Genomic DNA, 57,671 nt, shown 5'->3' with positions numbered 1-57,671 from the left:
AACTGAGCCTCGGCGTCGCAACCGCCCTTGGCCTCGCCCTGACCGCGCTGGTGGCCTATCGCCCTGTCGCCTCCGCCGCCCAGCCCGGCGGGGCGCAGTTCATTGCGGCCTATCGCTGGACCCACCCTGCCAAATGGTTCGGCGGGTTCTCGGCGCTCTCCCTGTCAGCGGACGGGCGGCAGATGACCGTGGTCAGCGACCGTGCCACCATCGTCACCGCCCGGATTGAGCGCAGCCCGGAGGCGATGCAACCGATCAAGGCGGTGACCCCGACCGAAGCCCACCGGCTGCGCGCCTCCGATGGCGCGCTCCTGCGCGGGCGCATCGTCGATGCCGAAGGTCTGGCCGTGGCGCGCGACGGCACTCTGTTCATCTCCTTTGAGGGGGTCTCGCGCGTGGCCCGCCACCGCCGGGGCGACAGCCGCGCCGAGGTCCTGCCGCGCCCCAAGGCGTTCCGCCGCCTGCCTCTGAACAAGGCGCTTGAAGCCCTGGCCATCGACACCAGGGGCCATCTCTACACCCTGCCAGAACGTGCCTTGACCAAATCAGGTGATATTCCGGTCTGGCGTTGGAACGGGACCCGCTGGGATCGCCCTTTCGTGCTGCCCAGCCGGGGCAATTTCCTGCCCGTGGGGGCGGATTTCGGGCCTGACGGGCGCTTCTACCTCTTGGAACGCAACTTCGGCCTGATCGGGTTTCGCAGCCGTCTGCGGCGGTGGGATCTCACGCCGGATGGCATCAGCGGTGAGGTTACCTTGCTGGAAACCGGCCTTGGGCTGCACGACAATCTGGAAGGCGTGTCGATCTGGCGCGATCAAAGCGGCGCGCTGCGTGCCACCATGGTCTCCGACGACAATTTCAAATCGCTGCAACGCACCGAACTGGTGGAATACCGGCTGCCTGACTAGGTCCTCACACGCCGCACACCGGCATCAACACAGGTACCTACACCGGCACCGACACAGAAACGGCACAGGCGCCCGCCCTGACAAACCCCTTGCCCAAACCGCAGCTTTTCCGCTATTGGGCCTGATCTTTCGCATTGGCGAAACAAGTCTCCGCGACCTTGTCTAAAAAACGGACTGCAAAATGACACGCTCTTATCTTCCTGGCATTCTTGCCATGGCCGCCGTTGTGGTGGCCTCCAACATTCTGGTGCAATTCCTGTTCGGCCAATGGCTGACTTGGGGCGCCTTCACCTACCCCATCGCCTTTCTCGTCACTGACGTGACCAACCGCGTCTACGGCACCGGCCCCGCCCGCCGGGTGGTGCTGGCCGGTTTTGTCGTCGGCGTCATCTGCTCGCTGATCGGGACGCAGATCATGGGCGAATTCGGCCCGCTGGTGACCCTGCGCATCGCCGTTGCCTCTGGTCTCGCGTTCCTCACCGCACAGCTGCTGGATGTCTCGATCTTTGCTGCCCTGCGCAATGGCGCCTGGTGGCGTGCGCCGCTCGCCTCCACCCTGATCGGGGCCTCCGTTGATACTGCGCTGTTCTTCAGCATCGCGTTTTCCGGCGCGCTGGTCTGGCTGGAACCCGGCAATGACGTCAGCTGGGCCGGAGAAATGCTGCCGATTCTCGGCACTGGTCCTGTCGCCCCGCTCTGGGTCTCGCTCGCGGTGGCCGACTGGGGTGTAAAGGTCAGTCTGGCGCTGCTGGCTCTGGTGCCTTTCCGCCTGATCGTGGCCCGCCTGACCCGCGCCAAGGCGGCAGCCAACTGACCGCCCTGCTGACACCTCAACTGACACCATAAATAGGAACACTTCAGTTTTCATTTGGAGATCCGCCCGTTCCGTGCCACCATCAAAGGTAACGGAAACAAAGAGAAAAGGAGGTGATCCAGTGTCAAGAAAGGTATTGGAGCAAGGCGTAGCAACAACCGGAGCGGCGGGCCTCTGAGGCAGCCCTCTCTGGCAGCAGCCATCCGGCTGGGTCGCAGACCCTAACCTGCCTTTGCTCTTACAGACTTTCGGAAAGGGCCGCCTCGCAAGGGGCGGCCCTTTTTGCGTGGCGCAGAGCCCACAGTGACGGCACCACCCCGGCTTTCGCTTGGACCTCCCGGACCAGCGGCCTTATGCTCCCTCTCATGTTGCGTATCACCGACACCATCGCCCTGCAGGACTGGGAACTGACCGAAAGCTTCATGCGCGCCTCCGGCCCCGGCGGGCAGAACGTGAACAAGGTCTCCTCAGCTGTTGAACTGCGATTCGAGGCCGCACGCTCTCCGGCGCTGACGCCTGCGGTGAAGTCCCGCCTGAAACGACTGGCCGGGCGCCGCTGGACCAAGGATGGCGCCATCATCCTGCAATGCGACGAAACCCGCTCGCAGCAACGCAATCGCGATCTGGTCCGTGAGCGGCTGGCCGAGCTGGTCCGTCAGGCTCTGGTCCCGCCAAAACGCCGCATCGCCACCAAACCCACACGCGGCTCTGTGCGTCGCCGCCTTGATGCCAAACGCCAGCGCAGTGATGTCAAAGCGACGCGCGGTAAGATCGACCTCGACTAACACAGGCAATTGCACTGCCCGCCGCGCTCGGCCAAGCTGCCGCAAAGTCAATCGGGGAGAGAGCATATGCGGCTGGCAGGAAAATGCGCCATTGTAACCGGCGGGGCCTCGGGCTTTGGCGCCGGCATCACCACCAAATTCCTGGCAGAGGGCGCTCGGGTGATGATTGCGGATATCAATGGCGACGCCGCCGCCGCAGTTGCGACGGACGCTTGCGAAACCTATGGAGCAGATCGGGCCATCGCCCAGACCGTCGATGTCTCTGACCGCGGTTCAGTGGATCAGATGGCGCAGGCAGCGCTCAATCACTTTGGCCAGGTCGATATTCTGGTGAACAACGCCGGTATCAGCCACCTGCCCACCCCGCTCGAAGATGTCAGCGAAGACGACTTCGATCGCGTCTTTGCGGTGAATATGAAATCGGTCTATCTCACCGCCCGCGCGCTGGTGCCGCATATGAAATCCCGCCAGTCCGGCGCGATCCTCAACGTCGCCTCCACTGCCGGCATTTCTCCGCGCCCGAACCTCAACTGGTACAATGCCTCCAAGGGCTGGATGATCACCGCCACCCGCACCATGGCAGTGGAACTTGCTGCGTCAGGCGTCCGCGTCAATGCCATCAACCCGGTTGCGGGCGAAACCCCACTGCTGAAAACCTTCATGGGGGAGGACACGCCAGAGGTGCGCGCGAAATTCCTCTCCACCATCCCCATCGGGCGCTTCTCCACTCCGGAGGATATGGGAAATGCCGCCTGCTATCTCTGTTCGGATGAGGCCAGCATGGTCACCGGCGTTGCCCTGGAAGTAGACGGCGGCCGCTGCATCTGACCACGGCCCTTGGCGGCAGGGCGGGCCCGTCTGTCATCTTTCCCCAAATACTCCCGCCGGAGGCCGCGCGCGCCAGCGCGCCCCTGCCACAGACCCGCACCAAGCCAACGACAAAGGACACATCCCATGCACCCCGGCCCCCTGAACCTGATCACCGATGTGCCCGGCCTCAAGGTCGGCAACGCCGAGGACCGGCAGTTGAAATCCGGCACGACGGTGCTGACTGCCGATCAGCCCTTCACCGCCGGGGTTCATGTCATGGGCGGAGCGCCGGGGACACGCGAAACCGATCTGCTGGCGCCGGACAAATCCGTCGCCCAGATTGATGCGCTGGTACTATCGGGCGGGTCCGCCTTCGGGCTGGATGCCTGCTCCGGTGTGGTTGCGGGGCTGCGCGCTGCCGGGCGCGGCTTTGCGGTTGGACCCGCCCGCGTGCCTATTGTGCCGGGTGCCATCCTCTTTGATCTGCTGAATGGCGGCGACAAGGACTGGCCCGACAATCCCTATCCCGCCCTCGGCCGCGCCGCCTATGAGGCTGCAGACCACCAGTTTGCGCTTGGCACCGCCGGGGCGGGCACCGGCGCCCTCGCCGCGCGGGTGAAGGGTGGGCTTGGGTCGGCCTCCTTTGTGCTGCCGGATGGCACCACGGTGGGCGCCCTGGTGGCGGCCAATCCGCTTGGCTCCGTCACCACGCCGGGGGATCGCCATTTCTGGGCCGCCCCTTTTGAGATCGACGGCGAATTCGGCGGCGCGGGTGTGGATCCCGCCTCCGGCTTCACCACCCCCGCCCCCAGCCTGAAACTCGCCTCAATGCAGAAGCTGGCCGCCGACGCCGCGATCCCGGCAGAGGGCAGCAACACCACCATCGCCATCGTCGCCACCGATGCGCCGTTGACGAAATCGCAATGCCAGCGCCTTGCCATTGCCGCCCATGACGGGATCGGGCGGGCGATTGTTCCGGCCCATTCCCCCGGCGACGGCGATCTTGTGTTTGCCGTCAGCACCAGCGATCCGGGTGCGGCAATCACCGGTGGGGAACACGGCGCTGATCTTGGCGAAATCGGCCACGCCGCCGCCCTCTGCCTCAGCCGCGCCATTGCCCGCGCCGCCGCCTTGGCCCGCCCAGAGCCCGGTGACCTGCTGCCCTGCTGGCAGGAGATTTGACCCCGCGGCCGTCCCTTCCTTGACCTGACGCAGATCAGATACACTTCAACGCATTGAGCGTATAGCAGAGAGCGGACGCGGCAATACGCCCGTTTGACTCTGCGCCGCATCACGCGCGTATTGACCAAGCCAACTCAATTTTGGAGCAAGCGAAATGAAACTTCTGACTGCTGTAGCGACCTTGGGCCTGATGGCGGCCCCTGCCTTTGCCGAAGGCGATGCCGACAAGGGCGAAAAGGGCTTCAACAAATGCAAATCCTGCCACATGGTTGTCTCCGACAGCGGTGACGTGATCATCAAGGGCGGCAAGACCGGCCCGAACCTCTGGGGCGTCGTCGGCCGCACCGCCGGCACCTATGAGGGCTACAAATACGGCAAGGACATGGTCGCCGCCGGCGAAGCAGGCCTGGCCTGGGACGAAGCCTCCTTCACCGCCTATACCGCCGACCCCAAAGCCTTCTTGCGCGACTATCTCGGCGACAAGAAAGCCAAGTCCAAAATGTCCTTCCGCCTGAAGAAAGGCGCCGAAGACATCTACGCGTTCCTTGCAATGCACGGTCCTGCTGATGCCGCCGACGCCGATGGCGAGGCCACTACGGAAGAGACCGCAACCAACTGATCCTTGGTCTGCAGACAAACTGGCAAAAGCCGCGCGCCCCCGGCCGCGGCTTTTCGCACAATTGATTTTCATATGTCTCTGCGATATTGACCGTCCCGCGCAGGCCTTTGGCCCCTGCATCCAGTAACCCGCCGATCCGGGCAGCCTCATTTGTGGGATTGATCTCCACCTGATGACCACCATATCTGCCCGATCCCGTGCGCCCGGTCCGATGGCTTGGCCGCCCGCCTCCTTGCTCAATCCTTGCGAGTTCCTGCAATGACCCACAAGATTCCCGCCTGGGTGAATGGCACCCTGACGCCGGTTGATAAGCTGGCCGCCCATGAACAGGGGCTGAAGCACAAGGCCGTCTCGGTCTTTGTGGTGAAGGGCGGCGAAATCCTGATGCAACGCCGCGCGCTCGGCAAATATCACACCCCCGGGCTCTGGGCGAACACCTGCTGCACCCACCCGCAATGGGGGGAGGCCTCCTCGGCCTGTGCGGTCCGCCGTATGGAAGAGGAACTCGGCATCACCGGGCTTTATCCTGAGTTCCGCCACCATCTGGAATACCGCGCCGATGTCGGCAACGGGCTGATCGAACATGAGGTGGTGGATGTCTTTCTCGCCCATGCGCACCGCGCGCCGGATCTCGCACCCAACCCCGAAGAAGTGATGGAGACCCGCTGGGTCGACTATCACGACCTTCTGGCCGAGGTGCAGCGCCACCCCGATCGCTTCACCCCCTGGCTCAAGATCTATCTCAACAGCTACTCCGACGTGATCTTTGGCCCCGACCTCAGCCTCGGCAGCAATGAGGACGGGTAGGCGCGCAAATATCAGGCTCTAACCGCGGCATTTCCCCATCTTGTTCCGTCGCGCGCATCATGGTTCTAATGCCGCAAATCGCGCAGGAACGGGGAGTGCCAGATGACGGTGATGATTGCAGGCGCAGGGATCGCCGGGCTGACACTTGGCCTCACCCTGCACGAATTGGGCGTGCCCTTTCACATCTATGAGGCCACAGAAACGCTGAAGCCGATGGGCGTCGGCATCAATCTGCAACCCAATGCGGTGCGCGAACTCTTTGATCTGGGGCTTGAGGCCGAGCTCTCCGCCATTGGTGTGCGCACCCGGCGCCTGGGATTTTACTCCAAGCTGGGCAAGACCATCTGGGAGGAACCGCGCGGCGAGGCCGCAGGCTACAGCTGGCCGCAGTTTTCCGTCCATCGCGGCGCGTTGCAGATGATGCTTTATCACGCGCTGCTGGCGCGCGCAGGCAGCAGCGTCATCACAACAGGTGCGCGCGCCACCGGCTACGACACCTCGGATCAGGGCGCCTGCCTGCATCTGGAGAATGGCCGTTCGGCCCATGGTGATCTGCTGATCGCCGCCGATGGGATACATTCCGCCATCCGCGCTCAGATGTACCCGGATGAGGGCGCGCCGATCTGGAATGGCCGCATCCTCTGGCGCGCCACCACCTTTGCCCCCGCCTTTCACGGCGGCGCGGCCATGGCGATGATCGGCCATGACCAACTGCGCCTTGTCGCCTATCCTATCAGCGCGCCAGACGATACAGGCACCGCCACCATCAACTGGATTGCGGAAAAACAGTTCGACCCATCCGCGCACTGGAACCGTGAAAGCTGGAACCGCGCCGCCGACATCCGTGATTTCCTGCCTGATTTTGCCAATTGGCGTTTTGACTGGATTGATGTCCCCGCGCTGATCAACGGGGCAAAGATCGTCTACGAATACCCTATGGTGGATCGCGACCCGCTGCCCCGCTGGCAGGATGGGCCTGTCAGCCTGATGGGGGACGCCGCCCATCCAACCTATCCGGTGGGTTCCAACGGTGCCAGCCAAGCCATCGTTGATGCCCGCCTCATTGGCGCGCAGATGCTGGCCCATGGCGTCACACCCCAGGCCCTGAGCACCTATGAGGCAGCGGTCCGCCCGGTGACAACCGCCGTCGCCTTGGCCAATCGCGCAGGCGGCGGCCCCGACGGCGTGCTGCAACAGGTCGAAACCCTCTGCGGGGGTGATTTCAGCGATATAGGCGAGGTAATCCCTCAGGCGGAGCTGGCCGCCCACGCCGCAAAATACAAATCCATCGCCGGCTTCTCGATTGAGGAGCTGAACGCCCGCCCGCGCACCATACCCGCAGGCACCCGCCTGACCTAAGACGACCGACACGCGTCTCAGCAACGAGAACGCCGCGCATCGCGCGGCGCCACCCCCAACTGTGCAGGCCCAGTCCCCGACTGAGGCGGAGCAGGCGGGAGCCCCCGCCTGCGCAGTCCCTCAGACCCCGATCACAGCCTCAACCGCGCGCTTCCAACGCGCATAGGCAGCGCTGCGGCGATCCTCATCCATCTCAGGGGTGAACTGCTGATCCAGCGCCCAGGTCGCGGCAAAGCCCGCCTGATCCGGGTAGACCCCCGCCCGCATCCCCGCCAGCCAGGCCGCACCCAGCGCGGTGGTTTCCTGCATCACCGGACGATCCACCGCGGCGCCCAACAGGTCCGCAAGGCTCTGCATGGTCCAGTTGCTGGCGCTCATGCCGCCATCCACCCGCAGGGTCACCAAACTGTCACCGTCCCAATCCGCCCGCATCGCTTCCCACAGGTCGCGGGTCTGATAGGCCACGCTTTGCAGTGCCGCCCGGGCAAATTCCGCCGGTCCTGAATTACGGGTCAGACCAAACATGCCGCCCCGGCAATCCGGCTTCCAATACGGCGCGCCCAGCCCGGTAAAGGCCGGCACAAGAATGACGTCCTGACCTGGATCGGCATTGCGCGCCAGGGCACCGCTTTCCTGCGCTGAGCCGATAATGCCAAGCCCATCGCGCAGCCATTGCACCGCCGCACCCGCGATAAAGATCGAGCCCTCAAGCGCATAGGTCGGCGCGCCCTCCAGCTGATAGGCGATGGTGGTCAACATCCGGTTTTGCGACACAACCGGCGTATCGCCGGTGTTCAGCAGCGCAAAACAGCCCGTGCCATAGGTCGATTTCATCATCCCCGGCTGGAAACAGGCCTGTCCAATGGTGGCGGCCTGCTGATCGCCAGCCACCCCCAGAATGGCAATCTCGCCGCCCAGAAACTCAGCCTTGGTGGTGCCGAAATCAGCAGCGCAGTCCTTCACCTCCGGCAGCATATCGCGCGGCACGCCGAGGAAGCCACAAATCTCGCTGCTCCAACGGCCCTTGCGAATGTCATACATCAGCGTCCGCGCGGCATTGGTCGCATCGGTCACATGCGACGCGCCGCCCGTAAGGCGCCAGATCAGGAAACTGTCGACAGTGCCAAACAGCAGATCCCCGGCCTCAGCCCGCGCGCGCGCCTCCGGCACCGTGTCCAGAATCCATTTCAGCTTGGTGCCAGAGAAATAGGGATCCAGCAGCAGGCCGGTTTTCTGCCGCACGCTGTCCTCATGCCCGGCGGCCCGCAGCTCTTCGCAGATGGCGCTGGTGCGCCGGTCCTGCCAGACAATCGCATTGTGGATCGGCTTGCCGGTATGACGATCCCAGACCACCGTGGTTTCGCGCTGGTTGGTGATGCCGATCCCGGCAATCTCCGCCGCCGTAACGCCCTGCTCTGCCATCACCTTGCGGCAGACATCCAGCGTTGTGGACCACAGATCCTCCGGGTCATGCTCCACCCAGCCCGCCTGCGGAAAATGCTGGGCGAACTCCTGCTGGGCCGAGCCCTGCGCCTGCATCTTATCATCAAACAGGATCGCTCTGGTCGAGGTTGTGCCCTGATCTATCGCCAGAATATACGTCATCTTGCCCCTCCCCTGGGTCGTTTGGGGCAGAGATTAGACGCAAAAGTGCTATCGCTACCAGCCCCTACTAATCATTTAGTTGATCAACCGAGATATTGTCGATCAACCTGATGCCATCCAGCCATGCCGCGACCAGCAGGCGGGCCGGACGATCAGGCCGCGACAGCGGCGCCAGCGTTTCGGCGCAGCGCAGGTCCAGATATTCCAGATCGCCAAACCCGGCCTTTGCCAGACGCGCCTTGGCCGCCGGAAGAATGTCGTCAAACACCGCCCCTGCCCGTAACTGATCGGCCAGATCCCGCAGCACCGGATAAAGCTGCCCCGCCTTGCCCAGCGCCTCAGGCGAGAGCCGCAAATTGCGCGACGACATGGCCAGGCCAGAGGCCTCGCGCACGGTGGCGCAGCCCTGCACGGTGATCGGAATGTCCAGATCCCGCGCCATACGGGTAACCACCATCAGCTGCTGATAGTCTTTCTCGCCAAAAAACGCCGCATCCGCACCGCTTTGCAGGAACAGCTTGGCCACCACCGTGGCCACCCCGTCGAAATGACCGGGGCGAAACTCGCCCTCCAGCACATCAGTCAGCCCCGCCACCGACACAGTGGTCGCGTAGCCCTCCGGGTAGATCTGATCGGGATCGGGCACATAAATCGCATCGACACCGTAGGGGGCCAGTTTCTCTGCATCCGCCAGTTCCGTACGGGGGTATTTCGCCAGATCCTCGGCGTTGTTGAACTGCTTGGGGTTCACAAAAATCGTGACGATGACCCGGTCGCAGGCCGCCTTGGCCGCAGCGACCAGCGACAGATGCCCCTCGTGCAGCGCGCCCATGGTGGGCACCAGGCCAATACGGGCACCCTCGCGGCGCCAGTCGGAATGCAACGCGCGCAGATCGCTCAGGCGGCGCAGAATCGGGGCAGTCATGATGGGGTCAGTCCTTTTGCGGGGCCGTGGATGCGGCCGTCTTGGCGGCAGCCGGGGCCTGGTCTGCAAACACATGTTCGGGCGCGGGGAAGCTGCGCGCGCGCACTTCGGCTGCATACTCGGAAATCGCCGCCTCTGCCAAGGGGCCGAGATCGGCATAGCGTTTCACGAACTTGGGCTTAAATGCTGTGAAGAACCCCAGCATGTCATCGACCACCAGAATCTGACCATCACAGCCCGCGCTGGCCCCAATTCCAATGGTGGGAATGGCGACCTCCGCCGTGATCCGATCCGCCAGCCCCTGTGGCACCTTCTCCAGCACCACCGAAAACGCGCCTGCCTCCGCCACCGCATGGGCGTCGGCCAGCACCGCCTCCGCCTGCCCATCCCGGCCCTGTACCTTGTAGCCGCCAAGCGTGTTGATCGACTGCGGCGTCAGGCCAATATGCGCCATCACCGGAATGCCACGTTTGACGAGGAAGCGGATGGTTTCTGCCATCTCCACGCCACCCTCCAGCTTCACCGCGCCGGCGCCCGTCTCCGCCATCAGCCGCGCGGCATTGCGAAACGCCTGCGCCGGGCCTTCCTCATAGCTGGCGAATGGCATGTCGATCACCATCATCGCCTGGCTCAGCCCGCGCGCCACCGCCTGCCCGTGCAGGATCATCATCTCCATGGTGACCCCCAGCGTGGACGTCAGCCCATGAAGCACCATGCCGACGCTGTCGCCCACCAGCACAAAATCGCAGTGACCATCCATCACCTGTGCCATCGGTGTGGTATAGGCGGTCAGGCTCACCAGTGGGGTGCCGCCTTTGCGGGCGCGAATATCCTCGGCATTGGGTGCCATTTTGCGGGCCGTTGCACTCATGATGCTGTCCTCTCCGTTCGCATTGCGCACCGCTAGCAATTTACGCTGCGCGCTTCTAGGGGGCGAAATGTCCCGTCAACCTTGATTACCTGACGGAAAATGCGGAACAGTTTTCCGAAAGGTCACAAATGACCGCCACCACAGTAGGGAGACACCACCGATGACACGACTGCCATTCCTGTTTGCCGCCAGTTCCGCGCTGGCAATTCTGGCCGGGGCCGCCTCCGCGCGCGACACCGTCACCGTGGCCCTGCAGCTTGAACCGCCGCATCTTGATCCCACCAGCGCCGCCGCCGGTGCCATTGATCAGGTGCTCTACTCCAACGTCTTTGAGGGGCTGACCCGCTTCATGGGCGATGGAGCGGTAGTGCCCGGCCTCGCTGAGAGCTGGGAGATCTCCGAGGATGGGCTGACCTATACCTTCGCCCTGCACGACGGCGTGACCTTCCATGATGGCACCACAATGGACGCGGAGGATGTGAAATTCAGCCTCGACCGCGCCCGCGCCGAGGAGAGCACAAACGCCCAGAAAGCACTGTTTGCCGATATCGCCAGCGTCGATGTAGTGGATCCGCTGACGGTGCGGCTCACCCTGTCACAGCCCAACGGCAACCTTCTGTTCAACCTCGCATGGGGGGACGCCGTCATCGTCGCGCCAGAGAGCATCGACACGATCAAGACTGCCCCCGTCGGCACCGGTGCCTTCACCTTCACCAACTGGGTGCAGGGCGACCGCATCGACCTTGCCCGCAACCCGGATTACTGGGGCGAGGCCCCGGCGCTGAGTGCGGCGACCTTCAAATTCATCTCCGATCCGACCGCCGCCTTTGCCGCGATGATGGCTGAAGATGTGGATGCCTTCTCCGCCTTCCCCGCGCCAGAGAACCTGCCGCAGTTTGAGGCCGACCCGCGGTTTCAGGTGCTCATCGGCTCGACCGAGGGGGAGACGATTCTGTCGATCAACAACAAACAGGCGCCCTTCGACAACGCCAAGGTCCGCGCCGCTGTGGCCCATGCGATTGACCGTCAGGCGATCATTGATGGCGCGATGTTTGGCTACGGCACCCCGATCGGCAGTCATTTCGCCCCCCACAACCCGGCCTATGTCGACCTGACCGACATCAGCGCCCATGACCCAGAGAAGGCCCGCGCGCTGCTGGCTGAGGCGGGCTTTCCCGATGGCTTCACCACCACGCTGCACCTGCCGCCGCCGTCATACGCCCGTCGGGGGGGAGAGATCATCGCCGCGCAACTGGCTGAGGTCGGCATCACCGCCGAGATCATCAATGTGGAATGGGCGCAGTGGTTGGAAACCGTGTTCCGAGGCAAGAATTTTGGCCTCTCCATCGTCAGCCATACCGAACCGATGGATATCGGCATCTACGCCCGGCCCGATTACTACTTCCAGTATGACAACGCCGCCTTTCAGGATCTGATGGCAGATCTGACCGGCACCACAGATCCCGACGCCCGCACCAAGATGCTGCAACAGGCGCAGGAGATCATCGCGCAGGACTATGTGAACGGCTTCCTGTTCCAGCTCGCCGCACTCAGCGTGGCCAAGGCGGATTTGCAAGGGCTCTGGGCCAACGCCCCGACCCAGGCCACTGACCTGACCGGGGTCAGCTGGGCAAAATAGGCCCAAGTGCCTAGTATTAGAGCCGAAACAACAGCGCCCCTGACCGAGCGCTGTTGTCTCTTGCCGGTCTTTTAGCCAAGCCCACGACGCCGACGCAGCTGCGCCACCGACGCGCGGATCTGATCGCGCACGGGGCCGGAGCGCGGTGTATCCCGCAAGGTTGTGAACCAATGCTCTGGCGGGTTGCGCCCCAAACGATGCCCCTTGAACTCCAGCCCGCGCAGGACTTGCTCTGCCGCTGGTGGCAGACGATCGGGGATCTCATGCCCGTTCAGCGTCGCCCACACCCCGGTCCACAGCCGCCCGACCGACCAAGGGTTATAACCCCCGCCGCCCAGCACCAGATAGCGCGGCGCAAGCGGTCGCAGCGCCGCAACAACCGACCAATGGGCAGTGTTGGACAGGTCCAGATGCGCCAGCGGATCCTCGGTAACCGCATCCGCCCCGCATTGCAGGACCACCGCATCCGGCGCAAAATCCGCCACCGCAGGCAGGATCAGCTCCTCTCGGATATAGGCCATCTCGCTGTCATTGAACCCGCGCGGCACCGGCAGGTTCAGCGCACTGCCGCCCGCATCATCGGCCAGCTGTCCCGTCTTGGGCCAGAGGTTCTCCTCATGGGTTGAGATCATCAGCACATCCGGATCGCCGGCAAAGCCGTGCTCGACCCCATCCGCGTGATGGGCATCGATATCGACATAGGCAATCCGCTGCGCGCCGTGATGGCGCAGCGACAGCACCGCCAGCACCGGATCATTGAGATAGCAAAACCCATTGGCCCGATCCGGCATCCCGTGGTGGGTGCCCCCCGCCGGATTGTAGATCACGCCACCGTCTGCCAACCGCTCCCCCGCGAGGATCGACCCACCCGCGGCCGTGGCGGGCCTGCGATAGATCTCCGGGAACACCGGGTTGGAAATCGTCCCGATATGGTGGCGCGCCTTCACCTCATCGCTCACCGCCTGCGCCCGCTCCGCCGCCTGCAGTGCCGCGATATACTCCGCGCTGTGCCAGCGTTCCAGCGCCGCCGGTTTCGCCCGAGGAGAGGTCTGATACTGCGCCGACGGCAACCAGCCCAGCGCCCGCGTCAGATCCATCACGGTTGACACCCGCGGCACCCGCAACGGGTGCATCCGCCCATAGCTGGACCCGCGATAGATCTCCGAGCCTATAAAAACCGGCGCGTCTAGTGGGCAAAAGGGGCCAACCGTACCAGCGGCGACAGGCCGAATGGGAGCAGCAGTGAATTGTGTCATGCGCCCAGAGATAGCGCGGAACAGTGCTGCGCCAAACCCCGCAGATCCAACAGCAGCAACAGCCGCGCGATAGCCGCACAGCTTCGCCTTTTACGGTCATGCTAGGGCGCTGTGAAATAAATGTTTTTGCCGTTTTCTCCGGGTCAGGGCCTGGCCGCTCTGGACCCGCGCCCAGCGCGCCCCTAACCTGCCGCCAATGGGACGCTACCTCGCCAAACGCCTGCTGTCGCTGATCGTCAGCCTTGTGATTGCCTCTTGGGTGATCTTTTTCGTGATTGAGATCGCGCCGGGGGATCCAGCGTCCTTCATGCTGGGCATCAACGCGCAACCCGACACCATCGCTGCCCTGCGCGGTGAGTTGGGATTGGATGAGGGGAAATTCGCCCGCTATATCAGCTGGTTCACCGGTATGTTGCAGGGTGATTTCGGCACCTCCTATACCTATCGTACGCCGGTCGCGCAGATGATCGCCGACCGGCTCTGGGTGTCGCTGCCGCTTGCGCTTTATGCGCTGACGCTGTCAACGCTGATTGCCCTGCCTGCTGGCATCTATGCCGCCGCCCGTCGGGGCAGGTCAGGCGATATCGCGGTGATGGGCGCTACCCAGCTGGGGGTCGCGGTGCCGAATTTCTGGTTTGCGATGATGCTGGTTCTGGTCTTTGCCATCAATCTGCGCTGGTTCAGCGCCGGTGGCTTTGTCGGCTGGGAGGCCGGGCCGTTTGCCGCGCTGCACTCCCTCACCCTGCCCGCCATCGCGCTTGCCCTGCCACAGGCGGCCATTCTGGCCCGCGTCATGCGCTCGGCTCTCTTGGATATTCTGGGCGAGGATTTCATCCGCACCGCCCGCGCCAAGGGGCTGAGCCAACGCCAAGCGCTCTGGCGTCACGGGCTGCGCAATGCGCTGATCCCGGTGCTGACCATCATCGGGTTGCAGTTTTCCTTCCTCCTCGCAGGCGCGATCATCATTGAGCAGGTGTTCTACCTGCCCGGTCTGGGGCGGCTGGTGTTTCAGGCCATTTCCGCCCGTGATCTGATCGTGGTGGAAAGCGTCGTAATGCTCTTGGTTTTTGCCGTCATCATGGTGAATTTCCTGGTCGATCTGACCTATGCACTGGTCGATCCCAGACTGCGGGGGCGCGGATGACAAACCACATGGCTTACATATGCCCGGCACAGCCGGGCAGCGCCCGACCCTCCCCCGGGAGGGCGCTTTGCACCCACCCAGGGTCGGACGCAAGCCACTCCGCGACATGCGAGGCCGCCGATGACCCGTAGTCTCATCCTTGGCGGAATCCTCTCCGCACTGGTGCTGCTGGCCGCACTGCTGTCGTTCATCTGGACGCCTTACGACCACACTGCCCTGAACATCCCCGCCAAGCTGCAGGCGCCAAACGCCATACACTGGCTTGGCACCGACCACTTTGGCCGCGATATCCTGTCGATGATCATGGTCGGCGCGCGCACCTCTATTGCGGTGGCGCTGGTCGCCGTGGGAATCGGCATGGGGCTAGGCGTGCCTTTGGGCCTCGCAGCTGCAGCAAAACGGGGTTCCTGGCTGGACGAAGGCATCATGCGGGCCAATGATCTGGTCTTTGCCTTCCCGTCGCTGGTGATCGCCATCCTGATCACCGCGATCCTTGGCGCCGGTGCGATCAATGCAATCATCGCCATCGGCATTTTCAACATTCCCGTCTTTGCCCGCGTCACCCGTGGCGCGGCGCTGTCGCTTTGGCAGCGGGAGTTCATTCTGGCCGCCCGTGTCGCTGGCAAGGGCCCGGCGCGGATTTCAGCCGAACATATCCTGCCCAATGTCGCCAACCTGCTGATCGTGCAAGGCACCATCCAGTTCTCGCTCGGCATTCTGGCCGAAGCCGGCCTCAGCTACGTCGGCCTTGGCGCGCAGCCGCCGGTGCCCAGCTGGGGGCGGATGCTGGCGGATGCGCAGACCATGGTCAGCCTCGCCCCGCATATGGCGCTGGTGCCGGGCTGTGCGATCATCCTCACCGTTCTGGGCCTCAACCTGATGGGCGACGGGTTGCGTGACTGGCTTGATCCCAAATTGCAGGACGGCCGCGCATGACCCTCCTTGATGTCACCAACCTGTCGCTCTCCATCGGGGCCTTTCCGATTCTGCGGGAGGTCTCCCTGTCGGTGGACCCTGGCGAGATCCTCGCCATCACCGGCGAAAGCGGGTCCGGCAAATCCCTGACCGCACTGACTATTCTGCGCCTCCTGCCCACTTGCACGCGTCTGTCGGGGCATCTCAGCCTTGAGGGGCAGGATCTGTTGGCGCTGAGCGAAGAGCAGATGTGCGATCTGCGTGGGCGCAAGATCGGCATGGTGTTTCAGGAACCGATGAGCGCGCTCAATCCGGTGCAGAGCATTGGCGATCAGGTGATGGAAACCATCCTCCTGCACAGCAGCGCGACCAAAGCGGATGCCGAAGCCGAGGCGCGCAGCCTGCTGGACCGGGTTGGCCTGCCAGCGGAGCGCTTCCCGCTCAGCCGGTATCCGCATGAGCTGTCTGGCGGGCAGCGACAGCGGGTGGTCATCGCGATGGCCATCGCCATGCGCCCCGCCCTGCTGATCGCGGATGAGCCGACAACCGCGCTGGATGTGACCACGCAGGCGCAGATCCTTGATCTGCTGCGCGATCTGGTGCGCGACTACGGCATGGGGATGATCATCATCACTCATGATCTCGCGGTTGTGGCCGACATGGCCGATCGCATCGTCGTCATGCGCAAGGGCGAGGTCGTGGAAACCGGCACCACGGCGCAGCTCCTTGCCACCCGGCGGCACCCCTATACCCAGAAACTCTTTGCCGCATCGAACCATCAGGCCGACCTGCCCGCCGCCACGGCAGCGGATCCGCAGAGCGTCCCGCTGCTGGAGGTGCGCGCGGCGGTGCGCGACTATCCCCTGCCGCGCAGGGGCCTGTTTGCACCCGCCGAACAAATGCGCGCGGTGGACCACGTTAGCTTCACTCTGCACCGAGGGGGACGGCTGGGGTTGGTCGGGGAATCCGGTTGCGGGAAATCCACCCTGACCCGCGCCATTCTGGGGCTGGAACCGCTGCAAGGCGGCGAGATCCTGCTGGATGGCACCCCCCTGTCGGGCAAGGGGCTAACGGCAGAGCAGCGGCGCAAAATGCAGGTGGTGTTCCAAGATCCCTTTGGCAGCTTCAACCCCCGCCACCGGGTCGCACGGCTGATCACCGAACCCTTCCATGGCGTCCCTGACGCCCCCACCGGGCAGCAGCGGGACAATCGTGTAGCCGAAGCGCTGATCGCGGTTGGCCTCAGCCCCAATGATGCAGGGCGCTATATTCATCAGTTCTCCGGCGGTCAGCGTCAGCGCATTGCCATTGCCCGCGCGCTCATCACCCGGCCTGATCTGATCCTGTTTGATGAGGCGGTCTCGGCACTGGATGTCTCCGTGCGCGCGCAGATCCTTGATCTGCTGGCCGACCTGTGCCGCACCTATGGGCTCAGCTATCTGTTCATCAGCCACGATCTGCATGTGGTGCGCAGCATGACCGACCGCTGTCTGGTCATGCAAAAAGGTCAGATTGTGGAACAGGGCAAGACAGAGGATCTGTTCGCCAACCCGCAACACTCCTATACGCAATCCCTGATCGCCGCGGCCCCGGTACTGCCTGATCTGGAAACGGGGGCGGCATGAGTTTCCGACTGACCTTGATCCTGCCGCGCGAACGAGCGCGGCTTGCGGCGGCGCTGACCCGCTATTATTCCGAAATCTCGCCCGAACTTCGGATCGACCCAAGCGAACGGGCTGGCCAGATGCTGCACCGCAAGGATGTCACCGCGTTCTGGATCCGTCAGGAGGAGGATCGCATCGGCTTTGCCATCGTGCTGAACCTGCCCGATGACCGCCGTGAGCTATCGGAGTTTGCGATTGATCCGGCCTATCGCAGGCAGGGGCACGGCCATGCGGCGGCCAGCCTGATCTTTGCCGAATTTCCCGGCTACTGGCGCATGGGCATCTCTGCCGGATCCCCAAATGCGGCGGCGTTCTGGGGCACCTGCCTGAGTGCGATCAAAGGGGTTGAACAACTGCGCGATGGCGCGCCCTTCACCGAACATCAGGTGAAGAGCTACAGTTTTTACATTGCAGGAGACCAGAATGACTGACGCAGCACCGCTTTGGTTTGATCCGGCACTCTGCCTGATTGGTGGCCGCTGGGAAGCGCCTGCCGGGGGCGACACCCTGCCGTTGACAAACCCGTCGGATGGCAGCCCCCTCTGCCAGATTGCGCGCGGTGATGCGCGCGACATTGATACGGCTGTTGCCGCAGCGCGCGCCGCTCTGGAGGGGGATTGGGGAGAGATGACCGCAACCGAACGGGGGCGGTTGCTGGCCCGGATGGGTGCGATGGTGCTGGACCGTGTCGAGACCCTCGCCCAACTGGAGGCGATGGACGTCGGCAAACCGCTGACACAGGCGCGCGCCGATGCGGTGGCGCTGGCGCGGTATCTGGAATTCTACGGTGGCGCGGCGGATAAACTGCATGGCGAAACCATCCCCTATCAGTCCGGCTACACCGTCTACACCCTGCGTGAACCGCATGGGGTGACGGGGCATATCGTGCCCTGGAACTATCCAATGCAGATCATTGGCCGCTCGGTCGGAGCGGCGCTGGCCATGGGGAATGCCTGCGTCCTGAAACCCGCTGAGGAAGCCTGCCTGACCGCGCTCGCCTTTGCCCAGATCGCGGTGGAAGCCGGGTTGCCCGCGGGCGCCCTGAACGTGGTTCCGGGCATTGGCGCCGAGGCAGGCGCGGCGCTGGCGGGGCATCCGGGTGTTGATCATATTTCCTTCACCGGGTCGGTCAGAACTGGCGCGCTGGTGCAGCAGGCGGCAGGGGCAAATGTGGTGCCGGTCACATTGGAGCTGGGCGGGAAGTCCCCGCAGCTGGTGTTTGACGATGCCGATCTGGATGCTGCCCTGCCCTTCCTTGTGAATGCAGGGGTCCAGAACGCAGGTCAGACCTGTTCCGCCGCCTCGCGTATTCTGGTGCAGCGCGGTGTTTATGATCAGCTGCGCGCCGCAATGGCCGAGGCCTATAGCCAGCTGACCGTCGGCCCGGCCCTGTCTGACCTGCGTCTGGGACCGCTGATTTCAGCCCGTCAGAAAGAGATCGTTGAAGGCTATCTGGCCAAAGGTGCGGATCTGACGATTGCGGCCCAGGGCGTGCTGAGCGTGGAGGCCAGCGACAGCGGCGCCTATGTGTGTCCGACGCTGTTTGCCGATGTCGCGGCGGATCATCCGCTGGCGCAGGAGGAGATCTTTGGCCCGGTGCAGGTGCTGATCCCGTTTGAGGATGAGGCCGAGGCGGTCAGGATTGCCAACAGCACAGACTACGGTCTGGTTGCAGGCCTCTGGACCCGCGATGGTGCGCGGCAGATGCGGCTGGCCAAACGGCTGCGCGCGGGTCAGGTGTTCCTCAATAACTACGGTGCCGGGGGCGGGGTTGAGCTGCCTTTTGGCGGGGTTGGGAAATCCGGCCACGGCCGCGAGAAGGGCTTTGAGGCGCTGTATGGGTTTTCGCAGCTGAAGACCGTCGCGGCGTATCACGGTTAGACTGACGACCAGCGTTTAGGTCATAGGATCTGCACCATTGTTTCGCGTGCGAAACATTGGGGCAGATCTGTTGCCGCAACTTGTTGGGACCCTTGCCAAACCGGCCGCAAAATACGCGAAGTATTGCTAGACAATTACCGCCTGGCTTTGCTGGTCCCCAACACCAAACACCCGCTTGTAGCGGTCGATTTCCGCTTGCGGCCCCATCGCCTTCTCCGGGTTGTCGGAGAGTTTCACGGTAGGGTTACCATTGGCAGAGACCGCCTTGCACACCAGCGAGAAGGGGGCCAGCGCATCGTCCGGCACCAGCCCGCGGAAATCATTGGTGAGCAGCGTTCCCCAGCCAAAGGACACTTTGGTCCGGTCTGAGAATTGCGCGTGCAGTTCCTTGATCTTGGCCACATCCAGCCCGTCGGAGAAGATCACCCGTTTGTCCTGCGGATCCTCGCCGCGGTCCTGCCACCAGCGAATGGCGGTTTCCGCGCCGCTGGCCGGATCGCCGCTGTCGATGCGGATGCCGGTCCACCCCGCCAACCAATCGGGCGCGCGATCCAGGAAGCCCCTGGTGCCATAGGTGTCGGGCAGAATGATGCGCAGATTGCCTTCATGTTCATCATGCCAGTCGGACAGCACATCATAGGGCGCCTGCGCAAGGGCCGCATCATCCTTGGCCAGTGCAGAATAGACCATGGGGAGTTCATGCGCGTTGGTGCCGATGGCCTCCACCTCGCGGCGCATCGCAATGAGGCAGTTGGAGGTGCCGGTGAATTTGTCGCCCAGCCCCTCCATCATGGCCTGCACGCACCAATCCTGCCAGAGAAACCCGTGCCGACGGCGGGTGCCAAAATCGGCAATGCTGAGGCCATCTATATCGCGCAGCTGTTCAATTTTTTCCCAGACACGGGTCATGGCGCGGGCGTAGAGCACCTGCAGTTCGAACCGGCCCATGCTGTTGATCACCGCGCGGCTGCGCAGTTCCATCAGCACCGAGAGCGCCGGGATTTCCCAGAGCATGACCTCGGGCCATTTGCCCTCAAACGTCAGCTCATATTGGTCACCCTTGCGCTCCAGCTCATAGGGGGGCAGGCGCAACCCTTCGAACCACTCCATGAAGTCGGGGCGGAACATCTGGCGTTTGCCGTAAAAGGTGTTGCCGCGCAGCCAGGTGCTTTCGCCACGTGACAGCGACAGGGAGCGGATGTGATCCAGCTGTTCGCGCAGCTCACCCTCGTCAATCAGATCCGCCAGCGGGATATGTTTGGAGCGGTTGATGAGCGAAAACCGTACATGGGTGTCGCGCCGATTGCGAAACACCGACTGGCACATCAGCAGTTTGTAAAAATCCGTATCGATCAGGGATCGCACAATCGGATCAATCTTCCACTTGTGGTTATAGACGCGGGTTGCAATGTCCACAGGCGGCCTCATCCATCGTGTTTCAATGGTTGATAAAACAGCCCGCAGCCGGGAGCAAAGGAAATCAGACCACGACGCGACGCCCTTGCGCAGGGCTATGTTTGCGCAGGACAGCAAGCAGATCATCGCGATTGATCGGTTTGCTGAGGAAATCATCCATTCCCGCCTTCAGACAGGCCTCGCGGTCGGAGTCAAAGGCGTTGGCGGTCAGCGCCGCAATCACCGGCTGACGAATGTCCATCTCGCGGATATTGCGGGTGGCATCCAGCCCGTTCATCACCGGCATCGACATGTCCATCAGAATGACGTCGGGGTCGAAGCCCGGCGTTTTCTCCATCGCCTCCGCCCCATCCATAGCGAATTCGAGTGTAACAGGTTCATCCTGCAGATATTTCTCCACGAGAAGGCGGTTGATCCGGTTGTCCTCCGCCACGAGGATGCGCATCCCGTCTAGGGACCGGCCCAGGTGCTGGGCGCTGTCGGCAATCTCGGCGAGGCCGGATCCGGTGGCAGGTTGCATCCGCATATGCACCGAGAAACAGGCCCCTTTGCCCGGGTCCGAGGTGACGTCAATTTCGCCGCCCATCGCCTCGCACAGCAGGCGCGAGATGGTGAGGCCAAGACCGGTGCCACCAAACCGCCGGGTGATCGCCGCATCGGCCTGAGAGAACCGTTCAAAGATCTGATCCTGCTTCTCCTTGGCAATGCCGATGCCGGTATCGGCCACCGAGAAGCGCAGGCGCAGCCGGTCCCCAACGCGGCTGGTGGAAACCGCGACCCGGACGCCGCCGGATTCGGTGAATTTCACCGCATTGCCGACCAAGTTCAGCAACACCTGACGCAACCGCCGGTCATCGCCGTTGATCATCCGCGGCACATCCGGTGCAATATCCAGCTCAAGGGTGATGCCTTTCTCCTGCGCCTGCGGTTCAAACAGTTGCAGGGTCTGCTGGAAACAGGCAGGCAGATCAAAATCCACCTCGCTGAGGATCACCTCACCAGCGTCCATCTTGGATAGGTCAAGCACATCGTTGATCAGCGACAGCAGGGTGCGCGCCGAGCCGAGGATGGTGTCGGCATAGAGTTTCTGGTCCTCGTCCAGCTGGGTGCGTTCCAGCATCTGCGCCATGCCGATGACCCCATTCATGGGGGTCCGGATTTCATGGGACATGGTGGCGAGGAATTCGGATTTCACCCGCGCGCCCTCCTCGGCGGCGATCCGGGCATCTTTCAGCTGCTGTTCATATTGTTTCGCGGCGGTGACATCACGCTCAACCGCGATGATGGTTTCCACCGTACCATCGTCACGCAGCATCGGCACCTGATTGGTCTCCAGCCACAGAAGCTGGCCATCCTTGCGCCGATTGCAGATCTCCAACCGGAAGGGTTTGCCGGTGGCACGCCCTTTCTCAAGCGCGCGGACAACGGCCATATCGGTGTCATTCCCGTTGAGAAGCGTACCCGGCATCTTGCCAATCGCCTCACCGTAACGGTAGCCGGTAATCCGGGTAAATGCCTCATTCACCCAGGTGATCCGGCCCTCCTCATCCATGAGGAATACGCTGTCATTGGCGTTTTCTGCCACCAAAGCAAGCCGCTGTGCTTGCAATTGCTGAGCTTGAAGTTTGGCATTGATCTGAGCCAGCTGCTTGTGCTGCAGCGCCATCGCCAATGTGTTCTTGCGGCTGCGATTGTAGCGACCGGAGATAAAACTGACGAAGAAGAAGACACTGAAGTAGAGCACGCCCAGACCAGCCATCTGGAACAGCTGCACATCGGCCATCCCACCGCCGGTTCCATTGACGGTTTCAATCGCAATCGTTGCCAAGGGAGTCAGGCCATAGATCGCAAGACGCGTAACCCCGGCAGACACATGGTAAGGCAGGATCACGGTGGCATTGATTGCTGCACCAACCAGAATACCAACGGTAAAAAGCGGCGTGGCGTGGGCCTGATGAAGATGATCCTCAGAATGCATGAATATCGACGGTGACCAAGCCAGAAACGCCAGCGATAGGGCCTGAATAGCAGCGGTGATCGTGCTGATCACCTGCACATGCCGATAGCGGGCGGTCTCCCCAATGGGAGCCGACCGAGCCAGGTACACCGTATCCAGCATGTCCCCAAGAAAGGCGACGAAGAAGACGACCAGACCAACCAGGGGAAAAGTGAGCAGTCCGATCAGCGCGGAAAGTCCCGCCATCGTCATTTGACGATAGGCAAAATAGCGACCCCGCCCTTCCGCATACCGGTTGAGCAGCCCGCGCTGGCTGTATCGCCTATTGTAGGTTTCTAATGGCCCAGTTTTGAGCGCATCGGCCTGCGGCATCTGTTTGCTAGGTCCCTGATGACGACGAGTCTTTAGTATCGTCAATTCGTTAATAACTTACCCAAGGGTACCAAGCAGGCACACGCCTGCTGCCTCCATATTGGCAGTGGCCCTCTTCAGGGAGCCATCAAGATCTATCGCCCGGCAGGCCGCCAGATCAACCGTGACATCATAGCCCAACCGCGCGGCATCCAACGCCGAGAAGGCGACGCAGAAATCCGTCGCCAGACCCACCAGCGTCAGGCGGTTAATCCCACGCTCTTGCAGATAGCCATGCAGCCCTGTTGGTGTGCTCTGATCATTCTCGAAGAACGCCGAGTAGCTGTCAATCTCACGGCGGTAGCCTTTGCGCAGAATGAGATCGCCACGCAGATCCAGTTTTGGATGGAACTGGGCGCCTGCGCTGCCGATCACACAATGATCCGGCCACAGAACCTGTGGACCATAGGGCATCTCGATCACGTCGTACGCGGTAGAATCGCGATGTTGCGAGGCAAAGGAGCTGTGGTCACCGGGATGCCAATCCTGAGTCATCAGGACGGCATCATATTGCGCCATCATCGCATTGATCGGGGCCACAACCTGATCCCCCTCCGGCACCGCGAGAGCGCCGCCCGGGCAAAAATCCATCTGCACATCAATCACGATCAAAGCTTTGGTCATAAGGGTCTCCGCATCTTTGGTGACAGGGGTACGCGTCGCACACCCACCCGTCAACAAAGCTGCGCCAATGTCGCGGCCCGTGACCTTGCAGCGGCTTGTCTGCTTGGTGTAAAGCGGCGCCATGTATACGATTGCTGCGCTCTATCACTTCACCCGTTTCGACGACCCTGCCGCCATCAAACCGGCGCTGCTGACGCTGTGCGAGGCGCAGCAGGTCAAAGGCTCTCTGCTGCTGGCGCAGGAGGGGATCAATGGCACCATCGCCGGTCCGCGGGCCGGGATTGATGCGGTACTGGCGCATATCAGGGCGCTGCCGGGATGCAGCGATCTGGACTGGAAAGAAGCCAGCAGCGATAAGCCGCCCTTTGGCAAGATGAAGGTGCGGCTGAAAAAAGAGATCGTGACCATGGGCCAGCCGGACATTGATCCGCGCGCCCGCGTTGGCAACTATGTGGAGCCGGAAGACTGGAATGATCTGATCCGCTCCGACGATGTGGTGGTGATCGACACCCGCAATGACTACGAGGTTGCCATCGGCACCTTTGAGGGCGCCATAGATCCGAAGACCGAGAGTTTTCGCGAGTTCCCCGCCTGGTGGGAAGAGAACAAGGACCGGTTTCACAACAAACGCGTGGCGATGTTCTGCACCGGCGGCATCCGCTGTGAGAAATCCACCAACTTCCTTATTGGGCAGGGTGTTGAGGACGTCTATCACCTGAAAGGTGGCATCCTGCGCTACCTTGAGGAAATGCCGAAAGAGGACAGCAGCTGGAATGGCGAATGTTTCGTCTTTGACAGCCGGGTGTCTGTTGGCCACGGATTGCAGGAAGGCCCGCATGAGCTGTGCAACGGCTGCCGCCGTCCCATTCTGCCTGAGGACAAGGCCAACCCCGCCTTTGAACAGGGCGTATCCTGCCATCTTTGCATCGATGAAACCTCAGAGGCGGACAAGGCCCGGTTCCGTGAACGCCAGAAACAGATGAAACTGGCGCGGCAGCGCGGCGAGGATCATCTGGGGCATCTGCCGCTGCGCTGATCCTGTCGCAAGACACAGCCCCTGGGTTTGTGTCTGCGCAATAAGAACGCCCGGCACCAGACCGGGGTTTAACCGACCGGCGCGCAAACGACCGGCGCGCAACAGACCGGGGTGCAACAATCCCGCGCGGAGCTTTATGCCCCCATTGTTGCCACGAAAAACCCCGGTTAAATTCCCCTAGGTCAGCTGCCATCCGAGCGACAGCCGGCACCCGGATGGCCGTGCAAATGGATAATATGTTTGGAGAAACGGCACACTGCCCTAAAGTGGTAGAGAGTCCTGCCTGAAGAGTGAGCCGAGGTTTATGGCGATGAGCAAGAACGCAGCATTTTGCGCCGCACTGAAATCCAGCAACGGGGTTGCGGTTGATCCGGCGGAACGTCAGCCAGTTGAGGCTGACCTGGGAGCTGATGCAATCCAGTATAAACTGACCCCAGCCGGTCTGCGCCAGCTGTTCCAATCGCTGTCGGATCAACCACTGTCAGATCAGTCGCTGTCGGGCGGTAACCCCGTCGATACCGGATCGCGAGGGTAGCGCGATGCCACAGTATACAGTCACAGCCTTCAGGTGGAGCGGGACCGGCTACAACGCCCAGTACAACACCTCCTACACCGCCACCTTGGACGATGACGACGCGGCCTATCAGGGGAGTGGCGACGGCAATGAAAGCATCAGCATCAACGGCGGTGCCTTCAACGGGTCTACGGGGACACCTTATGCGATCAATGTCTCCTTCACCGACACCGGCGGCACCGGACATGTCGAGACCTTCTATTTCTTCAACACCGGTGGCAGTTGGTATTTCGTGCCCGGACCGGATTCTGAATTTACCGTCGGCGCGACGCTGGGCAGCTATCAGAACCATACCTCGGGCTGGAATTATGCCGACATCACCTGTTTTGCGCGCGGCACGCTGATCGAAACGGATCGTGGCCGAATCGCGGTCGAGGCCCTTGTAGCCGGCGATCGGGTTCGGGTCGCAGACGGCAGCTATCGCCCCTTGCGCATGGTGATGAGCCGCAAGCTCTCCGCCGCTGACGTGGCCGACAACCCCAAGCTGAGGCCGGTCAGAATCACCGCGGGTGCCCTGGGTCATGGGCTGCCGGAGCGCGATCTTCTGGTGTCGCGCCAGCACCGGATGCTGGTGTCGTCGAAAATCTCGGAGCGGATGTTTGTTGCCCCCGAGGTGCTGGTGGCTGCAGTGCGCCTGACGGAGCTTCCCGGTATTTTTGTTGAGCCAAACGACGAGGCGGTCGAATATTTCCACCTGCTGTGCGATCAGCACGAGGTGATTTTCGCCGAAGGCGCCCCGACCGAAAGTCTGTTCACCGGCGCCGAGGCGCTGAAGGCGCTGCCCCCGGAGGCCTATGAGGAAATCACCCTGCTGTTTCCTGAGCTGCTTGCCCCGCAGGCCGCAGCCCGCTCAGCCTGCCCGATCCCCAGCGGCAGACAGCAACGCCAGCTGGTGGCGCGCCATCTGAAGAACAACAAACCCGTCCTTGGGGGCGTTCCAACAGAGGCGCCGTGACCTGCGCCCGGCCGACCATTGCAGGCTAGGGGCTCCTCGGGAAAATTGGACTGAGACAGCAGAGCGCGGATCGCCTTCGGCCGTCTGACGTTATTATGCAAAACCGATCTCTACTGAGCCGAAGGGGCCGAAATCCGCAGCGATCTCTGTGCCAGACGGACATTCGACCGGGCGGATAAAGCTGCCCGACAGGACGATCTGACCCGGCTCAATGCGTTGACCATATTGCGCCATGCGACGGGCCAGCCAAACCACGCTTTCGACCGGATCGTTGAGAACACCCGCCCCGAGGCCGGTTTCCTCAACCTGTCCGTTCAGGCTGGTGATCGCCCCAACCCAACGCAAGTCAAAGGCATCAACCGAGTGGCGCTGAGCGCCCAGCACAACACCCGCATTGGCGGCGTTGTCGCTAATGGTGTCAAAGACATTCCGGCTTTGGCCGGTGGCATGGTCCTGGCGCGCGATGCGGGTGTCGAGAATTTCGAGGGCGGGCGCCACATAATCGGTGGCGGTCAGCACGTCGGTGCGCGTGACATTGCTGCCGCCAATCGCGGTTTTCATGACAAAGGCGATTTCCGCTTCGATCCGCGGCTGGATAAAACGGCCCTTGGGGATACGCCCACCATCGGCAAACAGCATATCATCGAAGAGGATACCGCTGTCTGGAATGTCGATATTCAGGGCATATTGCATCGCCTTCGACGTGAGCCCGATTTTCCACCCGATGACCCGGCGCCCCTGCGCCAGCTTGGCCTGATGGATCGCTGTCTGGATCGCATAGGAATCGTCCATGCCCATCTCCGGGTGCCGCAGGCTGAGCAAGCCGATCTGCTGGCCGGTCTTCTCCGCCTGCAATAACTCCGCAGCGGCCTGCGCATGGTCCTGCGGTGTCATGGCTGTTCGTCCTCAATCGTGTTTCTGAGAGTACCGATCCCTGTCACTTCGACCTCAACCACATCGCCGGGTTTCAGGTACTGAGGCGGATCAAGCCGCGCACCGGACCCGGTCGGCGTGCCGGTCACGATGACATCGCCCGGCTCCAGCGTCATAAAGGTGGAGATATATTCGATCTCCCGCCGGATCGGGTGCATCATCCGCGACAGGACATCGTCCTGTCGGATATCTCCGTTCACACGGGTGATGATCCGCGCGGTGTCCAGCTGCGCGGGATCATCGAAGGGCACGAGCCAAGGGCCGATGGCACCGGAGTTATCCCAGTTCTTGCCCTGGGTGACGTTGAATTTTGCGTGCCGCACCCAATCGCGGATGGTGCCCTCGTTACAGATGGTCAATGCCGCAATATGGTCATAGGCGTCGGCCTGCGCGATGCGCCGCCCGGCTTTGCCAATGATGATCGCAACCTCGCCTTCGTAGTCGAGCATAAGGCTTTCTGGGGGGCGGATAAGAGGGCGGTTGTGACCGGTGAAGCCGCTGGCAAAGCGGGGGAACAGCGACATGTATTTCGGCTGCTCGCTGCCGTCTTTGTATTCGGCGTTGCGGTCCGGGAAATTCACCCCGACACAGAGAATACGCCGCGCATTGGGCAGCACCATTTCAAAGCGAACGTCCCTATGGGTGACAGGTTGGTCCGCCGCTGCGACGGCAAGTTGATCGAGACCGCCCTCCCGGATCACATCCAGCAGCGTTGGCCACGCCGGAAAACGGGGGCTGAGCGCGATCATCCCCGCATCGGTTGCGGCCCCGTAATACACCTGCCCGTTGGCGCTGTAGGTTGCAAACTTCATGGTGCGATGATCGGGCTGGCTTGCAACTCCGGCTCCCTTGGCGTGACGCCAACAAAACGGCTGCCATGTTTGAACCAGCTTTCCGGGGCCGGCGCCCCCCACAGCGTCTGGCGCTGCGGATCCTTCAGATCCCATTTGATCGGCTCAAGGTCGGGATCGACGGTTTGATAATCGGAACAGTAGATTTCGATCCGGTTGCCATCGGGATCGAGGATATAGAGGAAGAAGGCGTTGGAAATGCCGTGCCGCCCCGGGCCTCGTTCAATATTGTCGACATAACCGGTGGTCGCCATCAGATCGAGCAGGTCGATGATATTAAGTGGGTTTGGCACCCAGAAGGCAACGTGATGCATGCGCGGACCGGTACCGTTGGTAAAGGCCATATCATGCACGCCACCTTTGCGATGCAGCCAGGCCGCCCAGAGTTTCTTGCTCTCCTCGTCTTCGGTGTATTCTGTCACACGGAAGCCAAAGTCACTGTAAAAGGCGACCGAGGCATCTACGTCCTGGCTGAAGCAGTTGAAATGGTCGATCCGCAGCGGCTTCACTCCGCGATAGAGCTGGTACTGCTGGTGGATCGGCGCCAGACGGTCCATTTTGTGATAGAATTCCAGCGGGATACCCATGTTATCCGAGGTCAGCAGTGTGCGCCCCTGATACGGGCGTTGCACCCATTCGGTTGGCCGTCCCTTCTTGCGGAAATAGGCATCGGCGCGATCCAGATCTTCCTCATCAAAGGTCTTGAACCCCATCACCTCAACCGTGCCCGGCTGGTCCGATTGTTGCAGGATCACGCAATGGTGGCCGCGTTCCTCCATCGCGCGCAGATAGATACGGTTTTCATCCGCATCGCTGACCTGCAGGCCAAGGATTTCGGTATAGAATTTTTGAGACGCGGCCAGATCCTTGACGTTCAGACAAACATGGCTGAGCCGGATGGTGTTGAAGTCGGGATAGAGATTTGGGGCTGGGACTGGCATCAGAGCGCTCCTAACTTCGTTATCTTGTGGGAGCCGGTGGCGAAACCGATGTGCTTTTGCTCCATGTAGAATTCAAACGACCAATCGCCGCCGTCGCGACCAATACCGGACGCCTTAACGCCGCCAAACGGGGTCGGCAGGTGGCGCACATTTTCAGAGTTTACCCAGATCATGCCCGCGTCCAGCCTGTCGGTGAACCGTAAGGCCCGGGTCAGGTCATTGGTCCAGAGATAACCGGTCAGCCCGTAAGCCGTGTCATTGGCCAGTGCCAGCGCTTCCTCTTCGGTGGTAAACGGGATGGATGTCAGCACCGGGCCGAAGATCTCCTCCTGTGCGATACGCATGTCATTGCGCGCATCCGTGAACAGGGTGGGCCTGATGAAATACCCCTCGTCGCCAAAGGGTTCGCCGCCGGCCGCAATTGTTGCGCCCTCTTGCGCCGCGATGTCAAAATAACTGGTGACCTTGTTGAAATGCTCTTCGCTGACAAGCGGGCCGATTTCCGTCGTGGGGTCCAGCGGGTGGCCAACCTTGATGTTGTTGACGCGCGCGATCAGCCGGGCCTCAAAATCGTCCCTGATGCTGTCCTGTATCAGCAACCGCGACGACGAAGTGCAGCGTTCCCCGTTGATCGAGTAGATCATGAAAATCACCGCATCCAGCGCGCGCTCAAGATCTGCATCCTCAAAAACGATGACAGGGTTTTTGCCGCCCAGTTCGAGGTGATTGCGCTTCAGCGTGTCGGCGCCCTGTTTGGTAATCAGACTGCCGGTGCGCGACTCACCCACAAAGGCGATGGCCCTGATGGCTGGATGTTCACAAAGCGCCTTGCCTGCCTCATCGCCAAACCCGTTGACCGTGTTCAGCACGCCGGGGGGCAGGCCGGCCTCCTCAGCGATTTCGACAAGCAGGCGGGCCGTCAGAGGCGAGGCTTCGGCGGGTTTGTGAACAACCGTGCAGCCTGCGGCCAATGCCGGCGCAATCTTCCACGTAGAAAGCATAAATGGTGTGTTCCAGGGGGTGATCACCCCAACCGGACCGATGGGGACACGGGTGGTCACATTCATCAGCGTCGGGGATTGCAGGTGTTGGCCGTCCCGGGCCTGCACCACCTGATCGGCAAAATAGCGAAAATTCTCGGCACCGCGCAGAGCGGCCTTGGACATGAATTTATAGGCTTGCCCGGTGTCCCAGCACTCGCAGAGTGCAATTTCCTCCGCGCGCGCCTCAATGCCCTCTGCAATGCAGATCAAAATTTTCTTGCGCTGGACCGCAGGCAAATCCCGCCATTCCGCGAAGGCCTGCTGCGCCGCCTGAGCGGCCGCGTCGATGTCAGCCGCCGTTCCATGCGCCACATCACAGATCACGCTTTTGTCGACCGGGGATATGGTCTGAAACACGCCTGCCTCTCCGGCCACATCCGCACCCGCGATCCGGTTCCGGATTCCCGTGTCGCGGAACCGCGCAAGATAGCCGTCCAATTTGCCGATATTGCTGTCGAGCTGGCTCATGCCTTGTCCTCCAGATGGTCGCGGATGTTTCCGAATTTGGGTGAAAGCTCCGCGTCGATGTCACGCATCTCCGCGGAGAGAGCGATGGGGTGGCTTTCCATCGCGCTGCGGGCAAAATCGCAAAGCACAGAAAATATGCGCGCGGTGGCGTCTTTCTTGACCGCAAGGCTGCGCCCTGCGCGCAGACGGATGGACAAGTCAATGAACCCGTGTGCGGGATTGCCATCCGCCATCGCCACATGGTCCACCCGAACGGCCCGAACGCGGATCCCGGCGGTGGGAAAGGTCTCAATCTGCGCCGCTTCGGCACGGAGCGCCTCGCAGAGTTCCGTCATGTCCAGCGCCTCTTCAAGGTTGGCAGAATATTCGATCTGGAAATGCGGCATCACGGATCCTGCGGGTTATTGGTGATATATTACTTATCAAGTTAAGTAAAAAATCGCCTGTGTCAATGTGGTGATCCACCAATTCGCCGTTCCGGCGAAATGATGCCTTCGGCGCACCAGCTGTCGAAAATGTCCAACACCTTGTCAGCGAAGGCGGCATCGTTGATGTGGCTGTCGATGCGATGTGCGGCGACATGGGCGGGCAATCTTGCCTCAAGCTCCGCCAGGAAGCGCGCCAGCCCGGCACTGTCATGGAGATCCGCGCCGTCCCGATCCCATTCGCCCAGCCCGCGTTCAGGTAGTATCACTGCGACAGGACCGGTGGCTGTCGCCAGCTGCGTCGCGTGGGCCTGCGCGACCTGCCGCCGCTCCTGCGTGTTGAGCACAACCGAGGTCAGCAGGCGATTATGAGCATGGGTCGGATGGTCGGCCCATTTCTCCGCAACCGGTTGCCAGCCGACCACATCCACGAGATCGTAACAGCCAGGCGCGACGATCTGCGGGATCCCTGCGAGACCCGCATTGGTCAGCCGGTCCGCCCCGGCGGAGATAGCTGATCCGTGGATCTGATTCCCAAGTTCCTGCGTACAAAAATCAAAAACACAGGCAAAGGCGCGCTGTTTTGCGAGGCTTTCAAACGCCCGCCCCCCCATGCCTGTGGCGTGAAATACAGCGACCTCAAAACCGCGTGCCTCCAGCGCCGGTTTCAGCGGGATGACATATTTCAGCGCCGAGGTGCCGAGGGACATGATCCCGATCAGCGGTTTATCCGGGTCCGGCATCTGCACTGCCCGCGCCGCGCCGAGAACCGCCCCAGCTGCCTGGCTAAGCGAGGCCCTGCACACCGAGTTAAGACCATATAGCCCTCCCGCCCATAAGATCATCTGGGTGTCAGGGGCCAATCGCTCGGCTGGGATCAGCGGCGAGAAAGCAACCGTTGAGACGATGTACTTCGGCACGCCAAGCGGCAATGCGGAACAGACATCAAGTGCCAGATCGGTGCCCATGGTCCCACCCAGAACAATCACGCCATCAAAGGCGGCGGCACTGTACAGCCGTGCCGCCAGTACGCTTGCCCCGCGCGCCATGATCTGCATCGCGGTGTTTTCGTCACCACTGTCGATAGCGGTCTGGATAGAACTGTCACCAGCCGTCGCCACATCATGTTTTGAATAATCGGTAGGGGTGGCAGGATCGCCCAGCACCGAGACATCCATGGTCAGCACCTGGCCGCCCTGGTTACGGATAACCCCCGCAAGGAAGCTCAACTCATCATCTTTGGTATCATAGGTGCCGATCACCAGAATCGTTTTATTGGTCATGACACCCCCCTGCAGAGCTTCATCCATGCGGTTTTCAGATTGATGTATTTGTCGATGGCATGGAGCGATTTATCTGAGCCATTTCCGGATTGCCCGACCCCACCCAGAGGCACCGTGCCGTCGGCACCGCCATAGGTGTTGACGTGCATGACGCCCGTTCTCACGCCCCGCACCATGCGATGGGCCCGGCTCAGCCCGGAGGTCCAGACCGCGCCCGCGAGGCCGTAGACCGTGGCATTGGCAATCCGCAGGGCTTCGGCGTCAGTCTCAAACGGCGTGACGGCAAGCACCGGGCCGAAGACCTCCTCCTGCGCCAGAGTTGCATCAGGCGTCACACCAGTGACAATCGTGGGTGCCATGTAAGAGCCACCGGTTTCCGGCAGCAGACGCTGCCCCCCGGTGACGATCTGTCCTCCCTCCGCTTCTGCTTTGGCGACACATTGCAGGTTTCTGGCCAGCTGTGCTTCGGAATTGATCGCGCCGATTTGCGTGTCGAGCCGGAGCGGGTCGCCGACCCGCATGGCCTGTGCTGCCTTCACCACCTCTTCAACAAAGGCGTCATGAATCGAGGCCTCCACCAAGAGTCGCGATCCCGCCACGCAGACCTGACCGGCGTTGCGGAAAATACCCGCAGCGGTGACCTTCGCCGCCTCTGTCAGATCTGGCGCGTCGGCAAAAACGATATTGGGGGATTTACCCCCCAGCTCCAGATACACACGTTTCAGATTGGAGCGCGCGGCATATTCCATCAGACGGCGCCCGGTTTGCCCGGATCCGGTGAAGACCAAAACGTCAACATCCATGGAGAGCCCCAGCGTCTCTCCCACAACCGCGCCTTCCCCGGTGACCGCGTTCAAAACACCCGGCGGCAGCCCGGCCTCCAATGCCAGTTCCGCCATACGCATCAGCGAGAGCGACGCCATCTCAGACGGCTTCAGAACCACAGAGTTCCCCATGGCCAATGCTGGCGCCAGCTTCCAAGCGCCGATCATCATCGGGAAATTCCAGGGAATGATCGCGCCGACAACGCCGACCGGTTCCTTGTGGATCATCCCAAGGATGTCCCCGGCGGTTGGAGCGATTTCGCCATAGATCTTGTCCAGCGCTTCGGCATAGTAGCGAATGGTCGCAGCGGCGAATCCCGGTTCGGCCTTCAGCGCCATGCTGATCTCGGTGCCATTATCCCGCACACCCAGAACCGCAAGGTTCAGCGCGTCGGCCTCAATCAGGTCCGCCCATTTCATCAGCACCTTCTTGCGCGCAGCCGGGGGTTGGCCGGCCCAGCGGCGGTCCTCAAAGGCGGCGCGGGCGGAGGTGATGGCACGTTCCATATCCGTTGCTGTTCCCCGCGCAATCCGGGTCAACGCCTGCCCGTCGATGGGCGAAAGCACTTCCATCGTCGCACCATCGGAGGCGGCAACCTGCTGCCCGTCAATCAGATGTGAAAAACACGGCACAGGCTGCGCACGCAGGGTGTCAATTTTGGTTTGGTCCATTGGGGTTACCTTGTCTGGCTGTCGTGCAAATCATGGTCTTCATCCGGTTGATGCAGCTGCCATTCCCGCATCAACGCGCGGATATGCAGCGCCAGAACCAAGACGATCAGCGCGAAAAGAATGAAGGAAATCGGCCGGTCAATCATATCAAGCGGTGTTTTGAGTCTGGGCAGGGCAGAGCGCAGCTTGACCTCCATGATGCCGCCCAGAACCATGCCCAGAATGATCGGCACAATCGGCAGGTTCAGGCGCTTGAGGATCAGGCCGAACACGCCAAACCCCGCAGCAATCATACAGTCCGTGAGGGAGTTCCGCAGCGAGTAGACCCCGACAAAGGACAACAACAGGATCAGCACCCCCAGAAACCGGGTCGGGATCCGGATGATCCGGGTCAGCAGGTTGGTGGACACCATCAGAAAGGCCACCACGATCACATTCAGCAGGATCAGCGCCAGATAGAGGCCATAGACCAGATCGATATTGTTCTGAAACAGTTGGGGGCCGGGAATGACATTGTGAACATAGAATACCGACAGCATCATGGCCGTCAGAGCCTCCCCCGGAATGCCAAGCGCCAGCAGCGGGATCATGGCCGCCGCCGGGACGGCGTTGTTTGCAGCCTCTGAGGCGATCAGCCCTTCGGGAGAGCCTTTGCCAAAGAGAACCGGCGTCTTGGATGTTTTTTGTGCATAGGTGTAGCTCATGAACTGGGCCGTGAACTCCCCGGTGCCGGGGATCATGCCCAGAATCACACCGCAGCCGGAGGCCACCGTGGCAACCCGCTTGTGGCGCATCAACTCACGCAGGCCGGCGCTCATGCGACCGGTCACCGGTTTGGCGTCAGGACTACTATCCGGGGTCGTCAGCAGAAAAAATGCCTGACTGAGCGCAAAGAGGCCAAGCACGACAACAATCAGATTCACGCCCGAACTGAGAAAGGTCAGACCAAAGGTGTAGCGCTGGGTATAGGTCACCGCATCCAGGCCGATGGTTTGCAGAAAGATACCAAACATGGCCAGGACACCGGCTGCGAATATCTGACCGCGGTGGGCGAGGATCACCAGAATAACCCCAAGAAGTGCCGCCAGAAATATCTCTCTGGACCCAAACATCGGAGCCACCAGCGCTAAAACCGGCGACAACAGGATCAGGCACCCAATGCCAAATATTCCGCCCCAGAAAGACGCGCTATAGGCCAGCGAAAGCGCACGGTGGGCGTCGCCTTTCTGTGTCATCGGGTGGCCATCGTAGGAGGTGAGCGCATTGACCGCTGTGCCCGGTGTATTGATCAGGACAGCCGGAATGGCTCCGCCATACATCGAGGAGCCGTAAATCCCCAGCAGCATCGTCAACCCCACGATCGGGTCGAAAGCAAAGGTCGCGGGCAGGAGGATTGCGATGGCGACCGCCGGGCCAACCCCTGGGATCGCGCCGATCACGACGCCGCCGATCGACCCGACCAAAAGCGCAACAACCACGTCCCAGCGTGCAAGCATCTCGGCTCCGGCGAGGAGGTTTTCCATCGAATGTTCCGTTCAGAAATAGGTCAGCATGATCTGGCGCAACCCGTCCGGCAGCACCTCATAAACACGGCCAGCGGGCAGGTTCACCTTCAGCAAGGTTTTGAACAGCAGCACGATCACCCCTGCCGAGACTGCCGCACCGGCAAGCGCGGCTGGTCGCCGGTATCCGGCACGCAGGGCCAAGGCGACTGCGAATAGGACCGTGGCCGGAAGGTAGCCCGCATAAGGCACGACGGCCGCATAGGCGATAAACCAACCGGCATATTCCAGTGAGGACAGCCAGAGCCAGACCTCCTGCCAGCGGCCTTGGATGCGCTCAGACAGGGCCGAACCCAACAGATGCAATGCCGCAAACCCTGCCATGCCTGTTAGGGAAACCGCCGGCCAGAACCGGGGTTGGGCAAACAGCGGCCCACCCTTGCGCCACGCGGTCTGGTCGTAAAGCTGCGCCAACAGCAGCAGCGCCACAATGAGGATAATCCAGGCAAACACGATATCGCCCGGTCGGCGATAGCGTTTGAATAAGGCTTGAAGCGTATTGACCCGCGACATCTGTCCCCCCGCTCGTGAATGGCCGTGACCGGGCGGCCGCACCGCCCGGCGTCCCCGGTCGTGCTTATTCGGAGAGCATTTTTTCAATCCGGGCCATGGTCTCAGTGTCGGTCTGGATCTGCGTGACGACGTCTGCCGCGGGCTGCCAGTAGACCGCCGCGCCTGTTTCTGCAGCAAGCGCCTGAGCCCGATCGGACATCACGGTTTTCTGGGCGACAGCAATAATCTTGTCGCGCACGTCCTGTGGGGTTTCCTTGTGAACAAACAGCCCATTCCAAAGAGAGACGTTCAGATCCGGCGCCAGCTCTGCGACGGTTGGCGCCTCGGCCGTCAATGGGATCCGCTCTGAACCGATGGAGGCAAGCACCTTCACCTCATCGAGGCACGGCAGGATCAATTGCAGCGTGGTGTTGATCACATCCACATCGCCAGAGGCCAATGTGTTGCAATCCAGCGCGTCAAACGCCGCATCGGAAGCGTAGGAAAACCCCAGCTCTTTGGCCAAACCCAATGTTACCTGAGTTGGGACCAAGGGCGCACCGAAATGCCCCAGCACCACATCGTTCTGCGCCGCATGAGCCGCCAGTCCGGCGATATCATCGTAAGGCGCATCAGCGCCGGCGGCGATCACAAACGGATAGGTCAGAAAATTGCCCAATGGGACAAATGGATCCGGGCTCAGCTGCGGAATGCCGATCTGCGGACCAACCACCGGGATCGCGATAATAAAGGAGCCGATGGTGTAGCCATCTGCAGGCGCCTCTGCCACCGCAACCGCGCCAGGAAATGGCCCACCACCACCGCCGGGTTTGTTCACTACAGCAGTTGGCACATCATAGGCCGCCGAGAAATCCTCAGCAATCATGCGAGTCAGAACGTCCTCCAGATCGCCGGGCGGCCATGGCACCACAAATTCTACGGGTTTTTCCGGGTATTCGGCATGAACCGCACCGGCAGCAGCAGCGGCGACCAAGGCAAGCGCGGCAACAGATTTTTTAAATTTCGACATGTTTCCCCTCCCGTTGACTGGTTCATATATCAAACCAGTGTTTCGCAAAAAAGGTTGCCTTGCTATCTATCATGTGTCAAATTTTTTCTGACTCCACAGGAACGGTGACCGACGACATGTCCTCTGCAACCAAAACGCTGGCACTACTGTCGCACTTCTCGGCCGACCGCCCGGAAATCGGCCTATCGCAGCTGTGCAGGATTGCCGGGCGCGACAAGGCAACCACATATCGCCACCTCCAAGCCCTTGAGACAGCTGGATTTGTCGAGCAGAACCCGACGACAAAACACTATCGGCTGGGGCCTGCTGTCCTACAGTTGGCGCAGGTGCGGGAGGCAACCGTCCCGCGCAAGCTTGGGGCGCAATTGCCATTGTCGCAGCTCGCCGACGTGACTGGCGAGACGGCGCATGTCTCGGTGGTGTCGGGCACCACACTCTACGCGCTTGCGTCCTGCGAATCGCCTCGTCATGGCACACGGGCGATCATCGACATCACAACATTTCCACTCCATGCGACGGCATCAGGCCTTTGCGCGCTGGCTTTTGGCCCTGACGCGATGCTGGAGGCCGCACTCTCCCAGATGGATAGGTTCACGCCGCATACAGCCACCACAGCGGAGGCGTTGAGCGATCTAATCACCGACGCGCGCGCTACCGGCTTTGGCTGTTCGGACCGCAGTTTCGAAGCGGAAATCCACAGCCTCTCTGCGCCGCTCTACGATCAGACCGGCCTGTTTGCGGGCGCCGTTTCGGTGGCCAGCGTCGCCACACGTGTGTCTCCCGAGCAAGAGCGGTTGATCAAAACAGAACTGATCAAAGCGAGCCGCGACATCACCCGAAACTGGGGGGGGCAACTCCCCGCAAATGTGACATCCGCCTGGGCCAGTGAGTCCAGTCGGCACTATGAAACGGATTCCACGTCATGACAGAGTCAAACTTCCTCAAGGAACACAACGGCCGCCTGATGTGGCATCCGATGACATCACCGCAGGACAGTGTCGCGCAGCCGCCCAAGATCATCACCAGTGCCGAGGGCGTGTCCATCACAGACATTGACGGCCATCGGGTCATCGACGGGGTTGGCGGCCTCTGGAATGTGAACCTCGGCTATTCCTGCCAGCCGGTTAAGGACGCGATGGCTGCACAGCTGGAGAAGCTGCCGTATTACTCTACCTTCCGCGGAACATCGAATGATGCGGCGATTGAGCTGTCCTATGAACTCAGCCGGTTCTTCGCTCCAGATGGCCTGAGCCGAGCCTTCTTCACCTCTGGCGGCTCGGATTCCGTGGAGACCGCGCTGCGGCTGGCGCGGCAATATCACAAACTGCGTGGCGACAGTGGCCGAACCAAGTTCCTCAGCCTCAAGAAAGGCTATCATGGCACCCATATCGGCGGCGCCTCGGTAAACGGAAACGCCAACTTCCGGAATGCTTACGAACCGCTGCTTCCAGGCTGTTTTCATATCCCGGCCCCCTATACCTATCGCAACCCCTTCAACGAAAGCGACCCGGAGCGTCTGGCCCAGCTTTGCGCCGCCGCGTTGGAGGATGAGATCGCCTTCCAGGGCGCCAATACGATTGCCGCGATGATCATGGAGCCGATCCTCGGGGCAGGCGGTGTGATCCCGCCCCATCCGTCATTTGCCCCCATGGTCCAGGAAATCTGCAATCGCAACGGCATCCTGCTGATCACCGACGAGGTGATCACGGCTTATGGGCGCACAGGGGCCTGGTCGGGGGCCCGGCTCTGGGGCATCCAGCCCGATATGATGTGTACCGCAAAAGCGATCACAAACGGCTATTTCCCATTTGGCGCGGTCATGATGGGTGACCGGATGATTGAGGTCTTTGAGGAGAACCCCGACGCCAAGATTGGCCATGGCTATACCTATTCCGGCCATCCCGTCGGTGCGGCGGCCGCGCTCGCCTGTCTGGCAGAGATGCAGCGTCTGAATGTGACCGCAACAGCAGCGGCACGCGGCACCCAGCTGTACGAGGGCTGTCTGGCCTTGAAGGACCGTTTTGATGTCATCGGCGATGTTCGGGGCGGCTATGGGCTGATGACAGCCCTCGAACTGGTGAGTGATCGCCAGACACGGGCGCCGCTTGACGGGCGCCGGGCTCTGGCCGTTCAGGAGGCCTGCTACGAAGCCGGTGCGCTGATCCGGGTTTCGGGTGCAAACGTGATTCTGTCCCCGCCGCTCGTCATGAGTGAAGCAGATGCACGCGGTTTGCTGGACGCGCTGCGGGTTGGACTTACTGCAGCATAGGGTCTGCGTTTTTGTCAGCTTTTAGGGAGCGTTGCAGGGTTTTCGGTGTCTTTGGTGAGGCCTTCCAGCCTTACCGTCCTCATCGCGCCCACAAAGTTTGATTTGGCGCGCAACAGACAACCGCAAAGCACCGCCCGGAGGCGGCTGTAAGTATTTGTTATGTTGGGAATATTTGGTTGCGGGAGTAGGATTTGAACCTACGACCTTCAGGTTATGAGCCTGACGAGCTACCGGGCTGCTCCATCCCGCGACATTTTTGTTTTGCCTCATTGCGTTTTGTTGCTTGAGGCTGCCGCTGCTTGATCACGCGTGTTGTGACTGGGCGTCTGTGTCTTCAGATGTGTTTGTCTGAAGGTATATTTTATTGGTATCGTTTATGTTTATGGATTTTTCTAGGTTTGGCGGTGACCTACTCTCCCACGCCTTAAGACGCAGTACCATCGGCGCAACAGTGCTTAACTTCCGGGTTCGGGATGGGACCGGGTGTTTCACTTGCGCTATGACCACCAAACCGAGGAAAATCCATATTCGCGACGTTTCGGTTTTGAGACGTCGCGGAGATACAATCGACATGAAGTCCAAGTTTTGTGTTTTGCTTTTGGTTCTTGTGTCACTGACTGTTACTGGAACAGATCAAGCCTATCGGGCGATTAGTACCGGTCAACTGAATGCATTGCTGCACTTACATCTCCGGCCTATTGACGAGGTGGTCTACCTCGGCCCTCAGGGATACCTTGTTTTGAGGGGGGCTTCCCGCTTAGATGCCTTCAGCGGTTATCCTGTCCGATCATAGCTACCCTGCACTGCTGCTGGCGCAACAACAGGTCCACCAGTGGATCGTTCACCCCGGTCCTCTCGTACTAGGGGCAACTCCTCTCAAGTATCCTACACCCACGGCAGATAGGGACCGAACTGTCTCACGACGTTCTAAACCCAGCTCACGTACCTCTTTAAACGGCGAACAGCCGTACCCTTGGGACCTGCTCCAGCCCCAGGATGAGATGAGCCGACATCGAGGTGCCAAACACTGCCGTCGATATGGACTCTTGGGCAGTATCAGCCTGTTATCCCCGGCGTACCTTTTATCCGTTGAGCGATGGCCCTCCCACTTGGGACCACCGGATCACTATGGCCGACTTTCGTCTCTGCTCGACTTGTCAGTCTCGCAGTCAGGCTGGCTTCTGCCATTGCACTCAACGAGCGATTTCCGACCGCTCTGAGCCAACCTTCGCGCGCCTCCGTTACGCTTTAGGAGGCGACCGCCCCAGTCAAACTACCCGCCACGCAGGGTCCCGGATCCGGATAACGGACCGCGGTTAGACATCAAGAGTGCGAAGGGTGGTATCTCAAGGGAGGCTCCACCGGAACTAGCGTTCCGGTTTCGATGCCTACCACCTATCCTGCACATCACAATCCTGATGCCAGTGCGAAGCTGTAGTAAAGGTGCACGGGGTCTTTCCGTCTAACCGCGGGAAGCCTGCATCTTGACAGGCAATTCAATTTCGCTGAGTCGATGTTGGAGACAGCGGGGAAGTCGTTACGCCATTCGTGCAGGTCGGAACTTACCCGACAAGGAATTTCGCTACCTTAGGACCGTTATAGTTACGGCCGCCGTTTACCTGGGCTTCAATTCGGAGCTCTCACCCCTCCTTTTAACCTTCAGGCACCGGGCAGGCGTCAGACCCTATACGTCGTCTTGCGACTTCGCAGAGCCCTGTGTTTTTAATAAACAGTCGCCACCCCCTGGTTTGTGCCCCCAGCTCCAAGTTGCCTTGGAACCGGGCCTCCTTCTCGCGAACTTACGGAGGTATTTTGCCGAGTTCCTTCAACATCGTTCTCTCAAGCGCCTTGGTATTCTCTACCAGTCCACCTGTGTCGGTTTAGGGTACGGTCTCATGGAGGGCTATTTCCAGGGACTGATCAGCAGCCCATTCAATCCGATAAGGATGAACTACCTTCACAATCCGTCACATCCTCCTGGCCTAGGAATATTAACCTAGTTCCCATCGGCTACGCCTTTCGGCCTCGCCTTAGGGGCCGGCTTACCCTGCTCAGATTAGCTTTAAGCAGGAACCCTTGGACTTTCGGCGAGAGTGTCTCTCACACTCTTTGTCGCTACTCATGTCATCATTCTCGCTAGTGATCTCTCCACGGGATCGCTCACGCGCCCGCTTCATCGAAAGCTTCGTGTCTCCGATGTGTCCGAGGACACTAAGGAGACATGAAGCTATGTCACACTACGCTCTGCTACCATGCACTATGTGCATCCTAAGCTTCGGCTCATGGCTTGAGCCCCGTTACATCTTCGCCGCAGGACGTCTTAATTAGACCAGTGAGCTGTTACGCTATCTTTAAAGGATGGCTGCTTCTAAGCCAACCTCCTGGTTGTTTTGGACATCCCACCTGCTTTCCCACTTAGCCATGAATTAGGGGCCTTAGCTGTAGGTCAGGGTTGTTTCCCTCTCCACTACGGACGTTAGCATCCGCAGTGTGTCTGCCATCTAGTACTCCCGGGTATTCGGAGTTTGGTTAGGATCAGTAAGCCTGTGGGGCCCCATTACCCATCCAGTGCTCTACCCCCCGGGGTATTCGGATGACGCTCTACCTAAATAGATTTCGCAGAGAACCAGCTATCTCCGAGTTTGATTGGCCTTTCACCCCTAGGCACAGCTCATCCCGATCTTTTTCAACAGATGTGGGTTCGGTCCTCCAGTGCATGTTACTGCACCTTCAACCTGGCCATGCCTAGATCACTCGGTTTCGGGTCTGATCCCACGAACTCATGCGCCCTATTAAGACTCGCTTTCGCTGCGCCTACACCTAACGGCTTAAGCTTGCTCGTGAGACCAAGTCGATGACCCATTATACAAAAGGTACGCTGTCAGCCCTCAAGGGGCCTCCAACTGATTGTAGGCGTTCGGTTTCAGGTACTGTTTCACTCCCCTCGTCGGGGTGCTTTTCACCTTTCCCTCACGGTACTGGTTCGCTATCGGTCAGTAAGGAGTACTTAGCCTTCGAAGGTGGTCCTCCGATCTTCAGACAGGATTTCACGTGTCCCGCCCTACTTAATACGTCCTATCATGCTTCATATACGGGGCTATCACCCACTCTGGCTGTGCTTCCCAACACATTCTATTCACACTCAAGGCTCGGCTGGTCCCCGTTCGCTCGCCGCTACTAGGGGAGTATCATATTGATGTCCTTTCCTCCGGGTACTTAGATGTTTCAGTTCCCCGGGTTTGCTCTTAAAACCCTATGTATTCAGGTCTTAAGTACCTGATTAAGCTCATTATTGATAGCAAAGCTAACAATAACAAACTGTCAGGTGGGTTCCCCCATTCGGAAATTCATGGATCAAAGCCTATTCTCAGCTCCCCATGACTTATCGCAGAGTATCACGTCCTTCATCGCCTCTTACTGCCAAGGCATCCACCAAACGCCCTTCTCGCGCTTGATCTGGTCCAGAAAAAGACAGTGAACTGTCACGCCACAGAAGCTGGTAAGAAACTGTGGCCTTATTCTGAACCAAAAGCATACTTTCCCGCTCACTTCGTAAGAAGTGAACATTGGTTCATAAACCTTGCGGAATATGAACCGGGTTAGTGTACTTGACTTGGACAACACTGTGGTTTCAATCCGGCAGACCCTCGCGCGCCCGAGGAAAAGGGCGGATGCAAAGGCTCGCATCAGACCACCGAAGCGGTCCTCAGCACCAAACTGAGGTCGATCCCTTACGCGGGTGACCAACAGTGTTGTTGATTGTATCTCTCTAAACGATGTCAATGTGATCAACCTTCCCGAAGGAACATCGATCCGGTCCGATTGGACGATCAAACACTCAAAGCAAGTGCTTGATGATCAAATCATATTCCGAAGAATGGTGGGTCGAGGAGGACTTGAACCTCCGACCTCACGCTTATCAGGCGTGCGCTCTAACCACCTGAGCTACCGACCCATTCTATGTGGGCCGTTCGCATGAGTGGTGGAGCCTAGGAGGATCGAACTCCTGACCTCCTGAATGCAAATCAGGCGCTCTCCCAGCTGAGCTAAGGCCCCTTGCTAGATCCTGCCCCAGGGCAAGATCATGACAGTTCTGAAGAGATATGAGGACGGCCTGGTCCGGATGTGATCAGTTTTGATTACTGATCTTATGCTAAGTGTATCACGAGACAGAGCAAGCTCTGATCTAGCTAGATACATCCTTAGAAAGGAGGTGATCCAGCCGCAGGTTCCCCTACGGCTACCTTGTTACGACTTCACCCCAGTCGCTGAGCTCACCGTGGTCCGCTGCCCCCTCGAAAGGTTGGCGCACGGCCTTCGGGTAAACCCAACTCCCATGGTGTGACGGGCGGTGTGTACAAGGCCCGGGAACGTATTCACCGCGTCATGCTGTTACGCGATTACTAGCGATTCCGACTTCATGGGGTCGAGTTGCAGACCCCAATCCGAACTGAGACAGTTTTTTGGGATTAACCCATTGTCACTGCCATTGTAGCACGTGTGTAGCCCAACCCGTAAGGGCCATGAGGACTTGACGTCATCCACACCTTCCTCCCGCTTATCACGGGCAGTTTCCCTAGAGTGCCCAGCCGAACTGCTGGCAACTAAGGATGTGGGTTGCGCTCGTTGCCGGACTTAACCGAACATCTCACGACACGAGCTGACGACAGCCATGCAGCACCTGTCACTCGGTCACCGAAGTGAAAGCCAGATCTCTCTGGCGGTCCGAGGATGTCAAGGGTTGGTAAGGTTCTGCGCGTTGCTTCGAATTAAACCACATGCTCCACCGCTTGTGCGGGCCCCCGTCAATTCCTTTGAGTTTTAATCTTGCGACCGTACTCCCCAGGCGGAATGCTTAATCCGTTAGGTGTGTCACCAACAAGCATGCTTGCTGACGACTGGCATTCATCGTTTACGGTGTGGACTACCAGGGTATCTAATCCTGTTTGCTCCCCACACTTTCGCACCTCAGCGTCAGTATCGAGCCAGTGAGCCGCCTTCGCCACTGGTGTTCCTCCGAATATCTACGAATTTCACCTCTACACTCGGAATTCCACTCACCTCTCTCGAACTCAAGACCAGGAGTTTTGGAGGCAGTTCCGGGGTTGAGCCCCGGGATTTCACCCCCAACTTTCTGATCCGCCTACGTGCGCTTTACGCCCAGTAATTCCGAACAACGCTAACCCCCTCCGTATTACCGCGGCTGCTGGCACGGAGTTAGCCGGGGTTTCTTTACCAGATACTGTCATTATCATCTCTGGCGAAAGAGCTTTACGACCCTAAGGCCTTCATCACTCACGCGGCATGGCTGGATCAGGCTTGCGCCCATTGTCCAAGATTCCCCACTGCTGCCTCCCGTAGGAGTCTGGGCCGTGTCTCAGTCCCAGTGTTGCTGATCATCCTCTAAAACCAGCTATAGATCGTAGACTTGGTAGGCCGTTACCCCACCAACTATCTAATCTAACGCGGGCCGATCCTTCTCCGATAAATCTTTCCCCCGAAGGGCGTATAAGGTATTACTCACCGTTTCCAGTGGCTATTCCTTAGAGAAGGGCACGTTCCCACGCGTTACTAACCCGTCCGCCGCTCACTCCGAAGAGTGCGCTCGACTTGCATGTGTTAGGCCTGCCGCCAGCGTTCGTTCTGAGCCAGGATCAAACTCTCAAGTTGAAAAGCACTTACATGCTTATCCTTGACGTTCGAACCTCTGCACATCTTTGAATGTCCTACCGATAACGCTACTTGAGGACGGGCCTCAAACAGCACGGCTTCGAACCCGGCTAGGAACTCGAAACGAACATCCAACATTCTCTGTTTCTCGTGCTTCAGTACCAAAGGTACAGAAAGCCGACAAACAGTGAAGCTGACACTTTATCATCGCGCTACCACTTTGCTACTTGAGCGCAGGGCGTTGCTAAAAGCGTTGATATGAAGAGGTTGATCCATCGAATGAACCAAACCGCCCACATATCTCTTCAGATATCATCAATGTCAAAGAGCATACATCCAGAGACAACAACCAACAGATGCGCCAAATTCCTGACGCGCCCGCCGATCAAACCCTCATAAATGCCACCGTCTTTCCGATGCGTCCGACCGTCTCTCCAGCCCGTCCCAGCGTCTCTCCGCCGCGTTTCCCGTCCATCCCAGCGTCGCCGCCGTCCCGTCCGGTGTGTCTCAGTAGCGCCTCAGCGCCGCCGGTGAAGGGGGTTCTAAGGCGAGTTACACAAAGCCGCAACACCAAAATCAAAGAAAATCAAAGTTTCCGCAGAGAAAAACATGAAATCGCACAAAATCAAATAGTTACACGACAACAAAGTCAGCATACCTGACCCGAAATCCACCCCAACCCCACCAAAACACAGCCCCAAATCCACCCAAACACAACTTACCCACAGACTCGCCCCACATATCCACAGACTCGCCCAACACACAAACGAGTCACCCACCCAAAATCACCAAAAACGCAGGTTCATCTGGATGCTGTCGCCAGAGCCCAACCCCACCGCGGACGTCCCCTCCCTCATCATATATATGAAGGCCGGACTGGGCGGTGACCGGGACACACCAAAGCTCGCAACCCGCGCCGTATAAAAATGCACCGCGCTTTCGCACTGCAAACGCCGCACCCCTGTAAGGGGCGCGGCGCCTGGCCCAACAGAACAGGACCAAAGGTTCGGTTCTGGCGGGAGACCCCGCCCCGGTGGGGCGCGGTCCGTCTGGTGTTACTGGAGTTGCGCCCAGAACAGTTCCAGATGACGCGAGACAATGTCCTGAAATCGGCCATCAGCCTTGAGCGCCTTCAGACCTGCGTTGATGCGATAGAGATGCGAGGTGCCGCGCCAGTGGCGTTTGGAAATCACCACATGCAGGCCTTCCTCGGAGAGTGGACGCTCCAGAGGGATCACCTGATCACGCAGCCCTTCCGAGATCAGCGTATTCGCGCCAAGGAAGAGGTTCAGGGATACCGCATCCACCTCCCGCGCCATCAGCTTGCGAAAACAGGCGCCGGGATCCGCGGCCTGAACCAGCGTCAGCTTGCCCTCGCTCAACCAGCGACGATCGCCGCGATCGAGGTCATGGGTGTAGTATCCTTCTGGACGGCACAGGGTTTTGCCCAGCATATCGGCGTCGCTGTCAAAGGCGAAGGCGGCATCTGCCCGCACGAAGACCATAATCGGGATGGTCATCAGCGGTTCCGAGAAATGGAAGTTCACGCAGCGCTCATCCGTTGGGTTTGCCGCGCAATCCGGCTTCAGCCAGGGGAACCCCATGTCGAACTGTTTCTCATCCAGCATCGGGAACAGATGTTTCGACCAATCCTGTTCCCAAGTGATCGAATAGGACACTGGCGCAGGGGTCAGCTCCAGCGCGGCATTGACCAGTTCGGTCACCATCCCCTGACCGGGCAGCGTCTGATCGGTGAACGGGGCAAAGCCACCACCGGTCAGCAGCTTCATCTCCGCGTCATCCTTGCGCAGGGGCGTGGCATCGGGCGTCGTGGCCTGCTGCGCGCAGGGGATGTGCAGCGTTTTGCCGGGGATGACGCTCGGCCCCTCCAGCACATGCTGGTTGCTATAGTAGATCAGCGTCCAGCGGCTGCGGTCACTATAATGGGTTTCAGCAATCGAGAAGAGCGTGTCGCCGGGCTGTACCCGGTAATCGACATTGCAGATGGCCTGCGCCGCGCGTGGCGCGACACCAATGGCCAGCAGCAGCGCTATGGCCGCCGTTGCGAGATGTTTCAACATGGCGCCCTCCCTCAGAAGCCGGCCCAGATCCTGGCCATGTGATCCTCGATAATGGCCTGATAGCGACCGTTCTCACGGATATTGCGCAGACCGGTATTGATCATGGTCAGCATGTCATCGGCCTGGGGATGGGTCTTATGCACCACCACATGGATACCCAGCACTGAGAGCGGCAGTGGCAGCACCTCAAACTGATCCAGCAGATCGTTTTCCTTCATCACGCTGCGTCCGGTGAATTCATTGATCGCAACGGCATCTGCCTCCCCCTTGGCGACCATCTCGAAACAATCGGCAACCTTATGCGGCTGTTTGAGGGTGATCTTCTTCTCCTCCATCCAGCGGCGACCGTAGCCATCCAGATCGAAGGTCAGATACCCCGCCGGGCGGCAGAGTGTCTTGCCCTCAATGTCCGCGTCCGTCTCAAAGGTGAAGGGGCGCGATTTATCGACAAAGAGCAGCATCAGTGTCTCAAACATCGGGTCCGAGAACAGGAAGTTCACGCAGCGATAGCTCTCCGGCATGGTGTCGCAATCCGGGCGATACCAGGGAAAGCCCAGATCCAGCAGCGCGTTCGACAGCAGCGGATCGAAATGGGAGGCCCAGTCGTCCACCCAGTGGATGGCAAAGCCCTGCGCCGGGGCGGCGTCGGTCATCGCCGCATTCACCACCTCGGTGATCAGCCCGCCATTGTGGGCAGTCTTGGAAGTGAAGGGGGCATAGTCGTCCCCGGTCAGCAGATTGATCTTGCTGCGCACGGCGGCGGTGCCCGGCTGTACCTTGACCGGTGCCGCGACCACCGGCTGCGCATCCGCAACCGCCTTGCCGCCGGGCAGCCCTGTCGGCAGACCATTCAGACAGGCCATCGTCAGCTCCATGCCGACGCGGATCGCATTCGGGCGCGGGCCAATCGCGTCGATGTTGCGGCTGTGGATCGCGCTCCACATGCCCACATCCTTGTAAAGCCGATCAGCAATCAGCGACAGGCTGTCCCCGGGGCGCACCTTATATGTGCCACCGCAGGTCTCGGCGACGACAGGCGTAGCCAGCAGGCCGGTAACGCAACAGAGCGCCGCGATCAGGTGTTTTTTCATAATATCCCTCTTGGGTTGAACTCGGGCGTCCCGCGCCGATCATCGGCGCCGCCTCTTTTGTCTTAGAACGGTTGGAAAGCTTATATCTTGGCGCTCTGCCGCGTTTCGGTCGAGCGCATCGGCGCACGCAGCAACACCGGCCCGGCGCTGGCGCTACTGACCGACGAACAGCGCCAGAATGGTTGCGGTATCGACGCGCCCATCCGCGCCGATCAGCGCCGCGGGTACGGTGATGGTCTCGCTGCGATAGGCGTCATTTACCATTTGGTCGATATAGGCGGGCGATTGCCCCTGCCCGACGGCCCGCAGCACCAGACTATAGAGCGCGGTATGGGCCTGCGACGCCGGGGCGGCGGGCTGTTCTGCGTCCGCAGACGGGGTCACGGCGCTGCCACGCCGCAGCGCTGCCAGCGTTCCTGCGGTCATCTGCGCAACCATGGCATCCTCGGCGCTGAGCGGCGCGGCGGTTTCGACTGCAGCCGTCAGCAGCTCCTCAGCCGCAGCGCGCTCGCTCGGGGTGGCACTTGGATCCAGGCCCGCCAGCGCCTGCGGCGTCAGCAACCGTGCCACGCGGGGCTGATCAACAGCCGTTTCGGCAGTCTCATCAGGTCCGAACTGCAGCACCGCAAGACCCACGGCAAACAAACCCAGGACCGCAGCTGCGGCCCCCAGTTTCACAATCGGCGACATCTGGGCCAGGGAACGACCCGGAGCAGGCTTACGGCCATCAGCCTTCCCGGTTGCAGCGTTCAATGATCCACCAGCCCCCTTATTGACGTCCGGATTGATGTCTGACCGATCCGTTGCAACGGAGGTCACCGCCGCGATATTTGCCTTGGCGCGGGATTTTCCCGCCTGAGGAGAGCGAAGCGCGCTGTTGCTTGAGGAGATCACACCATCAATCTGGACCGAGCGCACCGGGCGATCACCGGCATCAGCAACCTCTGTTCCGGTTTCACTGTCTTTCTTTACGCTCAACATCGGCACACACTACCCCCCGGCTGCTCCGAAAATCGCGGTCGAGCCGCGTTTTATTAACCGATTCTTAACGTTCGAGCGATTCTGCGTCAACATTCTGCGGCAGAATGGTAAATCTCTACAGGATTTGCTGTGGGGAAGCTCATGTTGAGAGGCAAACCGGGCAATCCCTCAATATACAGAACCAAGCTATTTGGTGTACGCATGACGATCATATCCGCCGCACACGCGCGCACCGAACGGATCACCGCTTACCCCAGATGCAATCATGAGAAGAGTTATGTGCGAGTCAAATCGCAGAGAGACCGAAACCGGTGCCAGCTCGCGTCGCCGAAAGCCTCAGCGCCTTCCCCAGCTCAGGTGATCCGTCGCGGGCAGGTGGGGCGCGGGCAGCGACAACATGCTGCCCGCGACTGAAATCAAAAATCCAGGTTTTCCACGCTCAGTGCGTTTTTCTGGATGAACTCGCGCCGGGGTTCGACGACGTCACCCATCAGCTTGGTGAAGAGATCATCCGCCTCAACCATGTCTTCGACGCGGACTTGCAACAGGGTGCGCGCATCAGGGTCTAGCGTGGTCTCCCACAGCTGGTCGGGGTTCATCTCGCCCAGACCTTTGTAACGCTGCAGCGCCAGACCTTTTTCGCCCTCTTCAAGGATGGCTTTCAACAGGCCAAGCGGGCCGTGAATCGCCTGACTGCGGTCGCGCCGGACGAGGGTTGCCGCAGCCCCGTAGATTTCCTGCAAGCTATTGGTAAAGCTGCCTGTTTTCCGGGCCTCGCCGGAGCGCAACATGGGGCCGTCCAAGGTGCGCAGCTCCTCAACCCCGCGCAGGATTCGTGACAGGCGAATACCGTGATCCTGTGTGATCCGTCCACGCCAACCACGTTCATATTCCAACGCAATCAGGTCCAGACGCTGCGCCACCTTATCAGCGACGCCCTGCAGATCAGCATCAACAGCACCCGGCACAAAGGCGCCGGCAACTGCGGCCTGCTCCAGAATATGGCGCGGGTAATGGGTGGGGAAAGCGTCCAGAACACGCTTGAGCTGACGCGCCTCATCGACAACACGGGCTAGATCCTGACCTACCAGTTCCTCGCCGCTGCCCAGTTTCAGCACTGCCCCGTCGACGCCCTGATTGATCAGATATTCATCAAGGGCGGCCTGATCCTTGAGGTAGACCTCCGATTTGCCGCGCGACACCTTATATAGCGGCGGCTGCGCGATATAGAGATACCCGCCTTCGATCAGCTCCGGCATTTGACGATAGAAGAACGTGAGCAGCAGGGTTCGGATGTGGGCGCCATCGACGTCTGCGTCAGTCATGATGACGATCTTGTGGTAACGCAGCTTCTCGATGTTGAACTCATCCCGGCCAATGCCGGTGCCCAGAGCCATAACCAGGTTGCCGATTTCCTGACTGCCAAGCATCCGGTCGAAACGCGCGCGTTCCACGTTCAAAATCTTCCCTCGCAGAGGCAGGATCGCTTGGGTCATCCGGTCGCGCCCGGTCTGGGCGGAGCCACCTGCGGAGTCCCCCTCGACCAGGAAGACTTCGGTCTTGGATGGATCTTTCTCCGAGCAATCTTTCAATTTGCCCGCCAGATAATTCACATCCATCGCCGTCTTGCGGCGGGTCAGCTCGCGCGCCTTGCGGGCGGCCTCCCGTGCGAGAGCGGCTTCGATAATCTTGCCGACGATCTGCTTGGCCTGATTTGGGTTCTCCTCAAACCATTCTGCCAGCTTTTCGTTGACAAGGCTTTCGACCACAGGTCGCACCTCGGAGGAAACCAGCTTGTCTTTGGTTTGGCTGGAGAATTTCGGATCAGGCACCTTGACCGACAGTACGCAGGTCAGCCCCTCACGGGCGTCATCCCCGGTAAAGGAGACTTTCTCCTTCTTGGCGATGCCGGAGGATTGCGCGTAGTTGTTGATGGTGCGGGTCAGCGCACCGCGAAAGCCAGCAACATGGGTGCCGCCGTCCCGCTGCGGGATGTTGTTGGTAAAGGGCAGCACCGTTTCATGGTAGCTGTCGTTCCACCACATCGCGACCTCAACCCCGATGTCGTCCTTATCGCCGGTGATATAGATCGGCGCCTCCATCACGGGCGACTTCGACCGATCAAGATATTTGACAAATTCCTTGACGCCGCCCTCGTAGAACAGCTCCACCTCCAACCGTTCGGCCGGGCGCTCGTCAATCAGGATGATCCGCACGCCTGAGTTCAGGAATGCCAGTTCACGCAGACGTTTTTCCAGCGTCTCGAAGGAATATTCGAGGTTGGAGAACGTATCCGTAGACGCGAGAAAGCGCACCTCGGTACCGGTCTGATCACCACATTCGCCAACAACTTTCAGGTGTTCAGCCGTATCGCCACGCTCAAACCGCGCGACATGTTCCTTGCCATCGCGCCAGATGCGCAATTCCAGCCAATCTGACAGCGCGTTCACCACAGAAACGCCCACGCCGTGAAGACCGCCGGAAACCTTGTAGGAGTTGCTGTCGAACTTACCGCCAGCATGGAGCTGGGTCATGATGACCTCAGCCGCTGAAACACCTTCTTCTTCATGAATCCCGACCGGAATCCCGCGCCCGTTGTCGTTCACCGAGACGCTGGAATCGGCGTGAATTTTCACGACCACCCGGTCCGCGTGACCGGCCAGGGCCTCGTCGATGCCATTGTCGACAACCTCATACACCATATGGTGCAGCCCCGACCCATCGTCGGTGTCCCCGATATACATGCCGGGGCGTTTGCGAACCGCCTCCAAGCCTTTGAGAACTTTGATGGAATCCGCGCCATAGTCTGCGGGGGCCTGCTCGTTTCCGGACATTCACATCTTCCTGTCTTTGCTTCAGGATTTTATACGAAGTCTGGCCGGGAATGTCACGCGCAAGCCCCTTTTTTTCTTGGTGGAATCAGGCTGCTCTGGCGCCTAGGTCCGCGACCTTGCGCTGCCAGGAAAGGACGGTCTTCTCCGCAGCATCTGTCGCTGGTGCAAAAGACGAGAAGCGCGTCGGTTTGATCCCGACAAATCCCAGGATCTGGCTGCTGATAATCCGCTTGATCGCATTGCCGTAGATCAGCCGCAGCCAGAGCGCGGGCGTGTCAGACGTCAGCAATACCCGCGCTGTCTTGCCGGTGAGCATCGGCGCAGGCAGCCCCAGGACATTGACGTTGCGTGTATCAAACGCGCGGCCCGGCAAAAGCGCGCGGTCAAAGACGCCTTTCAGCTTTGCCGGTATCGCGCCCCACCACATAGGTGTCGCCATCACAACGTGATCAGCCCATTCCAGATCGCTGAGAAAAGCCGCGAGATCCGGTTCCAGCGGTTTTACATTCTGATACCCCGTCTGCCCGTAATCGATATCAAATTGCATGGACGACAGGTCATGGTAGCGCACCTTATGGCCGCCTGCCTCTGCCGCCGTTTGATAGGTCTGACAAAGCGACTGGGACAGCGAGCTGGGCGCCGGGTGACCGTTGAGGATGATGATTTTTCGCGTGGACATGGGGACCTCCGAATCCTAAAAGTGACTGAGGTCAATTTATTGAGAAAATGACCGTGGTCAATAAATTAATTGACCACGGTCAAATTTATGAGAGGTCATCATGTCCCGCGCTCCGCAACAACGTCGACTGGAAACCCGCGCCCGCCTGCTGGAGGTGGCTGCCGCGCAGATTGCCGCAGCGGGCTATAGCGGCCTGCGAGTAGAGGATGTGGTTGCAGAAGCTGGGGTCGCGAAGGGCACGTTGTTTTCGCATTTCGGGGATAAGACCGGGCTTCTTGCCGCTGTGATCGGCCCAAAAATCATGGCTATTTTGGATGATACCGAAGCCTTGCCCGCGCCTCAGACGCTGGATGATCTGGTTGATCGGCTGCTGCCTGTGGTGCAGTTCGTGGCGCAGGATCGAGTGATTTTCGATCTGTTACTGCGCTATTCAGGCACCACGGGCACCGAAACCGATGCGGTCATCACACAAAGCTTTTTCCGCCAGATCTCTCTCTGGTCCGGTTGGGTCACTGACTTGCAGAACACTGGCATGCTGCGTCAGGATCAGCCAGCGAATGTATTGGCCGAGGGGATGCAGGCCTTTCTAAACCATATATTGGCCCTGTCATTCTGTGCCGCACATGGCAGTCTTGGCAGCTTCCGCGAGGAACTTCTGACCTATCTCAGCCCATGGCTGGAACTGCCATCCGGGACATAGCATCGGTGCAGACCTCAAACAAAGGGGATCAGGCACCCGACCCCGATCAGCAGGCACCCCGACACGATATTGATCCGGCGCAGTGTCGCCGGGGATGTGATGTGCCAGCGCACCCGGTGAACCAGACCAGCCATGCACAGGTTCCCCACCAGAGGCACCAGAAAGGACAGCACCACAATGGCGAGGATATCGAGATGGGTGACAGCCGTCAGGTCAAAGAACCCCGGTAGCACCCCCATGTAGAACAGGATCGCCTTCGGATTGCCCAGGATGACAGCGATACCGGCGATGAAACCGGCCCATAGTCCCGGACGGGTCAGCGCGCTATTGGCCTCAATCCGGGCATCGGCGTGACGCAGCAACATCCCTCCCATGAACAGAAACATCGCACTGGCGACCCAGCGCAGCACCTCCATCAGGCCGGTGACTTCTGATACAATCCAGGACACGCCTGCCACCGCCACCAGCGGCCAGAGGATATCACCGCAAGCCACGCCCAAGGCCAGCGGCCAGGCCGCGGGAAAGCCGCCCGACATCGCCCGCGCCATCACCGCCAGCCAAACCGGCCCCGGCGTTAGAAACAACACAAACAACCCACCTGCATAGAGAGTCAGATCCCAGGCAGACACGCTCATCCCGCCACCACTTCGGATCCCGTGGCGCCGTCCTCAACGGTGAGCATCTGCGCCCTGCCGTCAAATTCATCGAACAATTCGGGGCCGGTGCCCGTCATCCAGGCCTGCGCTCCAAGCGTCACGATCTCTTGGTAAAGTGCGGCCCTACGGGTCACATCCAGATGCGCCGAAACCTCGTCCAGCAGCAGAATTGGTGGCGCGCCGCCTTCTGCGATCAAGGCCCGCGCATTGGCAAGAATCAGCGACACCAGCAGCGCCTTCTGTTCCCCGGTGGAGCAATCGCGCGCGGGCACGCCCTTGGCCTGATAGGTGCCCAGCAAATCCGTGCGGTGCGGGCCCAGCAGGGTACGCCCAGCCGCCAAATCGCGAAACCGACCCTCCTCAAAGGCCTCCTGCAGATCTACTGCGGTGTCCGGAAGCCCGCCGTCGGATTGGATCAGTTCCAGCTCAGCCGCGGGAAAGGCCGTTTCGGCAGCGTCCTGCGCCATGCGCAGACGATCCACCGCTGCAGTGCGCGCCGCGTGGATACGATGGCCGCTTTCGGCCATCTGCGTTTCCAAGACCCGGTACCAGGCAGCATCGCGGATCTGTTCCTTCAGCAGGCGATTGCGTTCACGCATGGCCTTTTCATAGAGCAATGTCGCCTCGGCATGGCCGGGATCGAAACTCAGCACGATGCGGTCGAGAAACCGCCGCCGCCCTTCGGCCGCCTCGATCCACAACCGATCCATCGCAGGAATCAACCAGACCACGCGGCAGATCTGCCCCAGATCAATCTGGCTGGCGGCTTTATTGTCGATCTTGACCTGCCGTGCCTTGCCCGCTTCCGACCAGGTTTCCACCTCATAGCTCTGCCGCGCGGCGGTCAGCTGGCCCTTCAGCTTCCAGCCGAGAGCCTCAGGCCGACGCGCCATATCAGCAGCGCTGGCACGGCGCAGACCGCGACCGGGGGAAAACAGCGATACCGCCTCAAGGATATTCGTCTTGCCCGCGCCATTGGCACCATGGATGGCCACAGGGCGACCGTCCAAATGCAAATCCGCCCGCAGATGCGAGCGGAAGTGCGACAGTGTCAGGGTCGTCAACGCCAGCATAAGGCGGGATCCCGTGTCATCTTTCTAAAAATACTCAAATTCCCCCGCCCGGCGGACAGCTCAGACGCCAAGAGGGGCAAGCGCACCGTCCGGCAGATCACACCCGCATCGGCATGACGACATAAACCGCGCTTTCGTCGCTGCCTTCCCGCATCAGGGTCGGGTCACCGGATGAATTGAACATGAAGACCGCATTTTCACGATCAACCTGATTGGCGATCTCAAGCAGATACTTTGCATTGAAACCGATCTCCAGCCGCTCGTCACGATAGGCCACTGCCAGCTCTTCCTCAGCCGCACCGCTGTCGGGTGCGTTGACAGAAAGGATCAGCCGATCCTCGTCCAGCTGCAGCTTCACCGCGCGCGACCGTTCGGAGGACACGGTTGCGACCCGGTCCACAGCACGGGCAAATTCGGAGGCATCCACTTCCAGACGGCGGGTGTTGCCTGCTGGGATAACCCGCGTGTAGTCGGGGAAGGTGCCGTCGATCACCTTCGAGGTCAGGGTGATATTGGGCGTGGCAAAGCGCACTTTGGTCTCAGAGACAGAAACGGCAATGTCCATCTCATCGTCGTCCAGCAGCTTACGCAGCTCGCCCACGGTTTTGCGCGGCACGATCACACCGGGCATATCCTCGGCACCCATCGGCAGATTGGCATCGATCCGCGCCAGACGGTGACCGTCGGTGGCGACACAGCGCAGCGCCTTGCCGCCTTCGACACCATCCGCGACATGCATATAGACACCGTTCAGATAGTAGCGGGTCTCCTCGGTGGAGATGGCGAATTTCGACTTGTCAAACAGCCGCTGCAGGACGGCTGCATTGGCGGTGAAGTTGGAGTGATATTCGGAGGAGGCCATCACCGGGAAATCTTCACGCGGCAGGGTGGCCAGCGAGAAGTTCGAGCGGCCGGCCTCCACTGTCAGACGACCGCTGGCGGCATCTGCGGTCAGGGTGACCAGCGCGCCATCGGGCAGTTTGCGCACAATCTCATGCAGCGTGGTGGCGGCAACGGTGGTGGCGCCTGCGCGTTCGACCTGGGCCGGGGCCTTGTCGACCACCTCAATATCCAGATCGGTGGCGCGGAACTGAACGGTGTCCCCTTCGGCCTCAATCAGCACATTTGCCAGGATCGGAATGGTGTTGCGGCGCTCGACCACTGACTGGGCCTGAGCCACGGCTTTCAACAAGGTGCCGCGTTCGATGCTGATCTTCATGTCCCTAAGTCCTCTAACGTCTGGCCGGGAGAAGCAACGTAACGCTTTAACCCTTCGGCACAAGGCTTTTTATGGATTTGTCCAAGGGATTGTGCGCAGCGTCAAGGGCGGAAGCCCCCTTGCCCGATTTATCCCCGGCAAACGTGGCTCTCCGGCATGGCTTGCCCGCGGCCACCCGATCTGTGTTCACCCGCAGTCTCCTGAGCCCGGAGGGCAAAAGACCCCGGACTGGCCGGGGTCATGCGGGACTGTTGGGAATGCCAACTGACGGGACGTCTGGGCAAAATCTGCGACTGACACAGAGAGAGGTCAGGCCTCCAGCGAGCGGCGCAGCATTTCGACATCTTCGGCGATCTGGCCGTCGACCGTCTTCAGCTCTTCGATGCGGCGCACACCGTGCATCACGGTGGTGTGGTCACGCCCGCCAAAGCGGCGGCCGATTTCCGGCAGGCTGCGGCTGGTCAGCTGTTTGCACAGATACATCGCCACCTGACGCGGACGCGCGTAAGAGCGCAAGCGCTTGGGGCCGATGATATCGGACATGCGGATGTTGTAATACTCAGACACCTTACGTTGGATCTCTTCGACGGTGATCTTACGCTCAGAGGCGCGCAGCACATCCGCCAGGCAATCCTGTGTCAGCTCCATGTCGATCTCACGTCCAACAAGCGACGCAAAGGCAAACAGACGGGTCAGCGCACCCTCGAGAACACGAACATTGGTGGAAATACGGTGAGCTAGGAATTCCAGCACGCCATCCGCGATACGCAGATCCGGGTAGGTCTGCATCTGCTGCGCGACCTTGGACTGCAGGATGCCCAAGCGCAGCTCATAATCCGTTGGGTGCAGATCGACCACCAGACCACATTGCAAACGTGACCGAACGCGGTCTTCCAGATCCTTGATCTCCCCCGGAGCGCGATCGGCGGAAATGATGATCTGCTTGTTCTGATCCACCAGCGCATTGAAGGTGTGGAAGAACTCTTCCTGGGTACTGTCCTTGCCGGCGATAAACTGAACATCGTCGACCATCAGCACATCCACGGAGCGGAACAGATGTTTGAAATCCATCATCTTGCGTTCGCGCAGCGCCTGCACAAAGCGATACATGAATTGTTCTGCCGACAGATAGAGCACATTCAGCTCCGGATTGCGGGCGGTCAGTTCCCAAGCAATCGCGTGCATCAGGTGGGTTTTACCCAGACCAACCCCACCATAGAGCACCAGCGGGTTGAAGGTCACCGGCCCGCCTTCAGCGACGCGGCGCGCAGCCGCATGCGCAAGCTCGTTGGGCTTACCCACAACAAAGCTGTCAAAAGTGAACCGCGGATCCAGCGGTGCGGCCTGCAATGTCTCGCCCGGATCCTTCGGAGCGGCACCGTGACCTGTGGCAGCGCGGGCGCGCGGCAGATCGGTCAGCGCCTCATCATCCAGATCAAGCGGCAGGTCATCTGCAGCGCCTGCGGTGTCGACAGCGGTCGGACGTGCGGCTGTATTGGCTGCAACCCTGAAGGCCAGCCGCTGCACCGGTTCGCCGGACATGTTCAGTTCATGCAGGATCAGGTCAGCAAAGTTCTGGCTGACATAATTGCCCATGAAGTTTGTCGGTACGTTGAAAATGGCAACACCATTCTCCACGCAGGTAAACTCCAGAGGTTCGATCCAAGTCGTAAAGTTATTTTGCCCCACGGTTTTCAACAAACGCTGTCGCAACCGTCCCCAGTTATCTTCCGTCAT

General features: G+C 60.4%; 47 protein-coding genes, 3 tRNA genes and 3 rRNA genes (2 of these 53 only partly in view). 21 read left to right on the top strand and 32 right to left on the bottom strand.

Translation table 11 applies throughout. The annotated features are described in order from the left end of the window. Nucleotides 1-6, top strand: the end of a protein-coding gene (mepA, locus tag phaeop14_RS00265; protein WP_096788402.1) for a penicillin-insensitive murein endopeptidase. It extends 918 nt beyond the left edge of the window; only the last 6 of its 924 coding nucleotides appear in the window; the start codon falls outside the window, past its left edge; its stop codon occupies nt 4-6. Next, a protein-coding gene (locus phaeop14_RS00260; RefSeq protein ID WP_096788401.1) for an esterase-like activity of phytase family protein crosses the window boundary here: on the top strand, nt 1-908 show its 3' portion. Its footprint begins 22 nt before the window's first position; only the last 908 of its 930 coding nucleotides appear in the window; the start codon falls outside the window, past its left edge; it ends in the stop codon at nt 906-908. The genes mepA and phaeop14_RS00260 overlap by 28 nt, the downstream gene beginning before the upstream one ends. A 181-nt stretch (nt 909-1,089) precedes the next feature. Further along, a complete protein-coding gene (locus tag phaeop14_RS00255; RefSeq protein WP_096788400.1) occupies nt 1,090-1,722 on the top strand; it encodes a queuosine precursor transporter in 633 nt (210 codons plus the stop codon). A 365-nt stretch (nt 1,723-2,087) separates the two neighbouring features. Next, nucleotides 2,088-2,507 carry an alternative ribosome rescue aminoacyl-tRNA hydrolase ArfB gene (arfB, locus tag phaeop14_RS00250; protein WP_096788399.1) on the top strand — a complete coding sequence of 140 codons (420 nt, stop codon included), beginning with the start codon at nt 2,088-2,090 and terminating at the stop codon, nt 2,505-2,507. 66 nt (nt 2,508-2,573) lie between these two features. Then, entirely contained in the window at nt 2,574-3,335 is a 762-nt protein-coding gene (locus phaeop14_RS00245; protein WP_096788398.1) for an SDR family oxidoreductase, read from the top strand. Between the two features lie 126 nt (nt 3,336-3,461). Then, nucleotides 3,462-4,499, top strand: a complete 1,038-nt coding sequence (locus tag phaeop14_RS00240) for a P1 family peptidase (protein WP_096788397.1) — start codon at nt 3,462-3,464, stop codon at nt 4,497-4,499. A gap of 154 nt (nt 4,500-4,653) precedes the next feature. Next, on the top strand, nt 4,654-5,118 hold the full coding sequence (locus tag phaeop14_RS00235) for a c-type cytochrome (RefSeq protein ID WP_096788396.1): 465 nt from the start codon (nt 4,654-4,656) through the stop codon (nt 5,116-5,118). Between the two features lie 258 nt (nt 5,119-5,376). Beyond that, the gene (idi, locus tag phaeop14_RS00230; RefSeq protein ID WP_040171699.1) at nt 5,377-5,925 is read left to right on the top strand and encodes an isopentenyl-diphosphate Delta-isomerase; all 549 of its coding nucleotides are present in this window, start codon (nt 5,377-5,379) and stop codon (nt 5,923-5,925) included. Between the two features lie 102 nt (nt 5,926-6,027). Further along, nucleotides 6,028-7,284 (top strand): flavin-dependent oxidoreductase, encoded by a 1,257-nt coding sequence (locus phaeop14_RS00225; RefSeq protein WP_096788395.1) that lies wholly within the window; start codon nt 6,028-6,030, stop codon nt 7,282-7,284. 120 nt (nt 7,285-7,404) lie between these two features. Here the strand turns inward: phaeop14_RS00225 and glpK are convergent, their stop codons facing one another. The 3 genes from glpK to panB form a co-directional block, all read right to left on the bottom strand. Next, nucleotides 7,405-8,889 (bottom strand): glycerol kinase GlpK, encoded by a 1,485-nt coding sequence (gene glpK, locus phaeop14_RS00220; protein ID WP_040171701.1) that lies wholly within the window; start codon nt 8,887-8,889, stop codon nt 7,405-7,407. 67 nt (nt 8,890-8,956) lie between these two features. After that, nucleotides 8,957-9,814 carry a pantoate--beta-alanine ligase gene (gene panC / locus phaeop14_RS00215; RefSeq protein ID WP_096788394.1) on the bottom strand — a complete coding sequence of 286 codons (858 nt, stop codon included), beginning with the start codon at nt 9,812-9,814 and terminating at the stop codon, nt 8,957-8,959. Between the two features lie 7 nt (nt 9,815-9,821). Continuing rightward, nucleotides 9,822-10,685 carry a 3-methyl-2-oxobutanoate hydroxymethyltransferase gene (gene panB / locus phaeop14_RS00210; protein WP_096788393.1) on the bottom strand — a complete coding sequence of 288 codons (864 nt, stop codon included), beginning with the start codon at nt 10,683-10,685 and terminating at the stop codon, nt 9,822-9,824. A gap of 160 nt (nt 10,686-10,845) precedes the next feature. On the opposite strand from panB, the gene phaeop14_RS00205 reads away from it, so the two are divergent. Beyond that, complete coding sequence (locus phaeop14_RS00205; protein WP_096788392.1) at nt 10,846-12,324, top strand: ABC transporter substrate-binding protein; 1,479 nt, start codon at nt 10,846-10,848, stop codon at nt 12,322-12,324. A 71-nt stretch (nt 12,325-12,395) separates the two neighbouring features. On the opposite strand, the gene phaeop14_RS00200 is transcribed toward phaeop14_RS00205, so the two are convergent. Beyond that, the gene (locus phaeop14_RS00200; RefSeq protein WP_096788391.1) at nt 12,396-13,580 is read right to left on the bottom strand and encodes an acetoin utilization protein AcuC; all 1,185 of its coding nucleotides are present in this window, start codon (nt 13,578-13,580) and stop codon (nt 12,396-12,398) included. A 196-nt stretch (nt 13,581-13,776) separates the two neighbouring features. On the opposite strand from phaeop14_RS00200, the gene phaeop14_RS00195 reads away from it, so the two are divergent. The 5 genes from phaeop14_RS00195 (at nt 13,777) to phaeop14_RS00175 (ending at nt 19,184) form a co-directional block, all read left to right on the top strand. Continuing rightward, on the top strand, nt 13,777-14,724 hold the full coding sequence (locus phaeop14_RS00195; protein ID WP_096788390.1) for an ABC transporter permease: 948 nt from the start codon (nt 13,777-13,779) through the stop codon (nt 14,722-14,724). A gap of 120 nt (nt 14,725-14,844) precedes the next feature. Next, nucleotides 14,845-15,660 (top strand): ABC transporter permease, encoded by an 816-nt coding sequence (locus tag phaeop14_RS00190; RefSeq protein WP_096788389.1) that lies wholly within the window; start codon nt 14,845-14,847, stop codon nt 15,658-15,660. After that, nucleotides 15,657-17,264: an ABC transporter ATP-binding protein gene (locus tag phaeop14_RS00185; protein ID WP_096788388.1), complete on the top strand. Its 1,608-nt coding sequence runs from the start codon at nt 15,657-15,659 to the stop codon at nt 17,262-17,264. Before phaeop14_RS00190 ends, phaeop14_RS00185 begins: the two co-directional genes overlap by 4 nt. Continuing rightward, entirely contained in the window at nt 17,261-17,734 is a 474-nt protein-coding gene (locus tag phaeop14_RS00180) for a GNAT family N-acetyltransferase (protein ID WP_096788387.1), read from the top strand. Before phaeop14_RS00185 ends, phaeop14_RS00180 begins: the two co-directional genes overlap by 4 nt. Next, on the top strand, nt 17,727-19,184 hold the full coding sequence (locus tag phaeop14_RS00175; RefSeq protein ID WP_096788386.1) for an aldehyde dehydrogenase family protein: 1,458 nt from the start codon (nt 17,727-17,729) through the stop codon (nt 19,182-19,184). Before phaeop14_RS00180 ends, phaeop14_RS00175 begins: the two co-directional genes overlap by 8 nt. A gap of 126 nt (nt 19,185-19,310) precedes the next feature. On the opposite strand, the gene pncB is transcribed toward phaeop14_RS00175, so the two are convergent. From pncB to pncA, 3 genes are all read right to left on the bottom strand, one after another. Beyond that, nucleotides 19,311-20,600, bottom strand: a complete 1,290-nt coding sequence (gene pncB, locus phaeop14_RS00170; protein ID WP_096790189.1) for a nicotinate phosphoribosyltransferase — start codon at nt 20,598-20,600, stop codon at nt 19,311-19,313. A gap of 64 nt (nt 20,601-20,664) precedes the next feature. After that, the gene (locus phaeop14_RS00165; protein ID WP_096788385.1) at nt 20,665-22,929 is read right to left on the bottom strand and encodes a hybrid sensor histidine kinase/response regulator; all 2,265 of its coding nucleotides are present in this window, start codon (nt 22,927-22,929) and stop codon (nt 20,665-20,667) included. Nucleotides 22,930-22,986: 57 nt separating this feature from the next. Then, entirely contained in the window at nt 22,987-23,592 is a 606-nt protein-coding gene (gene pncA / locus phaeop14_RS00160) for a bifunctional nicotinamidase/pyrazinamidase (RefSeq protein ID WP_040178153.1), read from the bottom strand. Nucleotides 23,593-23,713: 121 nt separating this feature from the next. Here pncA and trhO point away from each other — a divergent pair, with 121 nt between their 5' ends. The 3 genes from trhO to phaeop14_RS00145 all read left to right on the top strand — a co-directional run bounded on the left by trhO (nt 23,714) and on the right by phaeop14_RS00145 (nt 26,157). Next, nucleotides 23,714-24,628 carry an oxygen-dependent tRNA uridine(34) hydroxylase TrhO gene (gene trhO / locus phaeop14_RS00155; protein WP_096788384.1) on the top strand — a complete coding sequence of 305 codons (915 nt, stop codon included), beginning with the start codon at nt 23,714-23,716 and terminating at the stop codon, nt 24,626-24,628. A gap of 310 nt (nt 24,629-24,938) precedes the next feature. Continuing rightward, nucleotides 24,939-25,163 (top strand): hypothetical protein, encoded by a 225-nt coding sequence (locus phaeop14_RS00150; RefSeq protein WP_096790188.1) that lies wholly within the window; start codon nt 24,939-24,941, stop codon nt 25,161-25,163. Between the two features lie 4 nt (nt 25,164-25,167). Continuing rightward, nucleotides 25,168-26,157: a Hint domain-containing protein gene (locus phaeop14_RS00145; protein WP_096788383.1), complete on the top strand. Its 990-nt coding sequence runs from the start codon at nt 25,168-25,170 to the stop codon at nt 26,155-26,157. 93 nt (nt 26,158-26,250) lie between these two features. Here the strand turns inward: phaeop14_RS00145 and hpaH are convergent, their stop codons facing one another. The 10 genes from hpaH to phaeop14_RS00095 form a co-directional block, all read right to left on the bottom strand. After that, nucleotides 26,251-27,051 (bottom strand): 2-oxo-hept-4-ene-1,7-dioate hydratase, encoded by an 801-nt coding sequence (gene hpaH / locus phaeop14_RS00140; RefSeq protein WP_096788382.1) that lies wholly within the window; start codon nt 27,049-27,051, stop codon nt 26,251-26,253. Then, nucleotides 27,048-27,902 carry a fumarylacetoacetate hydrolase family protein gene (locus phaeop14_RS00135; RefSeq protein WP_096788381.1) on the bottom strand — a complete coding sequence of 285 codons (855 nt, stop codon included), beginning with the start codon at nt 27,900-27,902 and terminating at the stop codon, nt 27,048-27,050. The genes hpaH and phaeop14_RS00135 overlap by 4 nt, the downstream gene beginning before the upstream one ends. Further along, nucleotides 27,899-28,882, bottom strand: a complete 984-nt coding sequence (gene hpaD / locus phaeop14_RS00130) for a 3,4-dihydroxyphenylacetate 2,3-dioxygenase (RefSeq protein WP_096788380.1) — start codon at nt 28,880-28,882, stop codon at nt 27,899-27,901. The genes phaeop14_RS00135 and hpaD overlap by 4 nt, the downstream gene beginning before the upstream one ends. Then, nucleotides 28,882-30,393, bottom strand: coding sequence for a 5-carboxymethyl-2-hydroxymuconate semialdehyde dehydrogenase (gene hpaE / locus phaeop14_RS00125; RefSeq protein WP_096788379.1), 1,512 nt, complete (start codon nt 30,391-30,393; stop codon nt 28,882-28,884). The genes hpaD and hpaE overlap by 1 nt, the downstream gene beginning before the upstream one ends. Continuing rightward, nucleotides 30,390-30,779: a 5-carboxymethyl-2-hydroxymuconate Delta-isomerase gene (locus phaeop14_RS00120; RefSeq protein ID WP_096788378.1), complete on the bottom strand. Its 390-nt coding sequence runs from the start codon at nt 30,777-30,779 to the stop codon at nt 30,390-30,392. Before phaeop14_RS00120 ends, hpaE begins: the two co-directional genes overlap by 4 nt. A gap of 62 nt (nt 30,780-30,841) precedes the next feature. Then, nucleotides 30,842-32,101, bottom strand: coding sequence for a Tm-1-like ATP-binding domain-containing protein (locus tag phaeop14_RS00115; protein WP_096790187.1), 1,260 nt, complete (start codon nt 32,099-32,101; stop codon nt 30,842-30,844). Continuing rightward, nucleotides 32,098-33,597 (bottom strand): aldehyde dehydrogenase, encoded by a 1,500-nt coding sequence (locus phaeop14_RS00110; RefSeq protein WP_096788377.1) that lies wholly within the window; start codon nt 33,595-33,597, stop codon nt 32,098-32,100. The genes phaeop14_RS00115 and phaeop14_RS00110 overlap by 4 nt, the downstream gene beginning before the upstream one ends. Before the next feature lie 5 nt (nt 33,598-33,602). Beyond that, nucleotides 33,603-35,120 carry a tripartite tricarboxylate transporter permease gene (locus tag phaeop14_RS00105; protein ID WP_096788376.1) on the bottom strand — a complete coding sequence of 506 codons (1,518 nt, stop codon included), beginning with the start codon at nt 35,118-35,120 and terminating at the stop codon, nt 33,603-33,605. Between the two features lie 12 nt (nt 35,121-35,132). Beyond that, entirely contained in the window at nt 35,133-35,672 is a 540-nt protein-coding gene (locus tag phaeop14_RS00100; protein ID WP_040178144.1) for a tripartite tricarboxylate transporter TctB family protein, read from the bottom strand. 64 nt (nt 35,673-35,736) lie between these two features. Further along, complete coding sequence (locus phaeop14_RS00095) at nt 35,737-36,681, bottom strand: tripartite tricarboxylate transporter substrate-binding protein (protein WP_040171735.1); 945 nt, start codon at nt 36,679-36,681, stop codon at nt 35,737-35,739. Nucleotides 36,682-36,797: 116 nt separating this feature from the next. Between phaeop14_RS00095 and phaeop14_RS00090 the strand changes: the two genes are divergently transcribed. Then, nucleotides 36,798-37,607, top strand: coding sequence for an IclR family transcriptional regulator (locus tag phaeop14_RS00090; protein WP_096790186.1), 810 nt, complete (start codon nt 36,798-36,800; stop codon nt 37,605-37,607). Continuing rightward, the gene (locus tag phaeop14_RS00085) at nt 37,604-38,950 is read left to right on the top strand and encodes an aminotransferase class III-fold pyridoxal phosphate-dependent enzyme (RefSeq protein WP_096788375.1); all 1,347 of its coding nucleotides are present in this window, start codon (nt 37,604-37,606) and stop codon (nt 38,948-38,950) included. Before phaeop14_RS00090 ends, phaeop14_RS00085 begins: the two co-directional genes overlap by 4 nt. Before the next feature lie 173 nt (nt 38,951-39,123). Here the strand turns inward: phaeop14_RS00085 and phaeop14_RS00080 are convergent. The 11 genes from phaeop14_RS00080 to phaeop14_RS00030 form a co-directional block, all read right to left on the bottom strand. Then, a tRNA-Met gene (locus phaeop14_RS00080) sits at nt 39,124-39,200 on the bottom strand. Nucleotides 39,201-39,346: 146 nt separating this feature from the next. Further along, nucleotides 39,347-39,461: ribosomal RNA gene (rrf, locus tag phaeop14_RS00075) — 5S ribosomal RNA — on the bottom strand. Between the two features lie 118 nt (nt 39,462-39,579). Continuing rightward, nucleotides 39,580-42,407 (bottom strand): 23S ribosomal RNA (locus phaeop14_RS00070). Between the two features lie 421 nt (nt 42,408-42,828). Then, nucleotides 42,829-42,905: transfer RNA gene (locus phaeop14_RS00065), tRNA-Ile, on the bottom strand. Between the two features lie 25 nt (nt 42,906-42,930). Then, nucleotides 42,931-43,006, bottom strand: a tRNA-Ala gene (locus phaeop14_RS00060). 150 nt (nt 43,007-43,156) lie between these two features. Further along, a 16S ribosomal RNA gene (locus tag phaeop14_RS00055) occupies nt 43,157-44,620 on the bottom strand. The 16S, 23S and 5S rRNA genes sit together here with 3 tRNA genes alongside, the layout of an rRNA operon. A 1,055-nt stretch (nt 44,621-45,675) precedes the next feature. Beyond that, nucleotides 45,676-46,701, bottom strand: a complete 1,026-nt coding sequence (locus phaeop14_RS00050; protein ID WP_096788374.1) for a transporter substrate-binding domain-containing protein — start codon at nt 46,699-46,701, stop codon at nt 45,676-45,678. Between the two features lie 11 nt (nt 46,702-46,712). Continuing rightward, the gene (locus tag phaeop14_RS00045) at nt 46,713-47,792 is read right to left on the bottom strand and encodes a transporter substrate-binding domain-containing protein (RefSeq protein WP_040179135.1); all 1,080 of its coding nucleotides are present in this window, start codon (nt 47,790-47,792) and stop codon (nt 46,713-46,715) included. Between the two features lie 153 nt (nt 47,793-47,945). After that, nucleotides 47,946-48,773 (bottom strand): hypothetical protein, encoded by an 828-nt coding sequence (locus phaeop14_RS00040; protein ID WP_040179132.1) that lies wholly within the window; start codon nt 48,771-48,773, stop codon nt 47,946-47,948. A 416-nt stretch (nt 48,774-49,189) separates the two neighbouring features. Further along, on the bottom strand, nt 49,190-51,607 hold the full coding sequence (gyrB, locus tag phaeop14_RS00035) for a DNA topoisomerase (ATP-hydrolyzing) subunit B (protein WP_040174895.1): 2,418 nt from the start codon (nt 51,605-51,607) through the stop codon (nt 49,190-49,192). Between the two features lie 85 nt (nt 51,608-51,692). Continuing rightward, nucleotides 51,693-52,286, bottom strand: coding sequence for an NAD(P)H-dependent oxidoreductase (locus phaeop14_RS00030; protein ID WP_040174897.1), 594 nt, complete (start codon nt 52,284-52,286; stop codon nt 51,693-51,695). A 100-nt stretch (nt 52,287-52,386) separates the two neighbouring features. Between phaeop14_RS00030 and phaeop14_RS00025 the strand changes: the two genes are divergently transcribed. Then, nucleotides 52,387-52,986 carry a TetR/AcrR family transcriptional regulator gene (locus phaeop14_RS00025; protein WP_096788373.1) on the top strand — a complete coding sequence of 200 codons (600 nt, stop codon included), beginning with the start codon at nt 52,387-52,389 and terminating at the stop codon, nt 52,984-52,986. Between the two features lie 14 nt (nt 52,987-53,000). Here the strand turns inward: phaeop14_RS00025 and phaeop14_RS00020 are convergent, their stop codons facing one another. From phaeop14_RS00020 to dnaA, 4 genes are all read right to left on the bottom strand, one after another. Further along, the gene (locus phaeop14_RS00020) at nt 53,001-53,621 is read right to left on the bottom strand and encodes a LysE family translocator (RefSeq protein ID WP_040174900.1); all 621 of its coding nucleotides are present in this window, start codon (nt 53,619-53,621) and stop codon (nt 53,001-53,003) included. Continuing rightward, complete coding sequence (recF, locus tag phaeop14_RS00015; RefSeq protein WP_096788372.1) at nt 53,618-54,715, bottom strand: DNA replication/repair protein RecF; 1,098 nt, start codon at nt 54,713-54,715, stop codon at nt 53,618-53,620. Before recF ends, phaeop14_RS00020 begins: the two co-directional genes overlap by 4 nt. A gap of 97 nt (nt 54,716-54,812) precedes the next feature. Further along, on the bottom strand, nt 54,813-55,934 hold the full coding sequence (dnaN, locus tag phaeop14_RS00010; RefSeq protein WP_040174904.1) for a DNA polymerase III subunit beta: 1,122 nt from the start codon (nt 55,932-55,934) through the stop codon (nt 54,813-54,815). A gap of 309 nt (nt 55,935-56,243) precedes the next feature. Further along, a complete protein-coding gene (gene dnaA / locus phaeop14_RS00005; protein ID WP_096788371.1) occupies nt 56,244-57,671 on the bottom strand; it encodes a chromosomal replication initiator protein DnaA in 1,428 nt (475 codons plus the stop codon).

It is taken from the genome of Phaeobacter piscinae (assembly GCF_002407245.1).
Classification (GTDB): domain Bacteria; phylum Pseudomonadota; class Alphaproteobacteria; order Rhodobacterales; family Rhodobacteraceae; genus Phaeobacter; species Phaeobacter piscinae.
Note: the sequence above shows the minus strand (reverse complement) of the source record. Positions and strands in the feature narration are given on the sequence as shown.

Bases quoted from the DNA above. Each gene is read 5' to 3' on its own strand.
- phaeop14_RS00255 (WP_096788400.1), top strand. From the start codon at position 1,090: ATGACACGCTCTTATCTTCCTGGCATTCTTGCCATGGCCGCCGTTGTG.
- arfB (WP_096788399.1), top strand. From the start codon at position 2,088: ATGTTGCGTATCACCGACACCATCGCCCTGCAGGACTGGGAACTGACC.
- phaeop14_RS00245 (WP_096788398.1), top strand. From the start codon at position 2,574: ATGCGGCTGGCAGGAAAATGCGCCATTGTAACCGGCGGGGCCTCGGGC.
- phaeop14_RS00240 (WP_096788397.1), top strand. From the start codon at position 3,462: ATGCACCCCGGCCCCCTGAACCTGATCACCGATGTGCCCGGCCTCAAG.
- phaeop14_RS00235 (WP_096788396.1), top strand. From the start codon at position 4,654: ATGAAACTTCTGACTGCTGTAGCGACCTTGGGCCTGATGGCGGCCCCT.
- idi (WP_040171699.1), top strand. From the start codon at position 5,377: ATGACCCACAAGATTCCCGCCTGGGTGAATGGCACCCTGACGCCGGTT.
- phaeop14_RS00225 (WP_096788395.1), top strand. From the start codon at position 6,028: ATGACGGTGATGATTGCAGGCGCAGGGATCGCCGGGCTGACACTTGGC.
- glpK (WP_040171701.1), bottom strand. From the start codon at position 8,889: ATGACGTATATTCTGGCGATAGATCAGGGCACAACCTCGACCAGAGCG.
- panC (WP_096788394.1), bottom strand. From the start codon at position 9,814: ATGACTGCCCCGATTCTGCGCCGCCTGAGCGATCTGCGCGCGTTGCAT.
- panB (WP_096788393.1), bottom strand. From the start codon at position 10,685: ATGAGTGCAACGGCCCGCAAAATGGCACCCAATGCCGAGGATATTCGC.
- phaeop14_RS00205 (WP_096788392.1), top strand. From the start codon at position 10,846: ATGACACGACTGCCATTCCTGTTTGCCGCCAGTTCCGCGCTGGCAATT.
- phaeop14_RS00200 (WP_096788391.1), bottom strand. From the start codon at position 13,580: ATGACACAATTCACTGCTGCTCCCATTCGGCCTGTCGCCGCTGGTACG.
- phaeop14_RS00195 (WP_096788390.1), top strand. From the start codon at position 13,777: ATGGGACGCTACCTCGCCAAACGCCTGCTGTCGCTGATCGTCAGCCTT.
- phaeop14_RS00190 (WP_096788389.1), top strand. From the start codon at position 14,845: ATGACCCGTAGTCTCATCCTTGGCGGAATCCTCTCCGCACTGGTGCTG.
- phaeop14_RS00185 (WP_096788388.1), top strand. From the start codon at position 15,657: ATGACCCTCCTTGATGTCACCAACCTGTCGCTCTCCATCGGGGCCTTT.
- phaeop14_RS00180 (WP_096788387.1), top strand. From the start codon at position 17,261: ATGAGTTTCCGACTGACCTTGATCCTGCCGCGCGAACGAGCGCGGCTT.
- phaeop14_RS00175 (WP_096788386.1), top strand. From the start codon at position 17,727: ATGACTGACGCAGCACCGCTTTGGTTTGATCCGGCACTCTGCCTGATT.
- phaeop14_RS00165 (WP_096788385.1), bottom strand. From the start codon at position 22,929: ATGCCGCAGGCCGATGCGCTCAAAACTGGGCCATTAGAAACCTACAAT.
- pncA (WP_040178153.1), bottom strand. From the start codon at position 23,592: ATGACCAAAGCTTTGATCGTGATTGATGTGCAGATGGATTTTTGCCCG.
- trhO (WP_096788384.1), top strand. From the start codon at position 23,714: ATGTATACGATTGCTGCGCTCTATCACTTCACCCGTTTCGACGACCCT.
- phaeop14_RS00150 (WP_096790188.1), top strand. From the start codon at position 24,939: ATGAGCAAGAACGCAGCATTTTGCGCCGCACTGAAATCCAGCAACGGG.
- phaeop14_RS00145 (WP_096788383.1), top strand. From the start codon at position 25,168: ATGCCACAGTATACAGTCACAGCCTTCAGGTGGAGCGGGACCGGCTAC.
- hpaH (WP_096788382.1), bottom strand. From the start codon at position 27,051: ATGACACCGCAGGACCATGCGCAGGCCGCTGCGGAGTTATTGCAGGCG.
- phaeop14_RS00135 (WP_096788381.1), bottom strand. From the start codon at position 27,902: ATGAAGTTTGCAACCTACAGCGCCAACGGGCAGGTGTATTACGGGGCC.
- hpaD (WP_096788380.1), bottom strand. From the start codon at position 28,882: ATGCCAGTCCCAGCCCCAAATCTCTATCCCGACTTCAACACCATCCGG.
- hpaE (WP_096788379.1), bottom strand. From the start codon at position 30,393: ATGAGCCAGCTCGACAGCAATATCGGCAAATTGGACGGCTATCTTGCG.
- phaeop14_RS00120 (WP_096788378.1), bottom strand. From the start codon at position 30,779: ATGCCGCATTTCCAGATCGAATATTCTGCCAACCTTGAAGAGGCGCTG.
- phaeop14_RS00115 (WP_096790187.1), bottom strand. From the start codon at position 32,101: ATGACCAATAAAACGATTCTGGTGATCGGCACCTATGATACCAAAGAT.
- phaeop14_RS00110 (WP_096788377.1), bottom strand. From the start codon at position 33,597: ATGGACCAAACCAAAATTGACACCCTGCGTGCGCAGCCTGTGCCGTGT.
- phaeop14_RS00105 (WP_096788376.1), bottom strand. From the start codon at position 35,120: ATGGAAAACCTCCTCGCCGGAGCCGAGATGCTTGCACGCTGGGACGTG.
- phaeop14_RS00100 (WP_040178144.1), bottom strand. From the start codon at position 35,672: ATGTCGCGGGTCAATACGCTTCAAGCCTTATTCAAACGCTATCGCCGA.
- phaeop14_RS00095 (WP_040171735.1), bottom strand. From the start codon at position 36,681: ATGTCGAAATTTAAAAAATCTGTTGCCGCGCTTGCCTTGGTCGCCGCT.
- phaeop14_RS00090 (WP_096790186.1), top strand. From the start codon at position 36,798: ATGTCCTCTGCAACCAAAACGCTGGCACTACTGTCGCACTTCTCGGCC.
- phaeop14_RS00085 (WP_096788375.1), top strand. From the start codon at position 37,604: ATGACAGAGTCAAACTTCCTCAAGGAACACAACGGCCGCCTGATGTGG.
- phaeop14_RS00050 (WP_096788374.1), bottom strand. From the start codon at position 46,701: ATGTTGAAACATCTCGCAACGGCGGCCATAGCGCTGCTGCTGGCCATT.
- phaeop14_RS00045 (WP_040179135.1), bottom strand. From the start codon at position 47,792: ATGAAAAAACACCTGATCGCGGCGCTCTGTTGCGTTACCGGCCTGCTG.
- phaeop14_RS00040 (WP_040179132.1), bottom strand. From the start codon at position 48,773: ATGTTGAGCGTAAAGAAAGACAGTGAAACCGGAACAGAGGTTGCTGAT.
- gyrB (WP_040174895.1), bottom strand. From the start codon at position 51,607: ATGTCCGGAAACGAGCAGGCCCCCGCAGACTATGGCGCGGATTCCATC.
- phaeop14_RS00030 (WP_040174897.1), bottom strand. From the start codon at position 52,286: ATGTCCACGCGAAAAATCATCATCCTCAACGGTCACCCGGCGCCCAGC.
- phaeop14_RS00025 (WP_096788373.1), top strand. From the start codon at position 52,387: ATGTCCCGCGCTCCGCAACAACGTCGACTGGAAACCCGCGCCCGCCTG.
- phaeop14_RS00020 (WP_040174900.1), bottom strand. From the start codon at position 53,621: ATGAGCGTGTCTGCCTGGGATCTGACTCTCTATGCAGGTGGGTTGTTT.
- recF (WP_096788372.1), bottom strand. From the start codon at position 54,715: ATGCTGGCGTTGACGACCCTGACACTGTCGCACTTCCGCTCGCATCTG.
- dnaN (WP_040174904.1), bottom strand. From the start codon at position 55,934: ATGAAGATCAGCATCGAACGCGGCACCTTGTTGAAAGCCGTGGCTCAG.
- dnaA (WP_096788371.1), bottom strand. From the start codon at position 57,671: ATGACGGAAGATAACTGGGGACGGTTGCGACAGCGTTTGTTGAAAACC.